52 protein-coding genes, 1 tRNA gene and 2 pseudogenes (1 of these 55 running past the window's edge) are annotated in these 57671 nt (G+C 54.4%); 24 read left to right on the top strand and 31 right to left on the bottom strand.

Annotated features, from left to right (window positions below):
- The 4 genes and pseudogenes from ACLGE8_RS19865 to ACLGE8_RS19850 all read right to left on the bottom strand — a co-directional run.
- Positions 1–408 (bottom strand): annotated as a pseudogene (locus ACLGE8_RS19865) (IS3 family transposase); it reaches 687 nt to the left of the window's first position.
- A 619-nt stretch (positions 409–1027) separates the two neighbouring features.
- A complete protein-coding gene (locus tag ACLGE8_RS19860; protein WP_032278739.1) occupies positions 1028–2140 on the bottom strand; it encodes a hypothetical protein in 1113 nt (370 codons plus the stop codon).
- Complete coding sequence (locus tag ACLGE8_RS19855; RefSeq protein WP_411000659.1) at positions 2140–3420, bottom strand: hypothetical protein; 1281 nt, start codon at positions 3418–3420, stop codon at positions 2140–2142. Before ACLGE8_RS19855 ends, ACLGE8_RS19860 begins: the two co-directional genes overlap by 1 nt.
- Before the next feature lie 180 nt (positions 3421–3600).
- A pseudogene (locus ACLGE8_RS19850) lies at positions 3601–3854 on the bottom strand (tyrosine-type recombinase/integrase); the annotation flags it as partial.
- A 163-nt stretch (positions 3855–4017) separates the two neighbouring features.
- Here ACLGE8_RS19850 and ACLGE8_RS19845 point away from each other — a divergent pair.
- A complete protein-coding gene (locus ACLGE8_RS19845) occupies positions 4018–4965 on the top strand; it encodes a hypothetical protein (protein WP_235117240.1) in 948 nt (315 codons plus the stop codon).
- On the opposite strand, the gene ACLGE8_RS19840 is transcribed toward ACLGE8_RS19845, so the two are convergent.
- The 3 genes from ACLGE8_RS19840 to ACLGE8_RS19830 form a co-directional block, all read right to left on the bottom strand.
- Positions 4946–5875 carry a DNA cytosine methyltransferase gene (locus tag ACLGE8_RS19840; protein WP_032170444.1) on the bottom strand — a complete coding sequence of 310 codons (930 nt, stop codon included), beginning with the start codon at positions 5873–5875 and terminating at the stop codon, positions 4946–4948. The genes ACLGE8_RS19845 and ACLGE8_RS19840 overlap by 20 nt on opposite strands.
- A gap of 192 nt (positions 5876–6067) precedes the next feature.
- Positions 6068–7318 carry a tyrosine-type recombinase/integrase gene (locus tag ACLGE8_RS19835; RefSeq protein ID WP_235117242.1) on the bottom strand — a complete coding sequence of 417 codons (1251 nt, stop codon included), beginning with the start codon at positions 7316–7318 and terminating at the stop codon, positions 6068–6070.
- A 199-nt stretch (positions 7319–7517) separates the two neighbouring features.
- Positions 7518–7602 (bottom strand) — tRNA-Leu (locus ACLGE8_RS19830).
- A 274-nt stretch (positions 7603–7876) separates the two neighbouring features.
- On the opposite strand from ACLGE8_RS19830, the gene ACLGE8_RS19825 reads away from it, so the two are divergent.
- The 3 genes from ACLGE8_RS19825 (at position 7877) to ACLGE8_RS19815 (ending at position 10565) form a co-directional block, all read left to right on the top strand.
- On the top strand, positions 7877–8890 hold the full coding sequence (locus ACLGE8_RS19825; protein WP_411000656.1) for an HNH endonuclease domain-containing protein: 1014 nt from the start codon (positions 7877–7879) through the stop codon (positions 8888–8890).
- Positions 8890–9471, top strand: coding sequence for a class I SAM-dependent methyltransferase (locus ACLGE8_RS19820; protein ID WP_411000654.1), 582 nt, complete (start codon positions 8890–8892; stop codon positions 9469–9471). The genes ACLGE8_RS19825 and ACLGE8_RS19820 overlap by 1 nt, the downstream gene beginning before the upstream one ends.
- A gap of 74 nt (positions 9472–9545) precedes the next feature.
- Positions 9546–10565: an NAD(P)-dependent alcohol dehydrogenase gene (locus tag ACLGE8_RS19815; protein WP_411000652.1), complete on the top strand. Its 1020-nt coding sequence runs from the start codon at positions 9546–9548 to the stop codon at positions 10563–10565.
- A gap of 42 nt (positions 10566–10607) precedes the next feature.
- On the opposite strand, the gene ACLGE8_RS19810 is transcribed toward ACLGE8_RS19815, so the two are convergent.
- Positions 10608–12245, bottom strand: a complete 1638-nt coding sequence (locus ACLGE8_RS19810; RefSeq protein ID WP_411000650.1) for a dihydroxyacetone kinase subunit DhaK — start codon at positions 12243–12245, stop codon at positions 10608–10610.
- A gap of 134 nt (positions 12246–12379) precedes the next feature.
- Between ACLGE8_RS19810 and ACLGE8_RS19805 the strand changes: the two genes are divergently transcribed.
- Positions 12380–13879: a helicase HerA-like C-terminal domain-containing protein gene (locus ACLGE8_RS19805; protein ID WP_411000648.1), complete on the top strand. Its 1500-nt coding sequence runs from the start codon at positions 12380–12382 to the stop codon at positions 13877–13879.
- Positions 13880–14063: 184 nt separating this feature from the next.
- Here the strand turns inward: ACLGE8_RS19805 and lptG are convergent, their stop codons facing one another.
- Both lptG and lptF read right to left on the bottom strand, forming a co-directional pair.
- The gene (gene lptG / locus ACLGE8_RS19800; protein WP_185669171.1) at positions 14064–15146 is read right to left on the bottom strand and encodes an LPS export ABC transporter permease LptG; all 1083 of its coding nucleotides are present in this window, start codon (positions 15144–15146) and stop codon (positions 14064–14066) included.
- On the bottom strand, positions 15146–16246 hold the full coding sequence (gene lptF, locus ACLGE8_RS19795) for an LPS export ABC transporter permease LptF (protein WP_368300052.1): 1101 nt from the start codon (positions 16244–16246) through the stop codon (positions 15146–15148). Before lptF ends, lptG begins: the two co-directional genes overlap by 1 nt.
- A 267-nt stretch (positions 16247–16513) precedes the next feature.
- On the opposite strand from lptF, the gene pepA reads away from it, so the two are divergent.
- The 4 genes from pepA (at position 16514) to ACLGE8_RS19775 (ending at position 22191) form a co-directional block, all read left to right on the top strand.
- Positions 16514–18025: a leucyl aminopeptidase gene (gene pepA, locus ACLGE8_RS19790; RefSeq protein ID WP_035892787.1), complete on the top strand. Its 1512-nt coding sequence runs from the start codon at positions 16514–16516 to the stop codon at positions 18023–18025.
- Between the two features lie 143 nt (positions 18026–18168).
- The gene (holC, locus tag ACLGE8_RS19785) at positions 18169–18612 is read left to right on the top strand and encodes a DNA polymerase III subunit chi (protein WP_035892786.1); all 444 of its coding nucleotides are present in this window, start codon (positions 18169–18171) and stop codon (positions 18610–18612) included.
- Entirely contained in the window at positions 18612–21467 is a 2856-nt protein-coding gene (locus ACLGE8_RS19780) for a valine--tRNA ligase (RefSeq protein ID WP_411000645.1), read from the top strand. The genes holC and ACLGE8_RS19780 overlap by 1 nt, the downstream gene beginning before the upstream one ends.
- Positions 21468–21687: 220 nt before the next feature.
- The gene (locus tag ACLGE8_RS19775; RefSeq protein WP_411000643.1) at positions 21688–22191 is read left to right on the top strand and encodes a GNAT family N-acetyltransferase; all 504 of its coding nucleotides are present in this window, start codon (positions 21688–21690) and stop codon (positions 22189–22191) included.
- Between the two features lie 24 nt (positions 22192–22215).
- On the opposite strand, the gene ACLGE8_RS19770 is transcribed toward ACLGE8_RS19775, so the two are convergent.
- Entirely contained in the window at positions 22216–23046 is an 831-nt protein-coding gene (locus tag ACLGE8_RS19770) for a topoisomerase II (protein WP_411000641.1), read from the bottom strand.
- A gap of 221 nt (positions 23047–23267) precedes the next feature.
- On the opposite strand from ACLGE8_RS19770, the gene ACLGE8_RS19765 reads away from it, so the two are divergent.
- The 3 genes from ACLGE8_RS19765 to ACLGE8_RS19755 all read left to right on the top strand — a co-directional run bounded on the left by ACLGE8_RS19765 (position 23268) and on the right by ACLGE8_RS19755 (position 26164).
- Positions 23268–24431, top strand: a complete 1164-nt coding sequence (locus tag ACLGE8_RS19765) for a YjgN family protein (protein ID WP_411000639.1) — start codon at positions 23268–23270, stop codon at positions 24429–24431.
- Between the two features lie 63 nt (positions 24432–24494).
- Positions 24495–25001, top strand: a complete 507-nt coding sequence (locus ACLGE8_RS19760) for a DUF3617 family protein (RefSeq protein WP_411000637.1) — start codon at positions 24495–24497, stop codon at positions 24999–25001.
- A gap of 140 nt (positions 25002–25141) precedes the next feature.
- A complete protein-coding gene (locus tag ACLGE8_RS19755) occupies positions 25142–26164 on the top strand; it encodes an alpha/beta hydrolase fold domain-containing protein (RefSeq protein WP_411000635.1) in 1023 nt (340 codons plus the stop codon).
- Here the strand turns inward: ACLGE8_RS19755 and miaE are convergent.
- Together miaE and rraB are read right to left on the bottom strand one after the other, a co-directional pair.
- Positions 26161–26919 (bottom strand): tRNA isopentenyl-2-thiomethyl-A-37 hydroxylase MiaE, encoded by a 759-nt coding sequence (miaE, locus tag ACLGE8_RS19750; RefSeq protein WP_411000633.1) that lies wholly within the window; start codon positions 26917–26919, stop codon positions 26161–26163. The genes ACLGE8_RS19755 and miaE overlap by 4 nt on opposite strands.
- Positions 26920–26971: 52 nt before the next feature.
- On the bottom strand, positions 26972–27394 hold the full coding sequence (gene rraB, locus ACLGE8_RS19745; protein ID WP_035892780.1) for a ribonuclease E inhibitor RraB: 423 nt from the start codon (positions 27392–27394) through the stop codon (positions 26972–26974).
- 160 nt (positions 27395–27554) lie between these two features.
- Here rraB and argF point away from each other — a divergent pair, with 160 nt between their 5' ends.
- Positions 27555–28559, top strand: a complete 1005-nt coding sequence (argF, locus tag ACLGE8_RS19740) for an ornithine carbamoyltransferase (RefSeq protein WP_411000631.1) — start codon at positions 27555–27557, stop codon at positions 28557–28559.
- A gap of 98 nt (positions 28560–28657) precedes the next feature.
- Here argF and ACLGE8_RS19735 read toward each other — a convergent pair whose 3' ends face one another.
- On the bottom strand, positions 28658–29110 hold the full coding sequence (locus ACLGE8_RS19735; protein ID WP_411000629.1) for a YhcH/YjgK/YiaL family protein: 453 nt from the start codon (positions 29108–29110) through the stop codon (positions 28658–28660).
- A gap of 262 nt (positions 29111–29372) precedes the next feature.
- On the opposite strand from ACLGE8_RS19735, the gene ACLGE8_RS19730 reads away from it, so the two are divergent.
- From ACLGE8_RS19730 to ridA, 4 genes are all read left to right on the top strand, one after another.
- Entirely contained in the window at positions 29373–29477 is a 105-nt protein-coding gene (locus tag ACLGE8_RS19730; RefSeq protein WP_072351778.1) for a pyrBI operon leader peptide, read from the top strand.
- Positions 29478–29513: 36 nt separating this feature from the next.
- Positions 29514–30449: an aspartate carbamoyltransferase gene (gene pyrB, locus ACLGE8_RS19725; RefSeq protein WP_035892776.1), complete on the top strand. Its 936-nt coding sequence runs from the start codon at positions 29514–29516 to the stop codon at positions 30447–30449.
- Positions 30450–30462: 13 nt separating this feature from the next.
- Positions 30463–30924 (top strand): aspartate carbamoyltransferase regulatory subunit, encoded by a 462-nt coding sequence (gene pyrI / locus ACLGE8_RS19720; protein ID WP_123651198.1) that lies wholly within the window; start codon positions 30463–30465, stop codon positions 30922–30924.
- A 73-nt stretch (positions 30925–30997) separates the two neighbouring features.
- Complete coding sequence (gene ridA, locus ACLGE8_RS19715) at positions 30998–31384, top strand: 2-iminobutanoate/2-iminopropanoate deaminase (RefSeq protein WP_000047541.1); 387 nt, start codon at positions 30998–31000, stop codon at positions 31382–31384.
- A gap of 127 nt (positions 31385–31511) precedes the next feature.
- Here ridA and mgtA read toward each other — a convergent pair whose 3' ends face one another.
- Positions 31512–34220, bottom strand: a complete 2709-nt coding sequence (mgtA, locus tag ACLGE8_RS19710) for a magnesium-translocating P-type ATPase (RefSeq protein WP_411000626.1) — start codon at positions 34218–34220, stop codon at positions 31512–31514.
- Positions 34221–34575: 355 nt separating this feature from the next.
- Here mgtA and treR point away from each other — a divergent pair, with 355 nt between their 5' ends.
- The 5 genes from treR (at position 34576) to nrdG (ending at position 41943) form a co-directional block, all read left to right on the top strand.
- Entirely contained in the window at positions 34576–35523 is a 948-nt protein-coding gene (treR, locus tag ACLGE8_RS19705; RefSeq protein WP_411000624.1) for a trehalose operon repressor TreR, read from the top strand.
- A gap of 193 nt (positions 35524–35716) precedes the next feature.
- Complete coding sequence (gene treB / locus ACLGE8_RS19700; RefSeq protein ID WP_185669153.1) at positions 35717–37138, top strand: PTS trehalose transporter subunit IIBC; 1422 nt, start codon at positions 35717–35719, stop codon at positions 37136–37138.
- A 54-nt stretch (positions 37139–37192) separates the two neighbouring features.
- Entirely contained in the window at positions 37193–38836 is a 1644-nt protein-coding gene (treC, locus tag ACLGE8_RS19695) for an alpha,alpha-phosphotrehalase (RefSeq protein WP_411000621.1), read from the top strand.
- 395 nt (positions 38837–39231) lie between these two features.
- Positions 39232–41370, top strand: a complete 2139-nt coding sequence (gene nrdD, locus ACLGE8_RS19690; RefSeq protein ID WP_411000619.1) for an anaerobic ribonucleoside-triphosphate reductase — start codon at positions 39232–39234, stop codon at positions 41368–41370.
- A 108-nt stretch (positions 41371–41478) separates the two neighbouring features.
- Entirely contained in the window at positions 41479–41943 is a 465-nt protein-coding gene (gene nrdG, locus ACLGE8_RS19685; protein WP_123651106.1) for an anaerobic ribonucleoside-triphosphate reductase-activating protein, read from the top strand.
- Positions 41944–41946: 3 nt separating this feature from the next.
- On the opposite strand, the gene ACLGE8_RS19680 is transcribed toward nrdG, so the two are convergent.
- The 14 genes from ACLGE8_RS19680 to pmbA form a co-directional block, all read right to left on the bottom strand.
- On the bottom strand, positions 41947–42231 hold the full coding sequence (locus ACLGE8_RS19680) for a type II toxin-antitoxin system RelE family toxin (RefSeq protein ID WP_411000616.1): 285 nt from the start codon (positions 42229–42231) through the stop codon (positions 41947–41949).
- Entirely contained in the window at positions 42221–42463 is a 243-nt protein-coding gene (locus ACLGE8_RS19675) for a type II toxin-antitoxin system RelB/DinJ family antitoxin (RefSeq protein ID WP_035892763.1), read from the bottom strand. Before ACLGE8_RS19675 ends, ACLGE8_RS19680 begins: the two co-directional genes overlap by 11 nt.
- A gap of 77 nt (positions 42464–42540) precedes the next feature.
- Positions 42541–44451 carry a BglG family transcription antiterminator gene (locus ACLGE8_RS19670; RefSeq protein ID WP_411000614.1) on the bottom strand — a complete coding sequence of 637 codons (1911 nt, stop codon included), beginning with the start codon at positions 44449–44451 and terminating at the stop codon, positions 42541–42543.
- A gap of 22 nt (positions 44452–44473) precedes the next feature.
- Positions 44474–45625: a lactonase family protein gene (locus tag ACLGE8_RS19665; RefSeq protein WP_411000612.1), complete on the bottom strand. Its 1152-nt coding sequence runs from the start codon at positions 45623–45625 to the stop codon at positions 44474–44476.
- Positions 45626–45868: 243 nt separating this feature from the next.
- The gene (gene dagF, locus ACLGE8_RS19660) at positions 45869–46609 is read right to left on the bottom strand and encodes a 2-dehydro-3-deoxy-phosphogluconate aldolase (RefSeq protein WP_411000610.1); all 741 of its coding nucleotides are present in this window, start codon (positions 46607–46609) and stop codon (positions 45869–45871) included.
- Entirely contained in the window at positions 46606–47724 is a 1119-nt protein-coding gene (locus ACLGE8_RS19655; protein WP_333499732.1) for a DgaE family pyridoxal phosphate-dependent ammonia lyase, read from the bottom strand. Before ACLGE8_RS19655 ends, dagF begins: the two co-directional genes overlap by 4 nt.
- Positions 47708–48841 (bottom strand): amidohydrolase/deacetylase family metallohydrolase, encoded by a 1134-nt coding sequence (locus ACLGE8_RS19650; RefSeq protein WP_411000608.1) that lies wholly within the window; start codon positions 48839–48841, stop codon positions 47708–47710. Before ACLGE8_RS19650 ends, ACLGE8_RS19655 begins: the two co-directional genes overlap by 17 nt.
- Before the next feature lie 107 nt (positions 48842–48948).
- Positions 48949–49593 (bottom strand): DUF4310 family protein, encoded by a 645-nt coding sequence (locus ACLGE8_RS19645; protein WP_035892755.1) that lies wholly within the window; start codon positions 49591–49593, stop codon positions 48949–48951.
- A gap of 12 nt (positions 49594–49605) precedes the next feature.
- Entirely contained in the window at positions 49606–50382 is a 777-nt protein-coding gene (locus tag ACLGE8_RS19640) for a DUF4311 domain-containing protein (RefSeq protein ID WP_123651112.1), read from the bottom strand.
- A gap of 21 nt (positions 50383–50403) precedes the next feature.
- Positions 50404–50703 (bottom strand): DUF4312 family protein, encoded by a 300-nt coding sequence (locus ACLGE8_RS19635; protein ID WP_395596518.1) that lies wholly within the window; start codon positions 50701–50703, stop codon positions 50404–50406.
- Between the two features lie 2 nt (positions 50704–50705).
- Positions 50706–51068: an SFCGS family glycine-rich protein gene (locus ACLGE8_RS19630; protein WP_004206501.1), complete on the bottom strand. Its 363-nt coding sequence runs from the start codon at positions 51066–51068 to the stop codon at positions 50706–50708.
- A 10-nt stretch (positions 51069–51078) separates the two neighbouring features.
- A complete protein-coding gene (locus ACLGE8_RS19625) occupies positions 51079–51417 on the bottom strand; it encodes a glycine dehydrogenase (RefSeq protein WP_411000606.1) in 339 nt (112 codons plus the stop codon).
- 289 nt (positions 51418–51706) lie between these two features.
- Complete coding sequence (gene cybC / locus ACLGE8_RS19620) at positions 51707–52093, bottom strand: cytochrome b562 (protein WP_411000604.1); 387 nt, start codon at positions 52091–52093, stop codon at positions 51707–51709.
- Between the two features lie 60 nt (positions 52094–52153).
- Positions 52154–53494 carry a metalloprotease PmbA gene (gene pmbA, locus ACLGE8_RS19615; RefSeq protein ID WP_411000602.1) on the bottom strand — a complete coding sequence of 447 codons (1341 nt, stop codon included), beginning with the start codon at positions 53492–53494 and terminating at the stop codon, positions 52154–52156.
- 106 nt (positions 53495–53600) lie between these two features.
- On the opposite strand from pmbA, the gene yjgA reads away from it, so the two are divergent.
- Positions 53601–54152, top strand: coding sequence for a ribosome biogenesis factor YjgA (yjgA, locus tag ACLGE8_RS19610; RefSeq protein WP_185669140.1), 552 nt, complete (start codon positions 53601–53603; stop codon positions 54150–54152).
- Between the two features lie 143 nt (positions 54153–54295).
- Here yjgA and ACLGE8_RS19605 read toward each other — a convergent pair whose 3' ends face one another.
- A complete protein-coding gene (locus ACLGE8_RS19605) occupies positions 54296–54817 on the bottom strand; it encodes a GNAT family N-acetyltransferase (RefSeq protein WP_411000600.1) in 522 nt (173 codons plus the stop codon).
- 169 nt (positions 54818–54986) lie between these two features.
- Positions 54987–56357, bottom strand: coding sequence for a UDP-N-acetylmuramate:L-alanyl-gamma-D-glutamyl-meso-diaminopimelate ligase (gene mpl, locus ACLGE8_RS19600; RefSeq protein ID WP_035892744.1), 1371 nt, complete (start codon positions 56355–56357; stop codon positions 54987–54989).
- 176 nt (positions 56358–56533) lie between these two features.
- Between mpl and fbp the strand changes: the two genes are divergently transcribed.
- A complete protein-coding gene (fbp, locus tag ACLGE8_RS19595) occupies positions 56534–57532 on the top strand; it encodes a class 1 fructose-bisphosphatase (RefSeq protein WP_411000598.1) in 999 nt (332 codons plus the stop codon).
- Positions 57533–57671: the final 139 nt, after the last annotated feature.

Raw genomic sequence — 57671 nt, 5'->3', positions numbered from 1 at the left:
AATCACCGGTTCTTCACTTAGCGTATCCGGCTGATAACGAAATACCGTCCTGCTCAGCGACAATGTCCTGCAGACCTGGCGTAAGCTCATGGCAAACTGCGCGATCAGATAGCTGACCAGCTCATGCTTTATCGCTGGTGTTAAAGCTTTTTTTTCGATAACGTCTTTCAGGGTCCGGCATTCAAGGCTGAGATCAGCAAACATCTGTTTGAGGCGCTGGTTTTCATCCTCTAGGTCTTTCATCTTTTTGATATCAGAGGCTTCCATCCCGCCAAACTTCGTTTTCCAGTTGTAATACGAGGCCTCCGAGATACCAGCTTCACGGCAGACATCCTTGACGGTACGTCCGGCTTCGACGGACTTCAGAACGGCAATGATCTGGTGTTCGATGAATCGGGCTTTACGCATGGTGATCTCCTCAGGGGACATAGTCAGTATGTCGGAAGATCTCTAAAAGTGAATGGTTCACTTAAGTGGGATACTTACACCATCCCTACCGAGTTTAAAACAATGCCATAGAATTCACCCAGTAATATCAATAGGTTGGCCATGTGACTGAACTTAGCGTTAGGCAAGCACACAGGAGAATACTCATGAAATCAAGTATTTTGCTTGTGGTAGACCATGAGAACCAAGGGACATATAAAATGCTCTGGGACTTGTCTAATGAATGCTGGCGAGGAAATTATACCTTAATTTCAGGTCATAAATTTTTCACTCGTTAGATGTCAAATGATGAACAGCCTGAAAGGTATTTCGATTTTTTTGGAATCTTTTTCCTTCGAAGAAAAACTAAAAAGTCTATCGGAGAAAGTAATTGCCTAACAAAGCGCTGCTACTGAGCTTGACGCCCCGTCAGCATTTTTCTCAGAGCAGACTGCCGGATTTGATTGTGTTCTGCCAATGAAAACCATTAGTTCAAGTCTGAGCTATTACAACTCAACGTAACCCTGATGCCTGAGTTATGATAAATTCAATCCTATTTTAAATTGCAAAGCGAAGACATAGATCTTCGCTTTGTAGTATTCTATTTTTTTCTTTTGGAATTTTCAGTTGTTATTCCAAAGGATATTTTTGAATAAATATCAAAAAATTCAGGCGGCAATTTTATAGCTTGCTGCAGATATTCAGAAGCAAGTAAAATGAATTTCGTTGCATATGGATTTTCATTTGCAATATCTAATTGCAATTTGGTCTGCTCAGAATTAGTTAGCATACATAGAGATAACTCTCGAGCTAATAAAGCAGCAGCCATAGCTTGCTGTGGGGCTTGCATTATTTCTCTAATCAAATGTTCAAATTTATTTGTTTCTGGAAAAATGCTTAATGCATCACCTTCATTTTGACCTGTTGCTAAGCTGCGGATCTTAATCGCCGCGTTAAGGTTCTCATAACCACCATATAGATATGCTAATACAAGAGAAGAAAAATCATCTTTCTCAGTTGGCGAAATTAATACGAGTAGTAATTTATTCGCTATGTTTGAAATTGTCATCAAAAATAATGAAAGTGCATCACCAAATATACATAAATGCTCATTCTTAGATGGATCTAATTCTGATCTTATTCTTCTCAGTTTAGCAACAACCTTCCTACACTGCTCTCCAGGTTCATTGATCATCCAAAAAGATGAATTTGAAAATGAAAGATATTCTGACATGTTAGGATATTTTTTGTTAAGTTCAGACAATTTTTCCCATGCTGTAATATCTGCCGCTACTGAATATTCTGTATTTATCGATGTGCTTCCACCAGTCCCGATAGATAAACTTTCGAATTCATTTTCTTTAAGTAATGAAATATTTAGATCTGCTGCTGTTAACCTGTGATCTTTTCCAATATTCATTTTCGAATTCATCAGGATAAAACCGTGCGATGAGTGTGTTTTTTCCATTACTCCTTTTAACCAAAAAACACGCCCTATCGGTGATTCTCTGTTTCCACTTTTACAATCGAAAATAAATTTAACCTGTTCGCCGACAGGAGATAAGGCAACAGCAAGGACATCTAAATCAGTAAGCAGTAAATTTTGCTTTTCAAGCCGCTTGCTCGACTCTATATTTACTTCGAGTTGTGGCAACCAGCGTTTAGATATACAAAATTTCAAAGCTAATGCTTTTTGGGCTCTATCTTTTAACATTAAATTTTCTCCAAAAGCAACTGAGTTAGTTCATTCTCTGTTTCTTCCGAAAGCGATATATTTTCCTTTTCACGCATTAATTTGGAACTTACCAAAGATTCTACATAGTCACGAGTACCTGCCATCGCTTTCATTACATCATTATCAACTACTAATTCGGGTATCTTATCACCTTGTACTAACTGATATGCTATTTTTAAGGACTCTCTATTTTCTGGTGTATCAATAATCTCGAGTTGATTATAGCCATTATGAAGTTTGACTAGTTTTGCTATGCGCAAGTGTTGAAGATTTTGATATTGCTCAGCATAATCACTTGTGGGTGAAAGCTTAAGCTCAGTTTTCAATTTATACAACACAGCTCCAGGGCTTCTAATTCTGTATTTATTTGGCAACAACTCCCCTTGCCGTATAGCAGAAACTATCGCTAAAGCTCGTTCATATTGCTCTCTTTTGAATGGACTTATATTTACAAAATTTGGTGTTGGAGTAAATATGAAAGAATTATCTCCAGCATAAGAAGTGATAATAGAAGGAGGTTTTACCATACCGTCTTGTGCAAGTCTTTTTATCAAACTAGTCTCATCATCAGAAAGAGAGTGGCCAGCAATTTCTTTCCTTTTTAAGATTAGTGATAAAGGCCAACCTTGGGCTTTCTCTAAAAGATGGAGCGTTTTTTGAACTGTTTTGGCCCCTGCTTTTGCTACATGATCGGCAAAAATATCTGCATTTTCGGAAAAATACGTAGGATTTAAAAGTATTTTTTTAGATCGGCATCTTCTAGAGTAAATATAATTGCCTCTTTCTCCGATCTCAATGCTTTGATCAAAGTCTTTTCTATCAGCACCTAGTTTATTGGCTAAAGAATCGATATTAAAAGGTGAGCCTGCCAATGAATCTACGATTATAAGGGACAACTTTTCGAACTCATCAGGGTTAGACTGATTTTCATAATATTCACCGATTCCATCATAAAGGTCTTCAAAATAAGGAACACTTGGTAGTACGGCTTTAATATTTTTCCCTTCAGAGTGAATTTTAACAAATCCAATTTCAGCCAAAAGAAATACGATCCTATCAACAGCTAACCGAGGTATTCCAATTAGAGAGGTAGCGACCATTTTTAGAAGCTGGTATTCAATAATGGGCAGTCCCCTTATGTGTAGTGCTAATTGAACAGCCATTCCGATTTCGGGTATTTTTTCAAACTTGATAACTTCTTTATCTCGAATAGCCAGTTGGATTTCATGACATCTTGCAACTGCAGTTTTTCTATCCATGTCACCCTCGAAAATTTTTTGGTCTACAATTATACTAAATACAGAATTTTAAGTGTTACTAAATGTACAGATTGAGTAAAGCTCCTAATGCAGGAGCATTTCAAGTTTTTTTTCAATATTTTTCATTTAGTTATTTGTGTTTATTGGACATTCAGCCATCTACATGGCTGAATGCGTTTTTCATGAAACATGTCTTACGTTAGTTACAAAAAGACATTTAATATAATCCGCATACCACTGCATCATCTCCTTTCTTCCTTCCAGATACAACGCATGGTTATACGTTCCACGTATCGCGTTCTTATCGACATGCGCAAGTTGGGTTTCAATCCATGCCGTATTGAACCCTTCCTCGTGCAAAATCGTACTCATCGTGTGGCGGAATCCATCCCCCTAACACGCCTTACGTAGCATATGTGCTTCACTACCACATTGAAAATGTTGAGTACAGTCATGAGATGAGCGGCGTCGAATCAAAACCTCATTGAATTTCAATGAAAACTGACATCCATGATACAAAAACACCATGAATTCATTGACATAAATTGCTACTCGCTGAGATCATATAGCAAACCGCTCCTGAGTGAGGAATGAGCAATGGCAGTGAGTATCGCGGAATATTTAGGCCAAAGAACAGACGTGGACCAACAGATTGTTCCCGTTTCAAAGGGCACGCTGGCGCAATGCCCTTTTATGGACCGTACCTGTGACAAAGTAAGTAAAAATAATCATCCAGTCTGCTCCGTCCGCAAACCAGACAGTACTATTTGGATCGTCTGTGAACATAGACTTTGTTCTACCCGCCAAAAAAAGACGGTCATCTCAGGTGAGCGTACACAACAAGTCGACAATGTCTTGGTTGAACATCAAAGAGACATTCTAAGGAAAGTAGCAAAACTGATCTATCAGGATCCTGAACTGCAAGACTCAGAGATTGGCGTAAAAAGAGAAGTCAATATTCCTTTACCAGATTCAGATAATAGCTACCACGCAGACTACGTAATGAGAAACTTTTCCGGTAGAGGAAGAGTTGATGAAGTCCTCCTCGAAATGCAAGGTGGCGGAGAAACGAGCAGCACAGGTGCCATTACTCGCCATATTGCCGCTTGGGCTGATCTCGAATTCCCAACAAATGAAATTCTAAGAAGGCCAGTAGCAGCAAATACTATCGAAACCAACGCATGGAGACGACAACAAGAACAATTTCTTGTGAAAGGGAATGTTGTTGATCAAACTGGTGGGAAAATCGTTTTTGCTGTGGGTAGCTTACTCTATGACTATTTACACAGACGTTTTAGGAATGCAAATCTCAGGGATCTGAAAGCCCATAACTGGACATTATGTATTTTAGCTTTCAAGGAAGATACATCGGATGAACCACATCCAGGTCCGATTCCGTTGATCATTGATGACTCAAAAACATTATTCACCAACTATTCAACATTTGTAAGATTTCTAACAGATCAGGGCGCACCACGCCCTGAACTATTCGAAGGATCATTTTTACGTTTAGATAATAGTACTGTTACGATAATGCCTCGTTGAGCATCTGCTGATCTACAAGGACAATTCTTTTTCCTATCCATTCAACAATAGGGACCGCGACAGCGTTCCCTACTGCTCTGAATCGATTAGAGTCCAGTTCTCTGGAAATCCCTGCAGACGCTCGTACTCGGAAGGCAGCATCCGGCGCACATACAGCATCTGAACTTCCTCTTGAGTCAAGGGTGTAGGTTTCTCCGTCGTTCCTGTATCCTTTTGCTTGAGGTCCTGCGGTTGCTTTCCGTCCAATACTTGCATGCTGGATAGAATAGATATCTGCTTTTGATAGGCCTGTATCAGAGGCTCCGGAAGCATTTGCCCTCTCTCCTTGGCCCTGTTTATCAACGATTCTAGTTGCTCCGGGTTCAAAAAGGACTCGAGCGGAGCGCATGTCTCCAAGACTTGCGACAATGTACACTCTTCTTCTACGCTGGGGTGTTCCAAAGTATTTTGCATCCAATACTCTCCACGAAACGCCATACCCGAGTTCGACCAACGTATCGATGACAACTTTGAAGTCTTGTCCATTGTGGCTGTTGAGCAGTCCGGGAACATTTTCAATAACAAGCCATTCAGGTTTTCTTTCTTCGATGAGTTTTGCATATGTATAAAATAAGCCGCTTCGGGCTCCCTCTAGACCTTTCCGTTTTCCTTGGTTAGCTGACGACACATCCTGGCAAGGAAAACCACCACACCAAACACTGCTTTCTGGGATCTCATCAGCATTCAGTTGTGTAATATCAGTATGTAATGGTACATTTGGCCAATTCTTTCTAAGTACCTTCTGGCAAAACTTATTGATTTCGCATTGGAAAACAACTTCCATCCCCGCTTTCTCAAGACCAAGATCGAATCCACCAATCCCTGCGAAAAACGAGGATACCTTGTACTGCTTCAGTGGTTTCTTTTTCATATCGACTTTTTCATCATTTTTTGATCCGAAGATCCTAACGGAAACCAGTCCCGATGGCCACCTTTTTTTCTAACTAAGGCCAGTTCCTTGGTATCCAAGCATTGATTATGAAACAAAATAACTGTAATTATATACAGTGCATTTTAAATTCCAACAAAAGTGTGCTTCTTTGCGAATAGTCTTCCAATTTAACTACGCTTTCGCATAGTCAAACGGGCTAATCCCCTTTTCCCGATTCGCATCCAGAAAATCCGCCCACCACTGCAACATCAAGCGACGCTCATCAAGATGCTCCGCCTTATGAATGTAAGCTGCTCGCACTGAGTTACGCTCCATATGGCTCATCTGACGCTCTACCGCATCCCTCGACCACAACCCTGATTCAATCAACGAACTACAGGCCATTGTTCTGAAACCATGCCCACAAACATCAACCTTCGTGTCATATCCCATGACGCGCAGTGCCTTGTTCACCGTGTTTTCACTCATGGGCTTATGAGGGTTATGATCGCCAACGAAAACAAAGTCACGATCACCACTGATCTTGTGGACCTGTTGAAGGATTACTAATGCCTGACGAGACAGAGGAACTAAATGAGGTGTACGCATTTTAGAACCTCGTTGCGAATGCTTAACACCTTCTATAGCTTCTCGTCCTGCCGGGATTGTCCACATTGCCCTTTCAAAATCGATCTCGGGCCAACGGGCAAAGCGCAACTCACTGGAACGAATAAAGATTAATAACGTGAGCTCAACAGCCAGACGGGTTAAAGGTCGTCCGGAGTAGCTATCAATTCGCTGGAGTAGTTCAGGTAAGCGTTTCAGTTCAAGTGCTGGTCGATGGACACGATTACTTGAAGCAACTGCCCCAGCCATCTCCTGAGCAGGATTGTAATCGATCAAACCGCTTTGCACTGCATAACGCATAATCGCATTGGTACGCTGCTGAAGACGCGAAGCCACTTCAAGACGCCCTGTAGCCTCAACTACTTTAATAGGGACAAGGAGATCGCGCGTACTAAAACTATCAATACTCCGCTTCCCAATTGCTGGGAACATATTATCTTCCAGGCTCTTCAGCACCCGTCGGCTATGTTCTTCTGTCCATTTTTTATTTGCTGCGTGCCACTCTCTGGCAACTGACTCAAAGGTAATAGCCTCTTTCGTCTGCTCTTCTTTCACTGCACGTTTGTGTTCACGGGGATCGATGCCTGCAGCAACAAGCTTTCTAGCCTCTTCCCTTTTTTGACGAGCATCAGCCAGTGACGTTTCAGGATAAACCCCAAATGCCATCAGGTGCTGCTTACCACCAAAGCGAAAGCGGAACCGCCAGTATTTTGAGCCGTTAGGGTGAATGAGCAAAAACATGCCATCCCCATCGACAAGGGTATACTCCTTTTCCTGTGGTTTTGCAGAACGCACTTTGATATCTGTCAGAGCCATAAAAGTTCTCCTTCCATGTGCCGAAGTGAGTATACAACCATTATCGAACCAACATATATACTCGGTTCTATACTCACAAGCGTCTTGATGTGGGTTGACTCAGATTGACTTCTGTTGAGTGAAAAAGCGAGGGAAGCCTTGCGGATACTGGATTTCAGGCACAAAAAAAGACGTCCGTTGACGTCTATTGATGTTCCGATGGTGCCGAAGGCCGGACTCGAACCGGCACGTATTTCTACGGTTGATTTTGAATCAACTGCGTCTACCGATTTCGCCACTCCGGCACGGAAAGGTATGCGGAAAACGTTGTGGATTATACCTGTCACGCGCCACCATGCAAGCATCAGTCACCTACTCTCCCACTAAGTGTCTAAAAAAACGTCGCCTCCCCCTCAAAACCCTTAACCGCCGCTAACTCTGCCCCAGCCAACGCTTTTTCCTGGAATCCGCCTCGCAAAAAAATGCAACGTGACCGGGTCGGTTTACATTTTCCCTCGTTTGATATGAGATCGCGTTACTGAATCTCGTAACAACGGCCATTGTGCTCAGGGCATCGCTATGCGCTTCTATCAGGTTGAACCCACGCTGGAGAACTACTGGCGCGGGATTATTCTCTTTGGCAAAAACGTCGCGTCCTATAAGTTCGCGCTGGCGCATGCGCTGTACGATCTCAAACCTGAAGGTTGCGATCTGATCTTGCTGGAGGATCTGGCGGTGCCGTTCAGCGATCATCTCTGTCGCCATCTGCAACATGCGCCTAAGCAGATAACCTCGCGCAGCAGCCAGTTTATTAGCGCCTGTTCGCAGTTCAATGCGGGGGAAATCACCCGTGATGCATTAACCGCAATTACGGTGCGTCAGGGGTTCAACAATGTGATTGATGCCTTCCACAATGTGAATCAGGGCGAGATTGAGAAACGTTTTTTTATCGATGAGCGCAAAACCCACAAAGGTATCCGCCTGACGGAGAATTTTTACCGTCTGGGTGAGCGCTTGCAGTATCAAAACCTCAGCTTTGAAACCAACGCGCGCTGGAGCCTGGTCGAGCAGGCGTGGGCGATGAATATCTCCAGCCAGCTTATCAACGTGGAGTACGACGATAACGATCAGATGCTGTTTAGCCGCAGTAGCGATCGCCGCGTGGCCATCTCGAGCTGTCGCGATAGCCTTAACGGCTACCAGAAAGGGCGCTGCTTCTACTGCTATGCACCCATCAGCCTACAGCCGGGCGATGAACAGTTTGCTGATGTTGACCACTTTATCCCGTGGAGCGCGCGTGAGCAGGTGCGTAACGTGAATGGCGTCTGGAATCTGGTGCTGGCATGTAAGGAGTGCAACCGGGGCGAAAAAGGCAAGTTCGCGCGCCTGCCGTCCCGCAAGCTGCTTCAGCGCCTGCACGATAGAAACGAGTACTTTATCAATAGCCACCTGCCGCTGCGCGAAACGTTGATTCGGCAAACCGGAACGGCGACGGCGCAGCGCGAAAAATTCCTGGCCACTAGCTGGAACGATGCGCTACAAGTCCTTTTTCACCAATGGGAACCTGTCGCACAGGGAACGGATACTTTCTGATGACGCTTGAATACTACCAGCACCACGCCGACGATTTTTTTAACTCAACGGTCAACGTTGATATGGGTTCACTCTATACGCCTTTTCTGGAGCACATTCCAAAAGGCGGCCGGATTCTGGATGCCGGATGCGGCTCCGGGCGCGATAGCAAAGCGTTTTTGCAACAGGGCTATCAGGTTGAGGCGTTCGATGCGACGGCGAAAATGGCAAAACTTGCCAGCCAGCATACCGGGCTGTTGGTTAAGCAAATGACCTTTAGCGACGTCGATACCGTTAATCTTTACGACGGCATCTGGTGCTGCGCCTCGCTGCTGCACGTTAGCGCCGCCGAGCTGCCGGATGCGATGGCAAAACTGGCGCGAGCGCTTAAGCCCGGCGGCATCTGGTATATCTCCTTTAAGTATGGTGACGGCGAGCGAGTCAAAGATGGCCGCCACTTTACCGATCTCAATGAGCAAGGGTTGAATACCCTGCTGGCAGGGCTTGCGGGTATTACGCTTGTCGGTCACTGGATAACGGAAGACAAGCGTCCCGATCGCAGCGAGATGTGGTTAAACGCACTGTTACAGAAGCGTTCTTAATCCCCCCTTCCGCCAAGCGCCCCGCCCCCACATGCTCTACACTCTCTGTTCAACACCACACTGAGAGATACACGATGTCCATAATAAAAAGCTACGCCGCGAAAAATGCCGGGGCAGAACTGGAAGTCTGGGAATACGATGCCGGGGAGCTGCTGCCGGAAGACGTTGAGGTGAAAGTGGATTACTGCGGAATCTGCCACTCGGACCTGTCAATGATCGACAACGAATGGGGGTTCTCTCAATATCCGCTGGTTGCCGGCCACGAGGTGATTGGTCACGTGGTGGCGCTGGGCAGCACGGCGCAGAGTAAGGGGCTGAAGATTGGTCAGCGCGTGGGCATTGGCTGGACGGCGCGAAGCTGCGGCCACTGCGATGCCTGTATCGATGGCAACCAGATTAACTGTACCGAAGGCTCGGTGCCGACCATCCTCAACCACGGCGGCTTTGCCGATAAGCTGCGCGCCGACTGGCAATGGGTTATTCCGCTGCCGGACAACATTGATATCGAAACCGCAGGCCCGATGCTGTGCGGCGGGATCACCGTCTTTAAACCGCTGCTGATGCATCACGTTACTGCCACCAGCCGCGTAGGGGTGATTGGGATTGGTGGTCTGGGGCATATCGCCATTAAGCTGCTGCGCGCGATGGGTGCGGAAGTGACAGCGTTCAGTTCTAATCCGTCGAAAGAGCAGGAAGTGCGGGCGATGGGTGCAGACCATGTGGTTAACAGCCGTTCGCCGGAAGCGCTCAAAGAGCTGGCGGGTCAGTTTGACCTGATCATCAACACCGTCAACGTTGACCTGAACTGGCAGCCGTACTTCGAAGCGCTGGCCTCAGGCGGGAACTTCCACACCGTCGGCGCGGTGCTGACGCCACTGCCGGTACCGGCGTTTACCCTGATTGGCGGCGACCGCAGCGTCTCTGGTTCGGCGACGGGTAACCCGTTCGAACTGCGCAAGCTGATGAAGTTTGCCGGTCGCAGCAAAGTCGCGCCCATCACTGAGCTGTTCCCGATGTCGAAAATCAACGATGCCATCCAGCACGTGCGTGACGGCAAAGCCCGTTACCGCGTGGTGTTGAAGGCTGATTTCTGATGTTTTCCGGCGGCATTCTGCCGCCGGTTCTTCTCTTCGTCGTTAAGCTTTTGCGAAGGCCGCGAAGACTTCCGCTACGGCAACGGCACCTGGGTCCGGCACGCCGTTCAGGTTGTCGCTGTTCACGTACGATGCGCGCCCCGCTTTCGCTTTTTGCATCGTCGCCGTGCTGTCAGCACCCTGCTGTGCTGCCGCAATCGCTTCGGCCAGCCCCTTATCACGCAGCGCTTCCAGCGCCGGTTGCAGGGCATCAATTAACGTACGGTCGCCAGGTGCGGCACCGCCGTAGAACTTCATCTGCTTTAGCCCGGCCAGTAGCGCATTGGCTAGCGGTTCGCCCTGCGCCAACGCCTGCCCGGCAGCGGTGAAGAACAGCGACATCAGCACGCCGCTTGAGCCGCCCATCACCGTTGCCAGACGTTCGCCAATCAGCTGTAGAAGCTGCGCCGGGTTGTTCAGCGGCAGCGCGTTCTGCTTGAGCAGCGTAGCAACATCCTGCGCGCCCAGCGCAAAGGTCGAGCCGGTATCACCGTCGCCCACTTTGGCATCCAGCGCGTTCAGGCGGCTCTCTAAGCCCAACAGCGTCTGAGTAGCCTGTGCCACCAGCGTATGCACCTGCGGGTTCTCCGACGGTTGTACCTCCAGCGCGTCGTGTACTTTGGCATGCGCCAGGGTTCTCAGCGGCGCAAAAGCCACGGCTTTTACCCAACCGCTGGTCTCAACGTCGGCTAGCAGCGCCTCTTCAATGGCCTGATTCAGAACGATCAGCGAGAGCGAGAAGCCCTTCATATCGAGCGAACTGACCAGCGTCGCCGGGCCAATCAGATAGGCTATCTGTTCAAGCAGCGCGGAGTGCGCAAGCTCTTTGGCAAGCAGCGCCATCTCAAGCTCCGACACGCCGCCCAGGTTGTTGATCAACACCGCCACGCGGTTATCACCCACCGAGGCTTTCAGGGTCTCGACCAGCGTGCCGATCAGCTGTTTGCTGTTATGGCTGCTGACCGTCGAAGCGCCGGGCTCACCGTGGATGCCAAGCCCCAACTCCACCTGACCGGGCTTGATGCGATCTTCAGTCTCACCGCCGGGTAAATTGCAGGTCTCCATCGCCAGCCCCAGGCTGAACACGCCGCGGCTGGCCTGCTGAGCTATCTCGTGTACTTCGCTGAGCGATTTCCCCTGTTCCGCAGCAAAGCCCGCCACTTTATGCACCAGCGCCGTGCCCGCAATACCGCGCGGCTGTTTGTTATCCGGCAGCGCAACGTCGTCGGCAACAATCACCATCTCGACCTTCAGGCCATAGCGTTTGGCCTTTTCGGCGGCGAGGCCAAAGTTGAGGCGGTCGCCGGTGTAGTTTTTGACGATCAGCAGGCAGCCGCGATCCCCCGTGACCGCCACAATGGCGTTCAGCACCGCATCAACGCTCGGTGAGGCAAAGAGATCGCCACATACGGCAGCGGTGAGCATGCCCCTGCCGACAAAACCCGCGTGCGCCGGTTCGTGGCCGGAGCCGCCGCCGGAGATGATCGCCACCCGGCTTTTATCCCAGTCGCTGCGGGCGACAATACGAATCGCCGGGTCGATATCCAATCGCACCAGGTTCGCGTGAGGTGCAGACAACACTAAGCCTTCAAGCGCATCATCCACAAGGTGTTTGCGCTCGTTAAAGAAGAATCTGGACATAACATTCCAAAAAAAAGTAAACCGTATGCAAAGCATAGTCGGCGCTGGATAACGCGCCGCAAAACAGACAATTTACTGCCGCGAGACGTCGTTGTTTTGCCTATACTCGACGCAGAATAAATGGAGGATTACCCATGAGCGCACCTTTGCTTATCGCACGCACCCAGGACAAGCAGCTTGAACTGCTGCCCAATATGGCCAACCGTCACGGGCTGATCACCGGCGCTACCGGCACCGGGAAAACCGTCACCTTGCAAAAGATGGCCGAGTCGTTCTCGGAGATTGGCGTGCCGGTCTTTATGGCGGATGTGAAAGGCGACCTGACCGGCGTGGCAGAGGAAGGCCAGGCCTCTGAGAAGCTAATGACGCGTCTGAACAATATCGGTGTGACCGGCTGGGAACCGCATGCTAACCCGGTGGTGGTGTGGGATATCTTCGGCGAGAAGGGCCACCCGGTTCGCGCCACGGTCTCCGACCTCGGCCCGCTGCTGCTGGCTCGCCTGCTTAATCTCAACGAGGTGCAGTCCGGGGTGCTGAATATTATCTTCCGCATCGCCGACGATCAGGGCCTGCTGTTGCTGGATTTCAAAGACCTGCGGGCTATCACCCAGTACATCGGCGATAACGCCAAATCCTTCCAGAACCAGTACGGCAATATCAGCACCGCTTCCGTCGGCGCCATCCAGCGCGGGCTGCTGACGCTGGAGCAGCAAGGTGCCGAGCACTTCTTCGGCGAGCCGATGCTCGATATCAAAGACTGGATGCGTACCGACAGCAACGGTAAAGGCATCATCAATATCCTCAGCGCTGAAAAGCTCTACCAGATGCCGAAGCTTTACGCTGCCAGCCTGCTGTGGATGCTCTCCGAGCTGTACGAGCAGTTGCCGGAAGCAGGCGACCTCGAAAAGCCGAAGCTGGTCTTTTTCTTCGATGAAGCGCACCTGCTGTTTAGCGATGCGCCGCAGGTGCTGCTGGATAAAATCGAACAGGTGATCCGCCTGATTCGCTCTAAGGGCGTGGGCGTCTACTTTGTGTCGCAGAACCCGTCGGATATTCCCGATGCGGTGCTGGGCCAGTTGGGTAACCGCGTGCAGCACGCGCTGCGCGCCTTTACGCCGAAAGATCAGAAAGCGGTGAAGACGGCGGCGCAAACCATGCGCGCCAATCCGGCGTTTAACACAGAGCAGGCGATTCAGGAATTGGGTACCGGCGAGGCGCTTATCTCGTTCCTCGATGCTAAAGGCAGCCCATCCATCGTTGAGCGGGCGATGGTTATCGCGCCATGTTCACGCATGGGACCGGTGACCGACGATGAGCGCAATGGTCTTATCAATAACTCACCGCTGTACGGTAAGTATGAAGATGAAATCGACCGCGAGTCGGCGTTCGAGATGCTGCAAAAAGGGGTGCAGAACAGCGCCGGTCAAGCGGATGCACCGCCAGTCAAAGGCCAGCAGAGCGCTGATGACGGCATCCTTGGCGGACTGAAAGATATTATCTTCGGCACCACCGGGCCGCGCGGCGGCAAGCACGATGGTCTGGTGCAAACGGCGGCAAAAAGCGCCGTGCGTCAGGTAACGAACCAGATTGTGCGTGGGATGTTGGGTAGCCTGCTGGGCGGGCGGCGGCGTTAGTTCATCATCGCCGGTTTGCCGGATGGCGGCGTAAACGCCTTATCCGGCCTACGACTAGTAACCCGGGCGAGCAAAGGTACAAACCGGAAACATAGGTAACACTTTAGACCGGATACATGGGTAACAGTTATAACTGGCATAAAAAACCCGGCGTCGCTATTGCTCGGCCGGGCTACAGGAGGGCTTAGGCTTTTCGCATCATCAGCCAGAGGCTTATCAGGAAGAAGCTGGCGCTTGGCAGCAGCGCCCCGATTATCGGCGGGATACCGTATACCAACGTCAGCGGGCCGAAGATCTGGTCGAGGACGTAGAACACGAAGCCGAAGCTAATCCCCGTCACTACCCGCACACCCATTGGCACGCTACGCAGCGGACCAAAGATAAACGACAGCGCCATCAGCATCATTACCGCCACGGAGAGCGGCTGGAAGATTTTGCTCCACATGTTGAGCTGGTAGCGGCCGGGATCCTGTCCACTGGCCTGCAGATATTTCACGTAGTTGTGTAGGCCGCTGATAGAAAGCGCATCCGGGTCCAGCGCCACCACGCCAAGCTTATCCGGCGTCAGCGTCGTTTTCCAGGTACCGCTTACGGTCTGCGAACCGGTAATCTGTTTCGGGTCGGTCAGGTTAGATTCATCCACCTGCGACAGGCGCCACTCTTTCTGCTCCTGATCGAACTTCGCGCTGGCCGCATAGCGTACGGACTGCAGGCGGCGCTCGCTGTTGAAGGAGTAGATGCTCACACCGCCCAGTTCATCGGTGCCCTTTACTCGCTCGATATAGACAAAGTTGTGGCCGTCTTTCGCCCACATGCCCTGTTGGGTAGAGAGTAACGAGCCGCCGTACATCTGCTGTGCGCGGTAGTTACGCGCCATCTGCTCGCCCTGCGGAGCAACCCACTCGCCCATTGCCATGGTCAAGAGCACCAGTGGAATAGCGGTTTTCATCACCGACAGCGCAACCTGCAAACGGGTGAAGCCAGAGGCCTGCATCACCACCAGCTCACTACGCTGAGCCAGCATCCCCAGGCCGAGCAGTGCGCCAAGCAGCGCCGCCATCGGGAAGAAGATCTGCACGTCTTTCGGGACGCTGAGCAAGGTATAAATGCCCGCGCCCAGCGCGTCATAGCTCCCCTGCCCGGCTTTCTTCAACTGGTCAACGAACTTGATAATGCCGGACAGCGACACCAGCATGAACAGCGTCATCATGATGGTGGTGAAAATGGTTTTACCGATATAGCGGTCAAGTACACCAAATGGCTGCATTATACCGCTCCTTTATGCGTAAAACGGGCGCGAACGCGGCGCATCGGGACGGTATCCCATAGGTTCAGCACCACGGCCAGCGCGATGTACGCCAGGTTGACCGTCCACATCCATATTGCCGGGTCGATTTTGCCTTTACCCGCGTTCGACTTCAGCGAGGTCTGCAGCAGGAAGAACACCAGATATAGCAGCATCGCGGGAAGCATCGACAGCACGCGGCCCTGACGTGGGTTCACCACGCTGAGCGGCACTACCATCAGCGCCATGATAAAGACCGTCAGCACCAACGTGAAACGCCAGTGCAGCTCCGCGCGGGCACGGTCGGTATCCGTATTCCACAGCGTGCTCATATTCATCTGTTCGGTGTCGGTCGGGTCAGCGGCTACGGCCTGATGGCCAATAATGGCCTGATAGTTTTTAAAATCGGTAATGCGGAAATCACGCAGCATCGCGGTGCCTTCAAAGCGGGTACCCTGATTTAAGGTCACCACCTGAGAGCCGTCTTTACGCTGCGAGAGTTGACCGGTGTCGGCCACCACCACAGAAGGGCGCGCGGTGCCCTTCGGCCGGAGCTGCGCCAGGAAGACGTCATGGAAGCTTGCGCCATTCACGCCTTCAATGAATAACACCGCGTTACCATCGGTAGACTGCTGGAACTGGCCCTGCGCCAGCGCCGCCATGCCGGGGTTCGCTTTGGCTTCGGCGAGCACTTCATCCTGATGGCGAGACGACCACGGCCCCGCCCACATCACGTTGACAGCAGCAACGATGCCGGTAAACAGCGCGAGGACCATCGCCGCTTTCACCAGCACGGCTTTACTCAGGCCGCAGGCGTGCATCACCGTGATTTCACTTTCGGTATACAGTTTACCCAGGGTCATCAGAAGACCGAGGAACAGACTCAGCGGTAGGATAAGCTGCGCCATTTCAGGCACGCCGAGCCCGAGCAATGAGAGCACGAGGTTTGTCGGGATATCACCATCGACCGCCGCGCCGAGGATCCTCACCAGTTTTTGACAGAAAAAGATCAAAAGCAGGATGAAGAGGATGGCAAGCTGGCTTTTAAGCGTCTCCCGCACCAGATATCGTATGATTATCACTATAAATACGCCCGTAAAAACCCGTCTTATTGCAGGAAAATAGCTTGTTTCATGGCTTAAACGTCATTTATTCTCTTGAGTCGTCGAAAACATCGCTAAGATTAAATGACTCAGCGGCTTCACGTTTCAGGACTTGTTCTGACGTGCCAGGACCGTAATAACGTTAAGATTAACACGAAGTCACCGCAACAGCGGAAATGAGTTACGTAAGCTTGCAATTCTATCCGTAGCCACCGCCGTTGTCTTTAAGATTCAGGAGCGTAGTGCATGGAGTTCAGTGTAAAAAGTGGTAGCCCGGAGAAGCAGCGGAGTGCCTGTATCGTCGTGGGCGTATTCGAACCACGCCGCCTTTCTCCCATCGCCGAACAGCTCGATAAAATCAGCGACGGCTATATCAGTGCGCTGCTGCGTCGCGGCGAACTGGAAGGCAAACCGGGGCAGACCTTATTGCTGCACCACGTACCAAACGTGCTGTCAGAACGCATTCTGCTGATTGGCTGCGGTAAAGAGCGCGAGCTCGACGAGCGCCAGTACAAGCAGGTCATTCAGAAAACCATCAACACCCTGAATGATACCGGTTCAATGGAAGCCGTCTGCTTCCTGACCGAACTGCACGTTAAAGGCCGCAATAACTACTGGAAAGTACGCCAGGCGGTTGAGACGGCAAAAGAGACGCTGTACAGCTTCGACCAGCTTAAAACCAACAAAAGCGAGCCGCGCCGCCCGCTGCGTAAAATGGTCTTCAACGTGCCAACACGCCGTGAACTGACCAGCGGCGAACGTGCCATTCAGCACGGTCTGGCGATTGCTGCCGGTATCAAAGCGGCGAAAGACCTCGGCAACATGCCGCCAAACATCTGTAACGCGGCCTACCTGGCTTCTCAGGCGCGTCAGCTTGCAGACAGCTACAGCAAAAACGTTATCACCCGCGTCATCGGCGAACAGCAGATGAAAGAGCTGGGCATGCACTCCTACCTCGCGGTCGGCAACGGTTCGCAGAACGAATCCCTGATGTCGGTCATCGAGTATAAAGGCGTGGCTTCCGAAGACGTTCGCCCAATCGTACTGGTTGGTAAAGGCCTGACCTTCGACTCCGGCGGTATCTCCATCAAGCCTGCCGAAGGCATGGACGAGATGAAGTACGACATGTGCGGCGCAGCGGCGGTGTACGGCGTGATGCGGATGGTTGCGGAACTGCAACTGCCAATCAACGTGATCGGCGTGCTGGCGGGCTGTGAAAACATGCCTGGCGGGCGCGCGTATCGTCCGGGCGACGTGCTGACCACTATGTCCGGCCAGACCGTTGAAGTACTGAACACCGATGCCGAAGGCCGTCTGGTGCTGTGCGACGTTCTGACCTACGTTGAGCGCTTCGAACCAGAAGCAGTTATCGACGTGGCAACGCTGACCGGTGCCTGCGTGATTGCGCTGGGCCATCACATCACCGGCCTGATGTCGAACCACAACCCGCTGGCGCACGAGCTGATTGGCGCGTCCGAGCAGGCTGGCGACCGCGCATGGCGTCTGCCGCTGGGTGATGAGTATCAGGAACAGCTGGAGTCTAACTTCGCAGATATGGCCAACATCGGCGGCCGTCCTGGCGGTGCGATTACCGCAGGCTGCTTCCTGGCGCGCTTTACCCGTAAGTACAACTGGGCTCACCTGGACATCGCCGGCACCGCATGGCGCTCCGGCAAGGCCAAAGGCGCTACCGGTCGTCCAGTGGCGCTGCTGTCGCAGTTCCTGCTGAACCGCGCGGGTTTTAACGGCGAAGAGTAAAGCTGAAATGCCGGATGGCGCTGCGCTTATCGGGCCTACAAGACTGTGCGCTGTAGGCCCGATAAGACGCGCCAGCGTCGCCATCAGGCAAAAGGCCGGGTCACCCGGCCTTGTATTTAAATCCATCACAAGAAGCCCCATATATGAAGAATGCGACGTTCTATCTTCTGGACAATGACACCACCGTCGACGACCTCAGCGCCGTCGAGCAACTGGTGTGTGAAATTGCCGCAGAACGTTGGCGCGCGGGCAAGCGCGTGCTGATCGCCTGCGAAGACGAGCAGCAGGCCATTCGCCTGGATGAAGCCCTGTGGAGCCGTCCTCCGGACAGTTTTGTGCCGCATAATCTGGCGGGCGAAGGCCCAAGAGGCGGTGCGCCGGTGGAGATAGCCTGGCCTGCCAAGCGCAACAGCAGCCCACGGGATATACTGATAAGTCTGCGGGTAAACTTTGCAGATTTTGCCACCGCTTTCACAGAAGTGGTAGACTTCGTCCCTTACGAAGAAACTCTGAAACAACTCGCACGCGATCGCTACAAAGCCTACCGCGTGGCTGGTTTTAACCTGAATACGGCAACCTGGAAATAATGGAAAAGACATATAACCCGCAAGATATCGAACAGCCGCTTTACGAGCACTGGGAACAGCAGGGCTATTTCAAGCCTAACGGCGACGAAAGCAAAGAGTCCTTCTGCATCATGATCCCGCCGCCGAACGTCACCGGCAGTTTGCATATGGGTCATGCTTTCCAGCAAACCATCATGGACACCATGATTCGCTACCAGCGCATGCAGGGCAAAAACACCCTGTGGCAGGCCGGTACCGACCACGCGGGTATCGCTACCCAGATGGTGGTTGAGCGTAAGATTGCCGCTGAAGAAGGTAAAACTCGTCACGACTACGGTCGCGATGCCTTCATCGACAAAATCTGGCAGTGGAAAGCGGAATCCGGCGGCACCATTACCCGTCAGATGCGCCGTCTCGGCAACTCTGTTGACTGGGAGCGCGAGCGCTTCACCATGGACGAAGGCCTTTCCAATGCCGTGAAAGAAGTCTTTGTCCGCCTGTACAAAGAAGACCTGATTTACCGTGGCAAACGCCTGGTAAACTGGGACCCGAAACTGCGCACCGCCATCTCTGACCTGGAAGTGGAAAACCGCGAGTCTAAAGGCTCGATGTGGCATATCCGCTATCCGCTGGCCGACGGCGCGAAAACCGCAGACGGTAAAGATTACCTGGTCGTGGCAACTACACGTCCGGAAACCATTCTGGGCGATACCGGCGTAGCCGTGAACCCGGAAGATCCGCGCTATAAAGATCTGATTGGCAAATTCGTTGTTCTGCCGCTGGTTGACCGCCGTATTCCTATCGTGGGCGACGAACACGCCGATATGGAAAAAGGCACCGGCTGCGTGAAGATCACCCCTGCGCACGACTTTAACGACTATGAAGTCGGTCGTCGTCACGCGCTGCCGATGATCAACATTCTGACCTTTGATGGCGACATCCGTGAAACCGCGGAAGTTTATGACACCAAGGGCGAAGAGTCTGACGTTTACTCCAACGCTATCCCGGCTGAATTCCAGAAGCTGGAACGCTTTGCCGCGCGTAAAGCGATCGTGGCTGCCATCGATGCGATGGGCCTGCTGGAAGAGATCAAACCTCACGATCTGACCGTTCCTTACGGCGACCGTGGCGGCGTGGTTATCGAGCCAATGCTGACCGACCAGTGGTACGTCCGTGCTGACGTGCTGGCGAAACCGGCGGTGGAAGCGGTTGAGAACGGCGACATTCAGTTCGTACCGAAGCAGTACGAAAACATGTACTTCTCCTGGATGCGCGATATTCAGGACTGGTGTATCTCCCGTCAGCTGTGGTGGGGTCACCGTATCCCGGCATGGTATGACAACGACGGCAACGTCTACGTTGGCCGCACCGAAGATGAAGTGCGTCAGGAAAACAACCTCGGCGCCGACGTTGCGCTGCGTCAGGACGAAGACGTTCTGGATACCTGGTTCTCCTCCGCGCTGTGGACCTTCTCTACCCTGGGCTGGCCGGAAAACACCGACGCGCTGCGTCAGTTCCACCCAACCAGCGTGATGGTTTCCGGCTTCGACATCATCTTCTTCTGGATTGCCCGCATGATCATGATGACCATGCACTTCATCAAAGATGAAAACGGCAAGCCACAGGTTCCGTTCAAGACCGTCTACATGACCGGTCTGATTCGTGACGACGAAGGCCAGAAGATGTCCAAGTCCAAAGGTAACGTTATCGACCCGCTGGATATGGTCGACGGTATCTCGCTGGCAGACCTGCTTGCTAAGCGTACCGGCAACATGATGCAGCCGCAGCTGGCTGAGAAAATTGCCAAACGTACCGAGAAACAGTTCCCGGACGGCATCGAGCCACACGGCACCGATGCCCTGCGTTTCACCCTGGCAGCGCTGGCCTCTACCGGCCGCGATATCAACTGGGACATGAAGCGTCTGGAAGGTTACCGTAACTTCTGTAACAAGCTGTGGAACGCTAGCCGCTTCGTGCTGATGAACACCGAAGATCAGGATTGCGGCTTCAACGGCGGAGAAATGACCCTTTCTCTGGCAGACCGCTGGATCCTGGCTGAATTCAACCAGACCGTGAAAGCGTACCGCGAGGCGCTGGATAACTTCCGCTTCGACATCGCTGCGGGCATCCTGTACGAGTTCACCTGGAACCAGTTCTGTGACTGGTATCTGGAGCTGACCAAGCCGGTAATGACCGGGGGTTCCGAGTCTGAACTGCGCGGCACTCGCAATACGCTGGTCACCGTGCTGGAAGGTCTGCTGCGCCTGGCGCACCCGATCATTCCATTCATCACCGAGACCATCTGGCAGCGCGTGAAAGTCATTTGCGGCAACACCGCAGATACCATCATGCTGCAGCCGTTCCCGGAATATAACGCTGCACAGGTTGATGAAGCAGCGCTGGCTGATACCGAGTGGCTGAAGCAGGCGATCGTTGCCGTACGTAACATCCGCGCGGAAATGAACATCGCCCCAGGCAAACCGCTGGAGCTGTTGCTGCGTGGTTGCAGCGCCGACGCGATGCGCCGTGTGAACGACAACCGTAGCTTCCTGCTGAACCTGGCCCGTCTGGAAAGCATCACCGTGCTGCCAGCCGATGACAAAGGTCCGGTTTCCGTGACCAAAATCATCGACGGCGCCGAGCTGCTGATCCCGATGGCCGGCCTCATCAATAAAGAAGATGAGCTGGCGCGTCTGGCAAAAGAAGTGGCGAAAATCGAAGGTGAGATTGCCCGTATCGAAGGCAAGCTCTCCAACGAAGGTTTCGTTGCTCGCGCACCGGAAGCGGTGATTGCTAAAGAGCGTGAGAAGCTGGACGGTTACGCGGAAGCGAAAGCGAAGCTGATTGAGCAGCAGGCGGTCATCGCCGCGCTGTAAAAATCGTGCCTGTACGTTTGCCGGATGGCGCTACGCTTATCCGGCCTACGGGCACCGTCAACGTAGGTCGGATAAGCGTAGCGCATCCGACACCACAGACGAATAAAAAGCCTCTGGCGTTCTCGTTCAGAGGCTTTTTATTGAATTATCCTCGCTTGCACTCCCCCTCCCCGCAGTGTTATTAACTGCATATGTTCCACGTTTACGTCATGAGTTCGCTATGAGTGTCATTACCCCTGTCTCCGCGACGCTGCGCCGCCTTAAGGCCGACGACAACGCCGCCATTGCCAACGTTATCCGCGAGGTTTCCGCCGAGCACGGTCTGACCGCCGATAAAGGCTACACGGTGGCCGACCCCAATCTGGATGAGCTGTTCCAGGTTTACAGCCAGCCGGGCGCGGCCTATTGGGTCGTTGAGCAGAATGGTCAGGTGGTGGGCGGTGGCGGCGTGGCGCCGTTAGGCTGCAGCGAGCCGGATATTTGCGAGCTGCAAAAGATGTATTTCCTGCCAAGCGTTCGCGGTCAGGGGCTGGCGAAAAAGCTGGCGCTGATGGCACTTGAGCACGCCCGAGAGCAGGGTTTTAAGCAGTGCTATCTTGAGACCACGGCGTTTCTGACAGAAGCCATCCGCCTCTATGAACACCTGGGGTTCGTCCATATCGCCGAGCCGCTGGGCTGCACCGGACATGTCGATTGTGAAGTGCGAATGCTAAAACCCCTTTAAGCGTACTCAAAGGGGTTATCCGGTTTACTGCATTTCAGGCGAGACCGCGAGGCGAATAACCCCCGCCGCATTGGCTGGCGGTAACGCTACGACCTGACTCCAGAAACTCTGCACCAGATCGCAGGCGATTTTCTCTTTTCCCACGCCTTTGCTGGGGTCAGACATAATCTCTAGATCCTGGCCATAATTCTGCATCAGCGTCGGGCCAAGGCTTTGCATATCGAGCAGCGCCTGATGCTTTTCCTGTGCGGTGACGGTGTGTTTATCAGGGCCATAGGCCGCACGCATCATACGAGCATCGCTCTCCATACGACGTTCGAGGATTTCCCGCGATATCAGGCGTACCGGGTTGATCCCCCCTTTCACCGCCGGGAATAGAAAACGGAAGCACTCATCAGCACCGGCCTTTTCCACTGCGGCCATCTGCTCCAGGTTGATCTTCATATACTCCACCACGTTAGCATCAGGCGCTTGTTGTAGCCTCGCCATCTGCAGCTGTAGCACCTGCGGTTGGATCGCATCGATCACCTGCTGCTCGTTCTTACCCGCCTCTTTCATCTGCACAGCCTGGCTGCGAATATGCTCCCAGAAGGCTGGGTCTTGTTCTTTAATCACCTGGAAAGTCGGCATTTTCAGCATCGCTGACTCAAACTTCTGCTCTTCAGTCATACCGTATTCCGGGCTTTCCCGTGGGATAAGGTAATGCACATCAAACAGGTTCCAGGCGAGGATGGCGACCACAAAGATAACCACCCCCGAGACCTTGCCTACCCAACCCTTTTTGCGAAATACGCTAACAACTGCAGCAATCACCGCCCCGATATAGCCTGCTAATAATACGTGTGCCCAATTCATTACGATCCTTATACTGCATCCCAAAGGCGGCAAAGCCGCAAATCATACATAAATTAAATTTATGCAGTAGATATAATACATTCATTTAATATCACTCTCTTTTTGCCGATGCAAGAGACGGCCGGTATTCTGAAAAAAAACCGTCAGGTTCTTATTCCTCAGCATTTCATGTATAAAGAACGTTCTTTCTATTCATTATCCAATAAGAACAAGGATGTTACATGAACCACTCTCTCGTCGATGAGAATAGGGAAGTACACGCCTTTCATTTTCATGGCAAAGGCTCTTCATTCTTTATGATTTGTTTAGTTAATGTATTACTGTCAATTATAACGTGTGGGATATTTCTTCCCTGGGCATTTGTTCGTAGTCGCCGTTATATTTATGAAAACATGGAACTCAATGGCGCCCGATTTGATTATCATGCTAAGGGCAGTGCGTTATTTTTAAGCTGGCTGATTATCTCCATCATTATCGCTATTCTTTGCTTTATCGAATTCACCATTACCCATTCTGAAGAGATTATATTCGCGCCCTGGGTCATTATGCTGTTCTTCCCATGCATGGCGGTGAAGAGCCTTAACTACCACGCCGCGATGACCTCACTGAACAATGTGCACTTTGGTTTTCACTGTTCAATGCTGCGCGCATGGTGGGTTACTCTGGGGATGCCCATTCTGGCAGTAGTATTGCTGCTGTTCGTGTTTAGCGGATGGAGACTTCTTTTAGGGGAACCATCAAACCTCAATGCGCTGCTAATTCGTGTTGCCTGTGGGCTTATTATTAGCGCCATCGTCTTCGCCATTATCAATGGCATTGTTTATCGCAACTGGATAGAGCTATTTGCCAAAAACACAAACTTTGGCATCCATAAATTTAACTTAACCCTCAACACATCCAAATGCATTATTATCTCACTTATTTCCCTGGCAATTATTGTTCCCTTTCTGCTGGTGATTGTTAAAGTCCTGATGGCATCATTCAATCGCATATTATTAGGCTCACTGGATGGCCTTGGAGGGCTGTTCACATTGACATACCTACTATATATCGTAGGTTTATTAATTTCTTTCGCCTATGCTTTCGCCGCACTACGCAACTATGCGTTCAATAATCTCACTCTCGACAACGACATCCGCTTTCATTCATCCATCACCTTTATCGGCATGGCGATCAATTTACTGCTTCTGACGTTTGGTTCCCTGCTAACGCTGGGTCTGGCCTACCCATGGTTGAAAATACGCTTTGTGCGCTACCAGGCAAACCACACCACCGTCTCCGGGCATCTCGATGCGCTGGAATTAACCAATGACAATCGCCCGCTGGATACCGGTATTTTCGCACGCATTTCCCGTGGTGCCGCACCAACGCTGCCGTTCTTCTAATCATCATTTCGGCCAGAATACCCGACCCTATTTCCCCCACTATAAGACAGCAGGAGTTTACCAATGAAAGGATTTATCGCTACTGCAACTATCGCTTCTTTAGTGCTTGGTATGAATTGCGCCTATGCCCTGGACATGAAACCTGGCGAATGGAAGATGGAAAACACGCACATTCATATTGTTGATGATGTCAGCGGCACAGTGTTAATGGATCAAAAGAACGTCGATACCTCAATGCAGTTGTGCTATACCGAAAAAATGTCTGAAGACGCTAAAAAAATGAAAAAAGGCGATACCACCGGTTCCGGCGGCTGCAACATCACCTTTGTAGAAAACAACGATACCAGGCAAATTAGCGAAACCATCTGCAACCAGGACGGGACGAAAACCAACTCCCTTGTTGAGACAACCAAAGTCAGCGATACGGAGTTCGCTATGAAGATGAAGATGTCGATTGACTCAGCGGAGCGAAAAATGACGACGACGCAGACGATAAAACAAACGTATGTTGGTAAAACCTGTACTGAGTCAACCCGCGCGGAAATGGAAGCCAGAGCGGAAGTGAAATAAATCTTTCATCTAAAAACCTGATGAATTTGATGCAAAAAGTACATTATTCAGCACGAATTCCTGGTAATACACTGCCTGAGCATCACCTTATTGCACACGTTAGCCTGCCGTCTGGCAGGCTTTGCTCAGGATAGAACACCATGAAAAAATTACCTTTTATTCTTACAGGCAGCCTGATGCTTGGCTGCGTTGCCACCACCGTTGCCGCCGCCGATCTGCCAGGGTATACCGATGGCGCGCAGGTCATCCGCGTAGAGAACATCCGTGGTCGTATCGATACCCTCAACGGTATTGTTTACAGCCAGATAAAAAGCGCCGTGACTGTTCGCCAGCTCCATATGTCGCTGCTGGTGCCACGCAATACTGACCTGAAACCAGCCATCATCTACTTCCCCGGCGGTGGGTTCACCAGCGCAGCCTGGGATAAGTTTATCGAGATGCGCATGGCGCTGGCGCAAGCGGGTTTTGTGGTCGCCGCCGCAGAGTATCGCACCGTGCCTGATACCTTCCCGGCACCGGTCGTCGATGGTAAAGCGGCCATTCGCTATCTGCGCGAGCACGCCAAAGAGTATGGTATCGACCCTCAGCGTATCGGCGTACTCGGTGATTCTGCCGGTGGTTATATGGCGCAAATGATGGCGCTGACCAACGGCGATAAAGCTTTCGAGCAGGGCGATTTCCTCAACCAATCCTCTGACGTGCAGGCCGCCGCCACGCTGTACGGAATTTCTAACCTGCTTAATATCGGCGAAGGGTTCCCCGCCGCAATTCAGAAAGTGCATGAATCTCCAGCGGTAACTGAAGCCCTGCTGGTTCACGGCAGTGCCTTCCGCGACTGGCCGGGCGCAGCGATTGGCAGCGATAAGCAAAAAGCGCTGGCCGCCAGCCCAATGGGCCATCTTGGCGGCAAGAAACCGCCGTTCCTGATTATGCACGGCAGCGCCGATACGCTGGTGTCGCCGGTACAGAGCGAGCAGCTTTACAAAGCGCTTAAGGCAGAAGGCAATAAAGCCGATTATGTACTGCTGGAAGGGGCCGAGCACGGTGATGACCACTGGTATCAACAACCGGTCATTGACCGCGTGGTGAGCTGGTTTAAAGCCACCCTCGGCGCACCGGTTAAACAAACCGCTCACGCCGGGGATAAGAACGCCAACCTTTAAACCGGCACACCGCTGTGGAAGCGGAACTCTTCATCCGGAGCGGTGATAAGCGACGCTTCCACTTCACCGAAGAAACGCACCCGTTCGCTGATATCGCCGTCAGCGATTTGCTGCGCCAGCGCCAGGTAATCCTGGTAGTGTCGGGCTTCAGAACGCAACAGCGACAGATAAAACGCCTGTAGGTCGTCATCCAGATACGGTGCCAGCGCGGCAAAGCGTTCGCAGGAACGGGCTTCGATGTAGGCCCCGCAAATCAGCTTATCAATCAGCGTCAGCGGTTCATGCGTGCGTACTGCTTTGAGCATCCCTTTGGCGTAGCGGCTAGCGGTGATTTTCACGTACGGGATATTGCGCTTTAGCATCGCCTCACGCACCTGTGTGAAGTGGTGCAACTCCTCTTTTATCAGCAGCACCATACTGTCGATAAGCTGTCGCCCCCACGGGTCGTCGGTCTGCGGCATCGCGCTTTTACCCATCTGCTTATGCAGCGCGGTAAAGTCCGGCTCAACGCCATCGCGAAAGGTGAAAGCTTCATAGGGCTTCAGCCAGTCTAGCAGCGCCTGCGCGCCCTCTTTATCCGCGACATATTTACGCACCAACAGCATCGCAGTTTGCGCCGCTTTTAGCTCACAGACTAAATGATCGGTCAGCAACAAAGGGAGATTGGCCGGATCGCGGGCTTTATCGAGCCACGCCTGAGGCGTTTTACAGTGCAGGAAGTTGAGAACCGGGGAGAGTATTTGCGGATAATCCATACCGAAATCCTTGCCCTACGGCAGCGGGCGCTGCCGTAGGATATATGATGACTTAGTGACGTACGCCGTCGTCTTCTTCGTCGACGAAATCTTCGTCGTCATCATCGCCTTCTTCGCCGTTCGGGTCTTCGTAGTAAGTTCCCCAACCGTCGTATTCCACTTCAAACTTCTCAGCCAGGTTCATCAGTTGCTCAACCTGCGCGTCGATAAGCTCAGCGTTCAGCGCACTTTCGCTCAGGATATCGCAGCAGATCACGGTGTCGCCTTCTTCCACTTCCAGCTCTTCCGGTTCCGTCACTTCGTAGCCCAGCTTGAACGCTTCTACCGCCGCTTTCTCCAGACTTTCGAAATCGTCTGCGGAAAGGTGATGCTCGATGGTGTACAGCGCATCAGGATCGCTACCGTCTTCCAGCAGTTCTTCAATGATCAGACGGGTCTCTTCGCGCTGTTCTTCCAGATGTTCAGGGTTTGCCATGGCTCGTTCCTCATAATGTGGCTGATACTCTTATTGTCACATACCGTTGCCATTGCCTCCACCTTTCCGATAAAGATTTGTTATTGGGGTTGCAAATGAATACCCATCCATATAAAGTGAATTTTAATTCAATAAGTGGCTTAAGCCAGGTGAGGGAATTATGTCTACTCTGTATAAAAAGAACTTCTTAAAATTACTCGATTTTACCCCTGCAGAAATCACCACTCTGCTGCAGCTCGCAGCAAAACTAAAAGCGGATAAAAAAAGCGGCACGGAGTCGCCGAACCTGACCGGTAAAAACATCGCGCTCATCTTCGAAAAAGACTCAACCCGTACACGATGCTCTTTCGAAGTTGCCGCATACGATCAGGGCGCTCGCGTCACTTATCTTGGATCCAGCGGCAGCCAGATTGGCCACAAAGAATCGATTAAAGACACCGCGCGCGTGCTGGGCCGTATGTACGACGGCATCCAGTACCGTGGCTACGGCCAGGAAGTGGTGGAAACGCTGGCCGAGTACTCCGGCGTGCCGGTGTGGAACGGTTTGACCGATGAATTCCATCCAACTCAGCTGCTGGCGGATCTGCTCACCATGCAGGAACACCTGCCGGGCAAAGCGTTCAACGAAATGACGTTGGTTTATGCCGGCGATGCACGTAACAACATGGGCAACTCGATGCTGGAAGCCGCGGCGTTAACCGGCCTTGATCTGCGTCTTGTCGCACCACAGGAGTGCTGGCCGGATGCGAGCCTGGTGGCGGAGTGCAAGGCGCTGGCGCAGAAGAATGGCGGTAACGTTACCCTGACGGAAGATATTGCCGCAGGCGTGAAGGGCGCGGACTTTATCTATACCGACGTGTGGGTATCGATGGGCGAAGCCAAAGAGAAGTGGGCAGAACGTATTGCACTACTGCGCGGCTATCAGGTGAACAGCGCCATGATGAAGTTGACCGGCAATTCGCAGGTGAAATTCCTGCACTGTCTGCCTGCGTTCCATGACGATCAGACGACCGTGGGTAAGAAGATGGCCGCTGAATACGGCATGCACGGCGGGATGGAAGTGACCGATGAGGTCTTTGAATCTCCGGCCAGCATCGTGTTCGATCAGGCGGAAAACCGGATGCACACCATCAAAGCGGTGATGGTTGCGACGCTGAGCAAATAACGACAACCTGTAACGTTGTGCCTGATGGCGCTTCGCTTATCAGGCCTACGCACCATGTAGGCCGGATAAGGAGAAGCCGCCATCCGGCAATCCGTTCGTTACTCAACCAGCAGCTTAATAACCGCTTTACGCACTTTCGCAGGCAGCCCCACCGCGCACAGCGGTTTGTGGACTTCACCCGGGTAGAAGACCACGAAGTCACCTTCGCTCATTACCACCATCTTTTCCTGCACACCTTCCGGCAGAAACGCGATATCTTTGTCCGCCAGCCAGTCGGTGTCCGGCTCGCCCGCAGGCTGGGTGCTAAACGCCATTCCTTCCTGACCTTTCAGTACCACCTGGATATCCAGATAACGCGCATGATACTCCGCACGACGATCGGCAAACGGCTCGGTCATGTTCTCAGAGATCATATAGAACAGGCGGTTGCCGTCGATGTCATATTTCCCTTCCGGGGTAGCATCGTTGACGTTCGCCATAAGGTGGATGATGGCCTGACGCAGCTCTTCCGGCAGCCAGGATTGAAGGTGATGGATGTTGCCAATAATCATGATGACTCCACGAATAAAACAATGTTTCAATTTTCAGTTGTTATACGTAAATTCGCGATACCATACCAGTACTTTTTATCATGACTCTGCCATCCTGTTGGTTTAGCGCACACTTTTGCTGCTCGCATAAAAATTGAATTTATACGCACTAAAGTTGAATGCTTATCACATGAGAATCGTTTTCGTTGATTAAAATGTGAATCAGGCGCTTGATTGCCAGATAAAGCTGCGTATAATGCCACCCGTTTTGCCGGGAGGAATTATGGTTCAGTGTGTACGACATCGCGTCTTACCGCGTCTGAAAACAGACGCCGGCCTGCCGTTTTTCCTTTCCGTAGCATCCGTATTCGTAAAGCCCCTTATTTAAGGGGCTTTTTTTTTGCGCCGTCGTCAGGAGATAACCATGGCTAATCCGCTGTATCAAAAACACATCATTTCCATAAACGATCTCAGCCGCGAAGACCTTGAACTGGTTTTGGCGACCGCCGCCAGCCTGAAAGCGAACCCACAGCCGGAACTGCTTAAGCACAAGGTTATCGCCAGCTGTTTCTTCGAGGCCTCGACGCGCACCCGCCTCTCTTTTGAAACCTCCATGCACCGACTGGGTGCCAGCGTGGTCGGCTTCTCTGACAGCGCCAACACCTCGCTCGGCAAGAAAGGTGAAACCCTGGCCGACACCATCTCGGTCATCAGCACCTACGTCGACGCCATCGTGATGCGCCACCCGCAAGAAGGCGCGGCGCGTCTAGCGACCGAGTTCTCCGGCAACATTCCGGTACTGAACGCCGGCGACGGTGCGAACCAGCACCCCACCCAGACCCTGCTGGATCTGTTCACCATTCAGGAGACCCAGGGCCGCCTGGAGAACCTGAATATCGCGATGGTCGGCGACCTGAAATACGGACGCACCGTTCACTCGCTGACCCAGGCGCTGGCGAAATTTAACGGCAACCGCTTCTACTTTATCGCTCCGGACGCGCTGGCGATGCCGCAGTACATCCTCGATATGCTGGACGAGAAAGGGATTGTCTGGAGCCTGCATAGCGCTATCGACGAAGTGATGGCGGAGGTCGATATCCTCTACATGACCCGCGTGCAGAAAGAGCGCCTCGACCCGTCCGAATACGCCAACGTCAAAGCGCAGTTTGTCCTGCGCGCGGCGGATCTGGTCGGCGCACGCGATAACATGAAGGTGCTGCACCCGCTGCCGCGCATTGATGAGATCACCACCGATGTCGATAAAACGCCACACGCCTGGTACTTCCAGCAGGCCGGCAACGGCATCTTCGCCCGCCAGGCGTTACTGGCACTGGTACTGAATAGTGAACTGGCTCTGTAAGGGGAAAATGACGATGACACACGACAACAAATTACAAGTAGAAGCCATCAAACGCGGCACCGTAATCGACCATATCCCGGCGCAGGTGGGCTTTAAGCTGCTGACCCTGTTCAAGCTGACCGAAACCGACCAGCGCATCACCATTGGCCTGAACCTGCCGTCCGGCGAGATGGGGCGTAAAGACCTGATTAAAATCGAAAACACCTTCCTGACCGACGAGCAGGTCAACCAGCTGTCGCTGTACGCGCCAGAGGCAACCGTTAACCGCATCGATAACTATGAAGTGGTGGGCAAATCTCGCCCGAGCCTGCCAGAGCGCATCGAGAGCGTGCTGGTGTGCCCGAACAGCAACTGTATCAGCCACGCCGAACCGGTTTCCTCTAGCTTTGCAGTGAAAAAACGCGCCGATGACGTTGCGCTCAAATGCAAATACTGTGAAAAAGAGTTTTCTCATTATGTGGTGCTGGCCAACTAATTGCGGTTGGTATTGAAATCTGGCCTCTCTATAATGGCTAACACCTTAATACTGCAGTTCATCTGGAGATACCATGAGCAAAACTATTGCGACGGAAAATGCACCAGCAGCTATCGGCCCATACGTTCAGGGCGTTGACCTGGGCAGTATGATCATCACTTCCGGTCAGATCCCGGTAGACCCGAAAACCGGCAGCGTGCCGGAAGACGTATCTGCTCAGGCGCGTCAGTCGCTGGAAAACGTGAAAGCTATCGTTGAAGCCGCTGGCCTGAAAGTGGGCGATATCGTGAAAACTACCGTATTCGTTAAAGATCTCAACGATTTCGCGACCGTTAACGCCACTTACGAAGCGTTCTTCACCGAGCACAATGCCACCTTCCCAGCGCGTTCCTGCGTTGAAGTGGCCCGTCTGCCGAAAGACGTGAAGATTGAAATCGAAGCGATTGCCGTACGTCGCTGATTGCACGCAGTATGAAGAAAAGGCAGCCGATGGCTGCCTTTTTTGTTTCTGTGCGGTGGGTTTCCAGGCGGCGCTTCGCTTGGCCGGGCTACAGGAAGCACAAGCGCCGCCGGGGAGCCATCACCGCTTACTGCCAGCCATAACGGCGAGTGAAGAACCCTTTCACCATCTGCGTGAAGGTCATATACCCCACCAGAATCGCCACCAGCCATGGGAAGTAGCTCAGCGGCAGCGCTTCCAGTTGCAGATAGCTTGCCAGCGGTGAGAACGGCAGCGCGATACCAATCGCCATCACCAGCAGCGTCATGGCGAACAGCGGCCACGCGGCGCGGCTCTGCACAAACGGAATGCGGCGGGTACGAATCATATGCACAATCAGCGTCTGCGACAGCAGCCCTTCAATAAACCAGCCGGACTGGAACAAGGTCTGCATTTCTGGCGTGTTGGCTTTAAACACCCACCACATCAGGCAGAAGGTCAGAATATCGAAGATGGAGCTGATCGGCCCGAAGAACACCATAAAGCGGCCCAGATCGGCCGGGTTCCAGCGCTGCGGTTTGCGGATCTGTTCGTCATCGACGTTATCGAACGGCAGCGCCACCTGGGATACATCGTACAGCAGGTTCTGAATCAGTAAGTGTAACGGCAGCATTGGCAGGAACGGCAGGAAGGCGCTGGCCACCAGCACGCTGAAGACGTTACCGAAGTTGGAGCTGGCGGTCATCTTGATGTACTTCAGCATGTTCGAGAAGGTGCGACGACCTTCGATCACCCCCTCTTCCAGCACCATCAGGCTCTTTTCCAGCAGGATGATATCAGCCGCTTCACGGGCAATATCCACCGCACCGTCCACGGAAATACCGATATCCGCCGCGCGCAGCGCCGGTGCATCGTTGATGCCGTCGCCCATAAAGCCCACCACGTGTCCTTCGCGTTTCAGCAGGGTCACGATGCGCTCTTTATGCATCGGCGTCAGGCGAGCAAACAGCGTGGTGCGCTGAGCAAGCTTCGCCAGCTCGTCATCGCTCAGGTGCTCAATCTCACTGCCGACGATCACGTCACCCGCGTCCAGCCCCACTTCGTGGCACACTTTCGCCGCCACCAGTTCGCTGTCACCGGTGAGAATTTTCACGGTGATGCCGCTCGCTTTCAGCGCTTTCAGCGCCGGCGCAGTGGTCTCTTTCGGCGGATCGAGGAAGGCGATATATCCTTCGAGGATCAGATCGGACTCATCAATGCGCTGGTAGTCGCCTTCGCGCGCTGGCAGGAATTTGCTCGCCACCGCCACCACGCGCAGCCCCTGACGGTTCAGGGTATCGGTCACGCGTTTGATGCGGCGCAGCATGGTCTCATCCAGCGGCACAATTTCACCGTTGTGGTAGACCTGAGTACAGACGTTGAGGATCTCCTGCAACGCGCCTTTGCAAATCAGCTTGTGTACATCCGGCTTTTCGCTCACCACCACCGACATGCGGCGGCGTTCGAAATCAAACGGGATCTCATCCACTTTCTGCCAGGCGGTAGACAGCTCGCGGGCCGCTACTTCATCTACCCCTTCCAATACCGCGGTATCCAGCAGGTTTTTCAGCCCGGTCTGGTAGTGGCTATTCAGCCACGCGGTCAACAGCACGCGCTCGCTCACCTTGCCGGAAACATCGGTGTGATTCTCCAGCACGATTTTATCCTGGGTCAGCGTACCGGTTTTGTCGGTGCAGAGGATGTCCATCGCGCCAAAGTTCTGAATTGCGTCGAGGTGTTTAACGATAACCTTCTGTTTTGACAGCTTCACGGCCCCACGTGCCAGCGTCGAGGTGACGATCATCGGCAGCATTTCCGGGGTCAGGCCCACCGCGACGGAGAGGGCAAACAGCGCCGCTTCCCACCAGTCGCCTTTGGTATAGCCGTTGATAACCAACACGATAGGCGCCATCACCAGCATAAAGCGGATCAGCAGCATGCTGACGCGGCTGATGCCTTTCTGGAACGCGTTCGGCTCACTTTCCTGCTCGCTTACGCGGCCGGCCAGTTGCCCAAACCAGGTGTTGGCCCCGGTAGCAATCACCATCGCCTGCGCGGTGCCGCTCACCACGTTAGTGCCCATAAAGCACAGAGTGTCGCATTCGAGCGGGTTGGTTTGATCCGGCTCGCGGGTATGCGCCACCTTCTCAACCGGCAAGGATTCTCCGGTCAGCGATGCCTGCGCCACAAACAGATCGCGCGCCTGAATCACGCGCAGGTCGGCCGGGATCATATCCCCCGCCGCCAGTTTGATGATGTCGCCCGGCACCAGCTGGTCGATAGGCAGTTCCACCCAGCTGCTCTCGCCCTTGTCATTGATGACGCGCAGCACCGTCGCGGTGTTGCTGACCATCGCTTTCAGGGTGTCCGCCGCCTTGGTCGAACGGGCTTCCTGGACAAAGTTCAGCAGTGTGGAAATGCCCACCATCAGTACGATGACGACCGCCGCGAACAAGTCTTCGGTGGCGTAAGAGACGGCGGCCAGCACGGTCAGCAGGATGTTGAACGGGTTACGGTAGCAAAGCCACAGATGCACCCACCATGGCTGCGGCTGCTGCGCTGGCAGCTTGTTTTCGCCGTGCGTGACACGTGCCTGTTCGACTTCCGCGGCGTTCAGCCCTTCCGGATGGGTGTTGAAAGTTTCCCACAGCGCCTGTTCGCTGAGATGCGCCATTTTCAGGCACTGTTCGCTGAGCGATGGCGGAATAGGTGTGTGAGCAACGCTCTGCTGAGAAGGCATCGGGTCGCGCTGGACCAGACGGCGCGGCAAATGGCGGCCAAGCTGCGCGAACAGCTGCCGGGTTAAATTTTTCAGCATACAAAATCCTCCGCAGTCGCCAGAGGCAACCGCAGATAAGCCTACGGACACAATCAAACTGCACCGTTAGGGCACTCTATTTTTATGCAGGGACATTTAAGAAGTGTCACTGCCTCACATCATCGGCAAGGCAGCGAAAAGCTGGCTTACCGGAAAGTTACTCTCCAGATGGAGAGACGGGTGGGATCGGGATCCATACAGCCTCCGGTAAGATTGATAGTAGAAAACGCCGCGAATTATACGCAGAAATTCATAAGGTTTGTGACTATTAGAGCGATATAATAACGTCAGGCAATTCAACGGTACGTCAACCATCAGGTAGACGGCATAAAATATTCACGCGGGGCAACTATTTATGGAAAATCGGCTGACTATTAAAGATATCGCTCGCCTGAGCGGTGTCGGGAAATCAACCGTCTCCCGCGTGCTGAATAATGAAAGCGGCGTTAGCGACCGCACCCGTGAACGCGTCGAAGCCGTCATGGTGCAGCACGGCTTCTCCCCTTCCCGCTCCGCGCGCGCCATGCGTGGGCAAAGCGATAAGGTGGTGGCGATTATCGTCACCCGTCTGGACTCGCTGTCGGAAAACCTGGCGGTTCAGACCATGCTGCCCGCCTTCTACGAGCAGGGCTACGACCCTATCATGATGGAAAGCCAGTTCTCGCCGGAGAAAGTGACCGAACATCTGGCGATGCTGAAACGCCGCAATATCGACGGTGTGATCCTGTTTGGCTTTACCGGCGTAACCGAAGCGATTCTCGGCGACTGGCATTCAACGTTGGTGCTGATGGCCCGCGATGCCAAAGGTTTTGCCTCCGTCTGTTATGACGATACCGGGGCGATTACGCAGCTGATGCAGCGCCTGTTCGAGCTGGGCCATCGCCACATAAGCTTCCTCGGCGTTCCCCCTAGCGACGTCACCACCGGGCAGCGCCGCCACGATGCCTATCAGGCCTTCTGCAAACGCCACCAGCTGACGCCGGTCGCCGCGTTGCCGGGCCTGGCGATGAAGCAAGGTTATGACTTCGCAAGCCAGGTTATCACTCCGGAGACCACCGCGCTTATCTGTGCGACAGACACCCTCGCCCTCGGCGTGAGTAAGTATCTTCAAGAGCAGCGCATCGACAACGTGCAGTTGGCGAGCGTCGGTAACACGCCGCTGACCAAGTTCCTGCACCCGGAAATTATCACCGTCGATCCCGGCTACGCCGAAGCCGGACACCGCGCCGCAGAGCAGCTTATCGCCCAGATCAGCGGTAAGAGTGAGCCGCATCAGATCGTGATCCCCGCCATTCTGTCCTAAGCTTAACAACAGCTTTAATGTGATCGCCGCAGCGTTTCGGGAACGTTCCCATTTTCCCAAAACCGCAAACCCGTTAGGCTAATATTCAGCATATTAATAACGGTTCGATCCTGTGTCCGTCAGATGGCTTGCTAAAAAAAGCCTCTGAAGTGGCGGTATCGGGGAGATCTCACCTCTGTTTTAAGGCCCTATCATGAGCAAAAAAATAGACCAAAAGAACATCGATAAACTTATCGAGCTGGTTGGCGGGCGCGAGAACATCGCCACCGTCAGCCACTGCATCACGCGCCTGCGCTTTGTGCTTAACGATCCGGCCAAGGCTTCCCCGAAAGCTATCGAAGAGCTGCCGATGGTCAAAGGCTGCTTCACCAACGCCGGGCAGTTCCAGGTGGTCATCGGCACGGAAGTGGGCGACTACTACCAGGCGCTGCTTGCCACCACCGGCCAGACCGGTGCGGACAAAGAGCAGGCCAAAACGGCGGCTCGCCAGAATATGAAATGGCACGAGCAGATGATTTCTCACTTCGCTGAGATCTTCTTCCCGCTGCTGCCAGCGCTTATCAGCGGGGGTTTGATCTTAGGCTTCCGCAACGTGATCGGCGACCTGCCGATGAGCAACGGCCAGACGCTGGCGCAGATGCACCCGTCGCTGCAAACCATCTATGACTTCCTGTGGTTGATTGGTGAGGCCATCTTCTTCTATCTGCCGGTCGGTATCTGCTGGTCAGCGGTGAAGAAAATGGGCGGCACGCCGATCCTCGGCATCGTGCTCGGCGTCACGCTGGTTTCCCCGCAACTGATGAACGCCTACCTGCTAGGTCAGCAGGTGCCGGAAGTGTGGAACTTCGGCCTGTTTACCATCGCTAAAGTCGGCTACCAGGCGCAGGTTATCCCGGCGCTGCTGGCGGGCCTGACCCTCGGCTTTATTGAGACGCGCCTTAAGCGCATCGTGCCGGACTACCTGTACCTGGTTATCGTACCGGTATGCTCGCTGATCCTGGCGGTATTCCTCGCGCACGCGATTATCGGGCCATTCGGCCGCCTGATTGGCGACGGCGTGGCCTTCGCCGTGCGTCACCTGCTGACCGGCAGCTTCGCCCCGATTGGCGCCGCGCTGTTCGGCTTCCTGTATGCGCCGCTGGTCATTACCGGTGTACACCAGACCACGCTGGCTATTGATATGCAGATGATTCAGAGCATGGGCGGCACCCCGGTGTGGCCGATGATTGCTCTGTCAAACATCGCGCAGGCCTCTGCCGTCGTCGGCATTATCATTTGCAGCCGTAAGGCCAAAGAGCGTGAAATTTCCGTTCCGGCGGCGATCTCCGCCTACCTCGGCGTGACTGAACCGGCGATGTACGGGATCAACCTGAAGTACCGCTTCCCGATGCTCTGCGCGATGATCGGTTCCGGCATCGCGGGCCTGCTGTGCGGCCTGTACGGCGTGCTGGCGAACGGTATCGGCGTCGGCGGCCTGCCGGGCATCCTGTCGATTAAGCCAACCTTCTGGGGCGTCTACAGCATCGCCATGATCATCACCATCGTAGTGCCGATTCTCCTGACGGTGATGGTCTACAAACGCAAAGAGCGTCAGGGCACGCTGCCCGTCATGTAACACACCTTCTTCGGGGCGCACTTGCGCCCCTGATTCTTATTAGAGGACAACCGAATGAATACACTACCTCACTGGTGGCAAAACGGCGTGATTTACCAGATCTACCCGAAAAGCTTCCAGGACACGACCGGCAGCGGAACGGGAGATCTGCGCGGTGTCACCTCACGTCTCGACTATCTGCAAAAGCTCGGCGTTGATGCCATCTGGATAACGCCGTTCTACGTCTCACCGCAGGTCGATAACGGCTACGATATTGCCAACTACACCGAGATCGACCCCTCTTACGGCACGATCGACGATTTTGACCAGCTGGTTGCCGAGGCGCATCAGCGCGGGATTCGCATCGTGCTGGACATGGTGCTCAACCACACCTCCACTCATCATGCGTGGTTTAAAGAGTCGCTGAAGAAAGAGAGCCCATACCGCCAGTTCTATATCTGGCGCGACGGCACGCCGGACACCCCGCCGAACAACTGGCGCTCGAAGTTTGGCGGCAACGCCTGGCAATGGGACGCGGCCAGCGGCCAGTACTATCTGCACCTGTACGCTACCGAACAGGCGGATCTCAACTGGGAAAATGAAACGGTACGCGCCGAGCTGAAAAAGGTCTGCGAGTTCTGGGCCGATCGCGGCGTTGATGGCCTGCGCCTCGACGTCATCAACGTCATTTCCAAAGACCAGAGCTTCCCGGATGACCATCAGGGCGACGGCCGCCGCTTCTATACCGACGGCCCGCGCGCCCACGAGTTCCTGCAGGAGTTCAGCCGTGATGTCTTTACACCGCGCGGCCTGATGACCGTTGGCGAAATGTCCTCGACCACGCTTGAAAACTGCCAGCAGTACGCCTCTCTCGACGGCAAAGAGCTGTCGATGACCTTTAACTTCCACCACCTGAAGGTGGACTACCCTGGCGGCGAGAAGTGGACGCTGGCGCGCCCGGACTTCGTGGCGCTGAAGTCGCTGTTCAGCCACTGGCAGCAGGGAATGCACAACCGCGCGTGGAACGCGCTGTTCTGGTGTAACCACGACCAGCCGCGCATCGTCTCGCGCTTTGGCGACGAAGGCGAACACCGCGTCACCGCGGCGAAGATGCTGGCGATGGTGCTGCACGGGATGCAGGGCACGCCGTACATCTATCAGGGTGAAGAGATTGGCATGACCAACCCGCACTTCACGACGATTGAGCAGTACCGCGACGTGGAGAGCCATAACATGTATAACGAACTGCTGGCGCAGGGGCGTGATGCCGACGAACTACTGGCGATCCTTGCCAGCAAATCCCGCGACAACAGCCGTACACCAATGCAGTGGGACGCTAGCCCTAATGCCGGTTTTACCAAAGGCAAACCGTGGATTGGCGTCAGCCATAACTATGCAGAGATCAACGCCGAACGCGCGCTGGCAGAGCCTGACTCGGTGTTTTACGCCTACCAGCAACTGATTGCGCTGCGTAAATCTGAACCGGTGCTGACCTGGGGCGACTATGAGGATCTGTTGCCTGAGCACCCGTCACTGTGGTGCTACCGCCGTCAGTGGCAGGGGCAAACGCTGCTGGTCGCCGCCAACCTCAGCGGCGAGCCGCAGGCCTGGGAGCCACCGGCTGGCTCCACCGACGGCGAGGTATTGATGAGCAACTACGATACCCCTGCAGGCATGACGCTGCGTCCGTTTGAAGCTATCTGGTGGCTTCAGCGTTAACCCTCCGGCCCGGTAGCGCCCTGCTGCCGGGCTTCTTCGCATCACGCTGTTTTTTGGTCCTTTTTTGGACACTTCTTGAGCAGAAAAATTTACATTACCCTCAGCGCCTGTCATCTGTACTCTTGCATTTTTACTTTGTTCTGAATCAATAAAAGCGCAAACATCTTTGATGCAAATCACTACATATAGAACTTAAAATGCGTCCCGGCCCAACATATGGTATTTATCGTCTATCATTGCAACAATGATAATCACCAAAAAGATAGACGATATGTGGATAACCTGGGCCGCACACGAGGGAAAGTATTGGTTAATGGAGTGATTACGCCAATCGTCGTTTTCCCGCCTCTGTGGATAACCTGTTCTTATAACGTACTTATAAAATTGGAGTGATCATGACACCGCATGTGATGAAACGAGATGGCTGTAAAGTGCCGTTCAAATCAGAGCGCATCAAAGAAGCAATTCTGCGTGCAGCTAAAGCAGCGGGAGTCGATGACGCAGACTATTGCGCCACCGTCGCAGCAATCGTTAGCCAACAAATGCAGGGCCAGGCGCAGGTTGATATCAACGTGATTCAGACCGCCGTTGAGAACCAGCTGATGTCCGGGCCGTACAAGCAGCTCGCGCGTGCCTATATTGAATATCGCCACGACCGCGACAGCCAGCGTGAGAAACGCGGTCGTCTGAACCAGGAAATTCGCGGCCTGGTTGAGCAGACCAACTCGGCGCTGCTGAACGAAAACGCCAACAAAGACAGTAAAGTGATCCCGACCCAGCGCGACCTGCTGGCCGGTATCGTCGCTAAGCACTACGCTCGCCAGCACCTGCTGCCGCACGACGTGGTGATGGCGCACGAGCGCGGTGTTATCCACTACCACGACCTCGACTACTCGCCGTTCTTCCCGATGTTCAACTGTATGCTGATCGACCTGAAAGGCATGCTGACTCAGGGCTTTAAGATGGGCAACGCGGAAATCGAGCCGCCAAAATCCATCTCTACCGCAACTGCGGTGACCGCGCAGATTATCGCGCAGGTAGCCAGCCACATTTACGGCGGCACCACCATCAACCGTATTGACGAAGTACTGGCGCCGTTCGTTGCTGCCAGCTTCAACAAGCATCGCCAAACCGCTGAAGAGTGGCAGATCCCGAACGCGGAAGAGTATGCCCGTTCTCGTACTGAGAAAGAGTGCTACGACGCATTCCAGTCGCTGGAGTATGAAGTCAACACGCTGCATACCGCCAACGGCCAGACCCCGTTCGTGACCTTTGGTTTCGGCCTCGGTACCAGCTGGGAATCCCGCCTGATTCAGCAGTCCATTCTGCGTAATCGTATTGCGGGCCTCGGCAAAAACCGCAAAACCGCGGTGTTCCCGAAACTGGTCTTCGCGATCCGTGATGGCCTTAACCACAAGCCGGGCGATGCCAACTACGACATCAAACAGCTGGCGCTGGAGTGCGCAAGCAAGCGCATGTACCCGGACATTCTCAACTACGATCAGGTGGTAAAAGTCACCGGTTCGTTTAAAACCCCAATGGGCTGCCGCAGCTTCCTCGGCGTGTGGGAAAACGAGGACGGCGAGCAGGTTCACGATGGCCGTAATAACCTCGGCGTTATCAGCCTCAACCTGCCGCGTATCGCGCTGGAAGCAAAAGGCGACGAAGCCGCGTTCTGGTCACTGCTGGACGAACGTCTGGTGCTGGCGCGTAAAGCGCTGATGACCCGCATCGCCCGTCTGGAAGGGGTGAAAGCCCGTGTGGCGCCAATCCTCTATATGGAAGGGGCCTGCGGCGTGCGTCTGAAAGCGGACGACGATGTTTCCGAAATCTTCAAAAACGGTCGTGCGTCTATCTCCCTGGGCTACATCGGCATCCACGAGACCATCAACGCGCTGTTCGGCAATAAGCATATGTACGACAGCGAAATGCTGCGTGAAAAAGGCGTGGCGATTGTTCAGCGTCTGCGCGACGCCGTTGACCAGTGGAAAGACGAAACCGGCTACGGCTTCAGCCTGTACAGCACGCCAAGCGAAAACCTGTGCGACCGCTTCTGCCGTCTGGACACCGCCGAGTTCGGCCTCGTTGAAGGCGTGACCGATAAAGGCTACTACACCAACAGCTTCCACCTCGACGTGGAGAAGAAGGTGAACCCGTACGACAAGATTGATTTTGAAGCGGCCTACCCGCCAATCGCCAACGGCGGCTTCATCTGCTACGGCGAATACCCGAACATTCAGCACAACCTGAAGGCGCTGGAAGACGTGTGGGATTACAGCTATCAGCACGTGCCGTATTACGGTACCAACACGCCAATCGACGAGTGCTACGAGTGCGGCTTTACCGGTGAGTTCGAGTGCACCAGCAAAGGCTTCACCTGCCCGAAATGCGGTAACCACGACGCTGCGCGCGTCTCCGTGACCCGCCGCGTCTGCGGCTACCTCGGCAGCCCGGACGCCCGTCCGTTCAACGCCGGTAAGCAGGAAGAAGTGAAGCGCCGCGTGAAGCACCTGGGTAACGGGCAGCTCGGTTAAGTTCGAGCGGTTTGCCCCCTCACCCTAACCCTCTCCCCTCAGGGGAGAGGGGATCGTTTTACCGCTCGCTGCACGACCGTATACCGGCCGAAAATCTGGAACGCGAACATGAATTACCATCAATACTACCCCGTCGACATCGTTAACGGCCCCGGCACCCGCTGCACGCTGTTTGTTTCTGGCTGCGTTCACGAATGCCCCGGCTGCTACAACAAGAGCACCTGGCGCGTGAACTCCGGCCAGCCGTTTACCGCCGAGATGGCCGACCGCATCATCGCCGACCTGAACGACACCCGTGTAAAACGCCAGGGGATTTCACTCTCCGGCGGCGACCCGCTGCACCCGCAAAACGTGCCGGAAATTCTCAAGCTGGTGCAGCGCATCCACGCCGAATGCCCCGGCAAAGATATCTGGGTCTGGACCGGCTACAAGATTGACGAACTCAACGCCGCACAGATGGAGGTCGTCGACCTTATCAACGTGCTGGTTGACGGTAAGTTTGTGCAGGACTTAAAAGACCCGGCGCTTATCTGGCGCGGCAGCAGTAATCAGGTGGTGCACCACCTACGTTAAGCGTTACAGTCGTTTATGTGCATCCTGATAAACGGCTGACCTTTCTCGTTTTCCCACCGCGATAACAAAAACAACCACAACGTCGTCGCGCACCTGATACACCAGCCGATACCCAGACGCTTTGAGCTTTATTTTGTAGCAGTCAGGAAATTCATGCAGCCTGGCAGAAGGCACTTGTGGGTGCTGCAGCACCTTTGCCAGACGGCTTTTAAACTGTGCTTTTACCGTTTCACCGAGCTTGTGCCACTCCCGGAGCGCACGGGGATCAAACGCCAGCTCATAGGTCATCCAGACTAACCTTGATGCCCTTCTCCGGATTAGCCAGACGCTCCCGAACGCTTTGCAGTAGCGCCTCTTCGCTATCGCTAATGGTCACCGTTTTTACCGGCATGCGCCCATTTTCGGCCACGTACTGAAAGAGAAGCCGGACGGCTTCGGTTGGCGTGATATCGAGTTTTTCCAGCACGGCATAAGCCTCTTTTTTGAGATTATCGTCCAGTCGGACGTTGAGCGTGGCCATTATGCCTCCAGAAAGCGTAAAGATGTAATGCATTATAGCATTACACTTGAATTACATTACATTCTGGATAACGCCTCTCAAAACCGGCTGACGCACTCCATCGCTACCGCTTTAAACTCATCAAAGCTGCGGGTTGCAGAGAGGCGCGTCATGGCGCGTTCGCGCAGGAAGGTGACGAAAATATCGTAGATAGCCATCGCCTCTTCATACTCGCTTTTGCTAATTGCCAGCAGGAAGATGATGTGGGCGGTTTCGTCGCCCCAGGCGATGCCCTGAGGGGCAATGACGGTGTAGACCACGGTTTTTTGCGCCAGCAGCCCGAGGGCGTGCGGCAATGCAATGCCATCGCCGAGCATGGTGCTGACAATGGCTTCACGCTCCACCACCGAAGCGTGGAATGCTTCGTCGACAAACCCTTCCTGCTCAAGCTGCTGGCAGAGTTCGGCAAACAGCGTCTGTTGGTCCATCGGGCCGTCGATAACCCGAAAATGGGCGGCGTCGAAGAATTTGTTCAGCATCCACGGGCGGGTGCGGTCGACCAGCACCAGCTTGCCAATCTGGTCCAGCTGGTAGTCCGTAGGGAACGGTGAAATGGTGACGACCGGCTTCTCTTTTTCGCTGATGCGCACCGTGGAAATGACAAAATCTTCGCTCACGCTTTCCAGCTGTTCGTACTCACGTTGGGATAGAGTGGCGGCAATCTCCACCTGCGGGTATTTGCGCTGCAAAATGGCTTCAATCACCCGCACCATGGCGTTACCGGCATCGCATACCAGCAGCACCTTTGGCTGGCGCTGGTAGCCGATATTGTAGTGGCGCTCTAACCCCACGCCGATGTGCAGCACCAGAAAACCGATTTCGTTTTCGCTGATGGTGTAGGGGGTATATTTCCCCCAGCTTGAAACCGCCGCCAGCGTCATATCCCACGCCATCGGGTAGTGCTGCTTGATGTTATCGAGCAACGGGTTGGGGATCATAATCTGGTAGCGCACGCGGGTGATCATGGTCTTAATGTGGGTCAGCAGGTCCGCGTGCAGCTGCGCGTCATCCAGCAGGTTGTAGTTATACTGCTGGTTGATATAGCGCAGGATGTAGTTCACCAGCGCTTCGTCATCGTCGGCGCTGATGGTTTCCGGGTCGACGTCCTGAACCTGCCGCGCAGCAAGATGCACGCACAGCCAGGCTTCTTCGGCCTGAGAGAACGGTTTTCCGGTGAGCTTTTGCAGCGCGCTGGCCACGTCATGAGCGACATCACGCACGTTCTGCGCGACCTCTTCGGCGCTGAAATCCGCCAGCGGATAGCCGTCACTTACGCGGCGTGCGACGACCGCACCGTACAGGCAGATAAAGCGCTCCCCGACATCGGTCAGGCGCACATGATGACGCACCAGCGTCTCTTCCAGCACGGCCTCCAGCGTGGCTGGCACGCTGTCATCAAACGCTTCCTGGCGGATCATCGGATTGAGCGGTCCCTGCTGGCTTAACTCCCACAGCAGGTCGGTCAGACAGGCGCGAATCGACACTTCGCTGCCAAACAGCTTCATGCCATGGCGCGGGCGCGTTTCGAGCGTCAGCTGATAGCGCTGAAAGCGCTCGCGCACCTCTACCATATCGCCCTGCAGCGTCGCGCGGCTGACAAACCATTCATCGGCGAGATCCTCAAGCTTGATAGAGAACGCCGACGTCAGAAAACGCACCAGCAGAAAGTGAATGCGATCCTGCGCGGTGCGGGGAATGTGCTGCGGTTTAGGCGCTGTCTCTTCCAGCGTCTGATAGCGAGAAGGATCGTCAATCTTCAGCTGATAACCGCTGCCGCGAGCCAGCACAAACTGTGCGCCATAGTTCATCAGCAGCTCATTCAGTGCCGTGATATCGGCGCGCACGGTACGGGTCGAAACCGACAAGCGCTGCGCCAGTTCATCCTGCGGCAGCGTTTCGTTTTGCAGCAGAGTAAAGAGTTGCGCTAAACGTTGATTGGGAAATCTCACGTCGGTTCCTTCCTGTTACGGCTTAAGGGGTGGCAGAAATCACCATCTGGGATGGGCTGCCAACCGGGGTGTAGTCCGGGGAGAACGTCAGTTTTCCGTCCTTCGGCGCGACGCTAAAGCGGGTGATATTGTCGCTACGCTGATTCATCACATAGAGCCAGTGCCCTTGCTTATCCAGCGTTAACGTTCGCGGATAGTCGCCACGCGTCCAGATGTCATCCTGATGTTTCAGGCTGCCATCGGCCATCACGGTAAAGTGGGCGATACTGTTGTGTAAGCGGTTAGCGACGTACAGCTGCTTGCCGTCCTGGCTTAATACCAGACCGGCGGCAAAGCTGGTGCCTTTGTACTCTTTTGGTAAGGCAGAGACCGTTTTCCCTTCGCGCAGCAGTCCGCTCTGTTTATCGAGGTGATAAAAGGTCAGCGTGGAAGCTTCTTCGTTAATCAACCATAATCCATTCCCGGCAGGGGTGAAGACAAAATGTCGCGGCCCCGCCCCGGCGGACGATGCGGCGATAAACGGCGGGTCGTTCGGCGTCAGCTTGCCGCTGGAGCTGTCCATCCGGTACTGATAGATGCGGTCGAGCCCCAGATCGGTGGAGAAGACAAACTGCCCGCTCGGATCGGCCGAGATCATATGGGCATGCGGGCCGTTATGATCGCTGACCGCAAAGCTGCCTTCTGCCGCCGCAGCCGGTCGCGCTGCGCCAGCGGGGCCTTGATCCTGATGCACATCTACCGCCTCACCCAGGCTGCCGTCCTCTTTCACTGGCAATACAGCAATTGAGCCACTCACGTAGTTGGCGACCAGCAGATGGCGGCCATCTGGCGTCAGCGAGAGATAGACCGGCCCCGCGCCACCGGAAGCTACCTGATTCAGCTCGCTGAGCTCACCGCTCGCGGCAATGCGCCACGCCTGCACCACACCTTTTTCTACTTCGCTGGCGGCGTACAGGGTTTTGCCATCCTGGCTGACGGTCAGCTGCGCGACGTTCGGCAGCGCACTGACGAGCGCTTTATCGCGCAGCTCGCCGGTTTTGCCATCGACGGTAAAACGGTACAGACCTTCGCCGTTAGGGTTGTAGGTTCCCACCCAGGCGTACTGGGTTTGCGCGGCGGCGCTGGCGGCAAGCAGAGGGAGTGAAGCAACAAGCAGGTGACGAGCGGTTTGCATAGTGACTCCTTGATGGTTCGGTGGGGGTTTTTCCCCTCACCCTAACCCTCTCCCCAAAGGGGCGAGGGGACCGTTCGGCACGTTTACGCACGAGCGGCGCAAAAGGCACGATAGGTTTTCTCCCTCTCCCCAAAGGGGCGAGGGGACCGTTCGGCGCGTTTACGCACGTTCGGCGCAAAAGGCACGGTAGGTTTTCTCCCTCTCCCCTATGGGGAGAGGGCCGGGGTGAGGGGGCTAATCGCACTACTTAACAAGCTGTTTCGTCATATCCAGCAGCTGACGCACATCCGCCGGACGCGTATTCCCGCTCGCCTTATCAATAATCGAGCTATAAATATGGGGGATAATTTTGCTAACTCCAGCATCCAGCGCAATTTTCAGGATTTCACCGTAGTTGTCGAGGTCAATGCCGCCAGTTGGCTCCAGCCAGAAATCATGGCGCGCGCAGGCTTCGGCTACCACAACAAACTCATCGCGATGCTTCAGGCCACCCATCGGGAAGTATTTAATCGAGCTACCGCCCATATCTTTCAGCAGGGCAATCGCCGTTTCCAGCGGCACAATGCCGTCCGGCGCGTTGCTGGACAGCGGGCCGGTGGAGATTTTGACCATGCCGACGGTGCCGGTTGGCGACACCAGACCGTTGACCACGGTCTCGTTCTGCCCCAGCAGCGCACGGCTGGTGCCGACGCCGGTGAAGACCTGATTTACGTGCTGTGGCTGAACCTGGCGGGAAATTTCGCTGACCATCGCCGACTGGTTCGGGTCGCCTGCGCCCAGGCCAACAGACAGCGCGTTATCAATCAGCTTTGCGTATTCACGCATATCGGCCACCGCGCTGGCGATGTCCGGATAGTTTTTGGAGAGCACGCCCACCAGCACATGACCTTCCGCCGCTTCATAAATCTCGCTGGCGTTCTGCTTGCTGCCTGCCAGAACGTTCAGGCAGACGCGGTCACGGTAAAAGTTTGGGGTCAGTTTCATGCTTTTTTCTCCTGGTTTAAGACTTCAGCAATACGACGGGAGACAATCTCCAGTTGCTGCGCATCCACGCTGCGGACATCGGCTTCGATAATGCCTTCGTTGGCCTTGTAGCCGCGGAAGTAAATGGCGTATTCGCCCTGCTTCAGCGCCGCCACCAGGTCGCCGGTGTGGACGCCGGTCACGGCTTCATCAAATTTAATCTCGGCGCGCGCAATGTCGCGGCCCGCGCTGTCCCACACCACGCGGGCGGTCACGCCGTTGAGCGTATTAAGCTGATTGATGAACGGGGTCATTTTCGCCACCATCTCTTCGCCGCTCTCTTTGGTCGCCGTCAGGTAATGTTCAATGGCGCAGGTCAGGCCAAGAATGCCCTCTTTGCCCACCTTCATCGCACGACCAATGCCGTTAGACTGACGTTTGACCCACTCCACATACTGGGTTTTACCGATCACCAGCCCGCTGGTTGGCCCTTCAATGGCCTTCGCGCCGCTGTAGATAACGAGGTCTGCGCCCGCGCGGTAGTAGGCCTGTAAATCTTCTTCCGCCGCCGCATCAACAATCAGCGGCAGGTTGTGGCTACGCGCGACCGCCGCGGCCTGCGCCACGTTGAGCATGCTTTTCTGCACGCAGTGGTGGGATTTAATGTACAGAATGGCTGCGGTACGCGGGGTGATAGCTGCCGCCAGCTGGTCGGCAGAGCATTCGTTGGCGTAGCCCGCTTCCACCAGCTTGCCGCCGCCCAGCGCCACCATGGTGCCGACCGGTGCGCCGAAGTTGACGTTGTGGCCTTTCGGCAGCACGATTTCGTTGTTTTCAATCGGGGTGACGTGCAGGTTTTCCAGCAGCCAGTCGCTGTCTTTTACCAGCACCGCCGCCACCGACTGCGCAATCCCGGCGGAGGCGCAGGAGACAACGGTCGCTCCTTCTACATCCAGCAGCTTCGCAATGTAGGCACCGGTTTTATTCACCAGGTCTTTCATCTCGAAGTACTGGTTCATGCCCGCCATCGCGGCTTCCACCACTTCCGGGCGCGGCGTAGAAACGCCAAGAATCGTCATACGGCCGGAGGTGTTAATCACCTGTTTTAAATCGTATTTCTCAAAAATCGAAGGCATTTTCCGCACTCCCTTGTTCGGTCAGATAGCCCTTGCCCGCGCGGATCGCGGCAAGCGGCAGCAAAATCTTGTCAGCCTGAAGGCTCTCTTTTTCCGCATCCACCAGCACCGTTGGGGTCTGGGCAACGGTAAACAGCGTCAGGTCTGCGTCATAGCCCACCGCCAGTTGCCCTTTACGAGTCAGGCGCAGGCCGTCGGCGGCATGGGCGGTGACGCAGTCAATAACCTGCGGCAGCGACATACCGATGGCGAGGAACTTCGACATCACCAGCGCCAGCGAACGCACCGGGCCGTCGATACGGTTACGGCAGTAGATATCGGAGCTGATGGTGTGCGGCAGAATGCCCATCGCAATCGCCCTGCGGGCCACTTCAAAGCTGAAGCTGGCGGTGCCATGGCCGACGTCGAGGCGCACGCCGCGCTTTAAGGCACGCACGATGGAGCCGCGCAGTTCGCCTTCCGGCGTCAGAATGCGGTTTGGTTTACCGTTGTAGCAGTGGGTGATGATGTCGCCGGAGCTCAGCAGCTCGGCAATTTCATCGAGGTTTGGCGGGTTGTTGCCAATGTGCACCATTAATGGCAGGTCGCCGTTTTCTTTCTGGATGGCTTTACCACGCTCCAGCGGCGTAATGCCGTTTTCGCCGACCACGCTGCTGCTCATGCGCGCTTTCAGGCCAACGATAAAGTCCGGGTGGCGCGCCACCGCCTGCTTCACCGCTTCCGCATCGATATTGGCCATATTGGCCAGTTCGTTCTGGGCAATCAGCCCGACGCGGGAGATGTTGAGCAGCGCATAGACCTCGGTCGCGGCTTTGCGGGTCAACTGGTAGAAATCATCCACGTCGTCGGCCCCGGTGCTGCCAGCATCAATCACGGTGGTGACACCGGTGGCGATACCGACGCTGTCTGGTTCATCGTGATAAATCGGTGAATTCGGGTAGCAGTGGACGTGGGAGTCAATCCAGCCAGCGCTGGCGTAGTATTTGCCGTCAAGGTCGATGGTTTTCAGGGCAGGCGCGCTAATCTCGCCCAGCGCCGCGATTGAACCGTCCTTGATGGCGATATCAGTCAGGGTATCGTCGACGAGGCGCGCACGGCGCAGGAGTAAATCAAACATATCTCTCTCCTGTTGGAATGGGGGCGTGTAGGCCTGATAAGCGCAGCGCCATCAGGCGGCGTTGCCGGATGGCGGCTACGCCTTATCCGGCCTACAACGAAACGCTATCAGCTAATAGCCACCGGGAAGATGGAGCCCAGCAGCATCGCGCCGAGAATGGCGCCGCCGGTAATCGGCTTCTGCCAGACATAGAAAATCAGCGCGCCAATCAGCGAGCCTACGCCGATGGGAATCGAAGCGGTCATGGCGCTGAGGATAATCAACGGGCCGAGGAAGCGACCGGAGGCGTTACCCGCGCCCATCATCACGTCGGCCCCGTAGGTGGAGTCGCTCTGATTGATGGTGAACTTACGCGCCAGGATGATGATGTAGCCAATCGCCAGACCAATCACCAGCCCGGTAATCAGGGAGGCGATAAAGTTGGTCACCGGGAACATGATGCCCGCGCCCAGCAGCAGCGCTGGAACGCCGAGGCCAACCCCGGTCTGGATAGCGCCGCCGATGTCCAGAATCCCCACCAGCGAACCTTCGATGATACGGGCGAACAGGAAGCTCGCGCCGAACGCGGCAACGGCACCGTAAGCCCCGGTATCAATCCCGGCTTTCAGCATCGCCACGAAGGCCACTTCGTTGAAAGCGCCGATGCCGTAGAGGTAGTACATATGCGTCCCGGCGAACACGCCGGAGGAGAGCAGACCAACGAAGATCGGGAACGACCAGTCGGCATACCAAAAACCTTTATTTTGTTCCATGTCAGGCTCCCGTTATTTGCCGCTGATTGAGCTGTGGATCAGATCCAGCCAGTTCGGTACGGTCAGGTGGAAGGATTCAATCATCTTCATGTCGAAGCCGCGGAAGAAGGCGCTCAGGACAAACAGTGCAACGATAGCGCCCATCATCACTTTGGTGACGCGATGCCAGCCGCTCTCTTCTACACCTTTACCAATCAGAATACCCAGTACCAGGCCCGGTACGGCGTTACCCATAATCAGCTGCGCTGCGCCGCCGAAGATGGTGGCCCAGAAGCCTGATTTTTTACCGGCATCAATCGCCGCCAGCCAGAAGATAACCGGCATCACGGTGTTCACCAGCAGGTTGGCTGCCGGAACCAGTACCTTAACGGCAGTGACCTGCAACGCCTGCGGTACGGAAGAGGCCGTCAGGTTAAGGAAGGCCACCACAATCATGCCGATGATGCCGCAGGCAATCGCCATTTTACGTGGGTCATGCAGCGTCTCACCGACATTGCGATTTTTCACCATCAGTGCCGCCGCGCCCCAGTTCGGGATAATGCGGTGGTCAACGTCCTGGGTGAAGGAACCTGCTGCGACGGAAGAAGCCCAGGCGTTAAAGAAGAAGCCAAGGCCAAAGGAGAAGTGGGAAGCCGGATCGCCTTCGCAGGAGTTCAGCTCGCCCAACGTACGAAACGCCCCCATCCCCTGCGTGGTGGGCGCGTGAAACATGCGTGCCGCTCCGGCGCCCACGCCGACGCCAACCAGGCCGCCGATAATGAGCGATTTTATTAAAATTATCAGGAACATAGTCTGACCCTTTGGTGAAAATCAGGTGTGCGTGACGAAATCCACTTTATCGATATCAATGGCGGTCACGTTGACGGTCACGTCCAGCTCCACGCTGTACGCTCGTCGTTCACGGCGTAAAAAGAAGAATAAGAACGCCTCTTTTCGTACCGCTTCGCGCGCATGAACAACCTGCACATCCTGTGGCTCAATACGCAGTAAGATGCGCGATGATGTTTTCATCACCGCTGCCTGCACGTGGTTCAGGGCATCGGCGAACGCCCGTGTTTTGCTTTCGCCTTTGCCCGTGACCCTCACCGTGGTGGTGAATTGCTCTTTCATACTCAAGCGCCGTACTTCTTCTTCCAGGCCTCTACCAGGCGTTCGCCCAGCTCTTCTTTATCCATAAAGCCGAAGCCCAGCACGTTGCAGCCTTCGTTGATAGCGGTGACGCCCTCTTCCACCGAACGCATGCCGTATTTCGCTTTGTAGCCATATTTGGTCTGCGCGGTGATAGCACCCGCACCGCCGCTGCCGCAGAAGGAGATACCGAAGGTCGCGTTCTCGGCCTTCATCATGTCGCCCAGCTTCATGTCGGCGGCAACGCCCGGTACCACAACTGCACGAGCACCGGCTTTTTCCGCGCCAGCGGCAACTTTTTGTCCTTTACCCAGGCGGTCGCCAATTACTACGGTGATCTGTTCCATTTGTTGCTCCTTACAGGTTGTCTTTTGCTACTTCGAAGTGAACGGAGAGCAGCCAGGCCTCTTCATCAGGCAGGTTGCCGAACGCCGCGACCACTTCGCGGGCAAGCATCATTGAATCGTCAGAAATCTCTTCAAACAGGCTTTCATCCACTTCCGGCAGCGGCTCGCCGCTGATGGACCGGTGGGCCATGGCCCGCACGTGGGAGGTCAGCATTTGCTCCTGCACGTCGTTAGGGGTGATACCGCGGCGGCGTAACAGTGCGAACACCTGCTGCAACATCTTGTCGGCCAACCGTTCGGTCTGTAGCGCCTGCTCCCCTGCGTCGTGTATTACCGCTCCGTTATTCACTCGTGATACCCCGCTAATGTCTCTGGGGATAAACCTACCGCCGGGGGATGGGAGTTTGTAGCGAGTTGTTTTCCACTTCGAAGTGGAAAGGTAGACGGCTTGAGTGATCGGATTCACATATTCGCCACGAAAGTAACGATTTCGATATATTCTCGTGATGAATATCACGTCTGAGGGACAAGGTCATTGGAAAGGCGAATGGCAAAACGAAGGTGAAAAGTGTGATATCGGTGAAGTTTTCGGGGGAGAAAGACGGAAGGCGTCAAGGCGACACCTTCCGGAGATAGGGTTAGCGGAACTTCTTGTGGTTCTCGTTGCGGGTGGTTTTGAAAGCTTCCGCGGCGGCCTGGGCTTCTTTCACTTTGCCCTCGTTCGCCAGCTTCAGCGCACCATCAATCTGACCAATCAGCGTATCCATACCATGACGATAGTCTTTCATTTCTGCGCTGTCAGCCGCTTTGCCTTCCAGCTTCGGCGGGGTCTCTTTTTTAGCGTCTTCCGCCGCGGTACGCATCTTCGTCAGCGCCGCTTTCAGCTCACCCGCGTCGGTGGTCTTCTGCACGACCTGCAGATTTTCCGCCAGGGTGTCCATATCTTCGCCCAGATCGGCGAAGGCAGAAGCCGAACCCAGCGCCAGCGCGGAGACCGCCAGCATCGCTACCAGTTTTTTACGCATTGCTCACTTCCTTTTTATTATTTAAGCGAACGGGCGCAGCAGGATGCGCCCAATACGTGATTACTGCCCGGCGATTTTCATCTCCGGAAGCAGTACGGAACCACATTGAATATTACTGCGTGTCTCAATATCGTCGGCGATGGTGACCATATTGCGCCACATGTCTTTCAGGTTGCCAGCGATGGTGATTTCACTCACCGGATACTGAATTTCGCCATTCTCAACCCAGAAGCCGGATGCACCGCGAGAGTAGTCGCCGGTGATGCCGCTAACACCCTGCCCCATCAGTTCAGTCACGACAAGACCCGTGCCCATCTCTTTAAGCAACTTTTCAAAACTCAGGCCGCGACCGGCAATGCGCCAGTTGTGGATACCGCCCGCGTGACCGGTGCTCTTCAGGCCCAGCTTACGCGCGGAGTAGTTAGTCAGCAGCCACTGGGTCAGCACGCCGTCTTTAATGATGTCGCGACGCTCGGTGCGCACGCCTTCGCCGTCAAACGGCGTGGAGGCCAGCCCTTTCAGCAGGTGCGGGTGCTCTTCAATGGTCAGCCACTCAGGCAAAATTTGCTTGCCGAGGGAGTCCAGCAGGAAGGTGGATTTACGGTAAACCGAACCACCCGCAATCGCGCCCACCATGTGACCAAAAAGCCCGGTTGCCACTTCATTCGCGAAAATCACCGGCGCTTTCATGGTGGAGAGCTTGCGCGGCTCCAGGCGAGACAGGGTGCGACGCGCACACTCTTCACCGACCCATTCCGGGGATTTCAGATCGCCCAGCGCGCGGCCGATGGTATAAGCGTAGTCACGCTCCATGTCGCCGTTCACTTCGGCAATCACGCAGCTGGACAGGGAATGACGGGTTGAGCAGTAGCTTTGCAGCATGCCGTGGCTGTTGCCAAAGACTTTAATGCCGTAGTGGCTGTTGAAGCTGCCGCCTTCGGTATTGGTAATACGTTTATCGGCCTTCAGGGAAGCCTGCTCGGCGCGGGCCGCCATTTCGATGGCTTCATCCGGGGAGACTTCCGCCGGGTGGAACAGGTCAAGATCCGGAGCTTCAAAGGCCAGCAGCTCTTTGTCTGCCACGCCTGCACACGGGTCCGGCGAGGTGTAGCGTGCGATGTCTAACGCCGCCTGTACGGTACGGGCGATAGCATCCGGGCTCAGGTCGGTGGACGACGCGCTGCCTTTACGGTTCTGGTGATAGACGGTGATCCCCAGCGCCCCGTCGCTATTGAATTCGACGTTTTCGACTTCACCATAACGGGTGCTTACGCCGATGCCGGTGGTCTTGCTGACCGCCACTTCCGCGCCGTCTGATTGAGTGGCTGCCAGTTCCAGCGCCATAGAGACCGCTTTTTCCAGCGCAATACGTTGTTGTGCAACTTGTGTGATCACTTTCATCGTCTAAGCCATAATCTGAGGTAAAGTTAAATGAAGTCTAACAGAGAACCCTTTCTCAGTATGCGCTCAAGCTGTTAGTATTAGCCTCTTTTTTAAGGAGCCTGAAATGACAAAGCAGCCCGAAGACTGGCTCGACGACGTCCCCGGTGATGATATCGAAGACGAAGATGATGAAATTATCTGGGTCAGCAAGAGTGAAATTAAACGTGATGCCGAAGAGCTGAAGAAGCTTGGGGTAGAACTGGTTGAGCTCGGTAAGAACGCGCTGGATAAAATCCCGCTGGACGCAGACCTGCGCGCCGCCATTGAACTGGCACAGCGTATTAAGATGGAAGGCCGCCGCCGCCAGCTGCAGCTGATTGGTAAAATGCTGCGTCAGCGTGACGTAGAACCTTTCCGTCAGGCGCTGGATAAGCTGAAAAACCGCCACAACCAGCAGGTTGTTGTTTTCCATAAACTGGAACAACTGCGTGACCGTATGGTTGACGGTAGCGATGAAGCTATCGAAGAAGTGATGAACCTGTGGCCTGACGCCGACCGTCAGCAGCTGCGTTCACTGGTGCGTAACGCCAGGAAAGAAAAAGCCGGTAACAAACCGCCAAAGTCTTCCCGCCAGATCTTCCAGTATCTGCGCGAGCTGTCCGAACACCAGGACTAAGCTTCAAGAAAATGCCCTCTTCGTGAGGGTATTTTTTTATCTGCGTGAGACCGCCTGATGGCGCTACGCTTATCAGGCCTACAATTGGCTCCGAATGTAGGCCGGGTAAGGCGCTTACGCCGCCATCCGGCAATGATGCCTCGTTATGCCATCACAATCCGGCACAAATCATCGTTGAAACGCTGGTACTGCGCCTCGTCAATCGGCTGCGGGTAGCTCAGCACTATCAGCTCATGATCGGCGATGCCCGCATGATAGGTCGGGTGCGCATGCGGCCACGGGTTGGCGAAGAATCCCATGCTTTCATAGAAACGCAGGCGTTTGTGGGCAACCTCGGTGGTCAACGGGTCGATTTCCAGAATCGTTTTCGGCGCACGTTCAAGGATTTGCCCCAGCAGACGTTTGCCGTACCCCTGCGAACGCAGGCTGCTGTCGACGGCCAGATGTTCAATATAGACGTAGCCGTCGAACGCCCAGCATCCGCTCATGCCAATAAACTGCTCGCCATCGAACCACGCTTCCAGCGCGTAGTGCGGGGAGTTGAGCGCGCGCTGCTTAGCGGGGAGTTCGCGCTGTTCGTGCCAGGGAAAGGCGTGGGTGTAAAGGGTATCGAGTGGGGGGAATAGGACGGAGTCGGTTGAGGTGATTTTTTTAGCGGTAAGCATTTTTGGGTTCCGGGGAAAGGGCTAGATCGAGCGAGCTCCCCTCACCCCGGCCCTCTCCCCAAAGGGGCGAGGGAGAAAACCAACCGTGCTAGCGGCTCGATCGGTCCCCTCTCCCCCGTGGGGAGAGGGTTAGGGTGAGGGGCAACCCGCTCAGCGCAACATCAGCGAATTACTCCTGCTGCGCTTTCTTCGCCAGCCCGTCGAGCAGCTTCTGATGAATGCCGCCGAAGCCGCCGTTACTCATCACCAGAATATGGTCGCCGGGCTCGGCGCTCTTCACAATCATATCGGCCAGCGCATCTACGTCAGCGCTCCAGTGCGCGGGCTGCACGCAGGCTTCTGCCACTTCCGCAACCTGCCACGGAATATGCTGCGGCTGTAGCAGGAACACTTCGTCGGCGCGGCCCAGAGACGGCGCCAGGTCGTCTTTGCAGACGCCCATTTTCATGGTGTTCGAACGCGGCTCCAGCACGGCAATGATTTTCGCCGTGCCGCCAACTTTGCCGCGCAGCGCCTGCAGCGTCGCGAGGATAGCCGTTGGGTGGTGCGCGAAGTCGTCATAAACGCAAACGCCGTTAGCTTCACCACGAAGCTCCAGACGACGGCGGGCGTTGATAAAGCTGCCCAGCGCGTTGGCGGCATCGGCTGGCGTCACACCGACATGACGCGCGGCGGCAATCGCCATCAGGCCGTTATGCATGTTGTGTTCGCCGACCAGGCCCCACTTCACTTCACCGACTTTTTCACCGTCGAGCAGTACTTCCCACTCGGAGGCGTCGGTATTGAGTTTTTTCGCCTGCCAGTGGCCCTGTTCGCCCACCAGCTCCTGCTCGCTCCAGCAGCCCATCGCCATCACCTGTTTCAGGTTGGCGTCGTTTTCCGGCAGGATGATACGGCCCTGGCCCGGAACGATGCGCACCAGATGGTGGAACTGTTTCTGGATAGCTTTCAGATCGTCGAAGATGTCCGCGTGATCGAACTCAAGGTTGTTGAGGATCAGCGTACGCGGGCAGTAATGCACGAATTTGGAACGCTTATCGAAGAAGGCACAGTCGTATTCATCGGCTTCAATCACGAAGAACGGGCTGTCGCCCAGACGCGCGGAAACCTCGAAGTTACCCGGTACGCCGCCGATCACGAAGCCCGGCTTGTAGCCGCACTCTTCGAGGATCCAGGTCGCCATACCGGCGGTGGTGGTTTTGCCGTGGGTACCGGCAACCGCCACAACCCAGCGATCGCGCAGCACGAAGTCGTGCAGCCACTGCGGGCCGGACATATACGGAATGTTCTTCTCCAGCACCGCTTCCACACACGGGTTGCCGCGCGTCATGGCGTTGCCGATGATCACCAGATCCGGCTGCGGGTCGAGCTGACTTGCGTCATAACCCTGAATTAAATCAATGCCTTGCTTTTCAAGCAGCGTGCTCATCGGGGGATACACATTGGCATCCGAACCCGTGACCTCGTGACCCAGCGAACGAGCCAGCATCGCCAGACCGCCCATGAAGGTGCCACAAATACCCAAAATATGAATGCGCATACGTCACTATCCTTTTTTTATCTGCCCCGCATTTTACCCATATGTTTGCCGGCAGAGAAATGCATTTAAGGATATTCCGTAGTTTGCTGGCGCGATTCACCAGTGCGAATTTTTTTTATTCTTTGTTAAGATTGTTGCAGTCGTTTTACTCAACATCCACTGTCAGGGAAAGTGTTATGAAAACGTTAGGTGAATTTATTGTCGAAAAGCAGCACGAGTTCTCTCATGCTACCGGTGAGCTCACTGCTTTGTTGTCGGCAATAAAGTTAGGTGCCAAGATCATCCACCGCGATATCAATAAGGCCGGCCTGGTCGATATCCTGGGTGCCAGCGGCGCAGAAAACGTACAGGGAGAAGTACAACAAAAGCTCGATTTGTTCGCAAACGAGAAGCTGAAAGCCGCACTGCGCGCCCGTGACATCGTCGCCGGTATCGCCTCCGAAGAAGAAGACGAAATTGTCGTATTCGACGGCTGCGAACACGCGAAGTATGTGGTCCTGATGGACCCGCTGGATGGCTCATCTAATATCGACGTTAACGTCTCTGTCGGTACTATCTTCTCTATCTACCGCCGCGTAACCCCAGTGGGCACGCCGGTCACCGAAGAAGATTTCCTGCAGCCGGGCAACCGCCAGGTCGCCGCGGGCTATGTGGTTTACGGCTCCTCCACCATGCTGGTGTACACCACCGGTTGCGGCGTACACGCCTTTACCTACGACCCGTCTCTGGGCGTGTTCTGCCTGTGTCAGGAGCGTATGCGCTTCCCTGAGCGCGGTACCACCTACTCCATCAACGAAGGTAACTACATCAAGTTCCCGAACGGGGTGAAGAAGTACATCAAGTTCTGCCAGGAAGAAGATAAGTCCACGCAGCGCCCGTACACCTCACGCTACATCGGTTCTCTGGTTGCCGATTTCCACCGCAACCTGCTGAAAGGCGGGATCTACCTGTACCCAAGCACTGCCAGCCACCCGGATGGGAAGCTGCGTCTGCTGTATGAGTGCAACCCAATGGCGTTCCTCGCGGAACAGGCCGGCGGTAAGGCCAGCGACGGGAAAGAGCGTATTCTGGATATCGTGCCGGAAACCCTGCACCAGCGTCGTTCGTTCTTCGTGGGTAACGACCATATGGTTGAGGACGTTGAGCGTTTGATTCGCGAGTTCCCGGACGCGTAATCGCAGTACCCCGGCCTACATACGTAGTAGGCCGGGTAAGCTCAGGGTATGAACCGGAAACATAGGTAACACTTTAGACCGGATACATGGGTAACAGTTATAACTGGCATAGAAGAGGAGACTCGCTATGCCCTGGACT

The organism is Kluyvera sp. 142486, assembly GCF_046569695.1.
Taxonomy (GTDB): domain Bacteria; phylum Pseudomonadota; class Gammaproteobacteria; order Enterobacterales; family Enterobacteriaceae; genus Kluyvera.
The sequence above is the reverse complement of the archived record's forward strand: the minus strand, read 5'-3'. Positions and strand labels throughout refer to the sequence as shown.

Coding starts and splice junctions, on each gene's coding strand:
- treR (WP_411000624.1), top strand. CDS start 34,576: ATGGAAAATCGGCTGACTATTAAAGATATCGCTCGCCTGAGCGGTGTC.
- ridA (WP_000047541.1), top strand. CDS start 30,998: ATGAGCAAAACTATTGCGACGGAAAATGCACCAGCAGCTATCGGCCCA.
- mpl (WP_035892744.1), bottom strand. CDS start 56,357: ATGCGCATTCATATTTTGGGTATTTGTGGCACCTTCATGGGCGGTCTG.
- ACLGE8_RS19835 (WP_235117242.1), bottom strand. CDS start 7,318: ATGGCTCTGACAGATATCAAAGTGCGTTCTGCAAAACCACAGGAAAAG.
- ACLGE8_RS19755 (WP_411000635.1), top strand. CDS start 25,142: ATGAAAAAATTACCTTTTATTCTTACAGGCAGCCTGATGCTTGGCTGC.
- ACLGE8_RS19845 (WP_235117240.1), top strand. CDS start 4,018: ATGGCAGTGAGTATCGCGGAATATTTAGGCCAAAGAACAGACGTGGAC.
- ACLGE8_RS19780 (WP_411000645.1), top strand. CDS start 18,612: ATGGAAAAGACATATAACCCGCAAGATATCGAACAGCCGCTTTACGAG.
- pmbA (WP_411000602.1), bottom strand. CDS start 53,494: ATGAAAGTGATCACACAAGTTGCACAACAACGTATTGCGCTGGAAAAA.
- ACLGE8_RS19640 (WP_123651112.1), bottom strand. CDS start 50,382: ATGTTCCTGATAATTTTAATAAAATCGCTCATTATCGGCGGCCTGGTT.
- ACLGE8_RS19730 (WP_072351778.1), top strand. CDS start 29,373: ATGGTTCAGTGTGTACGACATCGCGTCTTACCGCGTCTGAAAACAGAC.
- rraB (WP_035892780.1), bottom strand. CDS start 27,394: ATGGCAAACCCTGAACATCTGGAAGAACAGCGCGAAGAGACCCGTCTG.
- treB (WP_185669153.1), top strand. CDS start 35,717: ATGAGCAAAAAAATAGACCAAAAGAACATCGATAAACTTATCGAGCTG.
- lptG (WP_185669171.1), bottom strand. CDS start 15,146: ATGCAGCCATTTGGTGTACTTGACCGCTATATCGGTAAAACCATTTTC.
- ACLGE8_RS19735 (WP_411000629.1), bottom strand. CDS start 29,110: ATGATTATTGGCAACATCCATCACCTTCAATCCTGGCTGCCGGAAGAG.
- ACLGE8_RS19825 (WP_411000656.1), top strand. CDS start 7,877: ATGCGCTTCTATCAGGTTGAACCCACGCTGGAGAACTACTGGCGCGGG.
- cybC (WP_411000604.1), bottom strand. CDS start 52,093: ATGCGTAAAAAACTGGTAGCGATGCTGGCGGTCTCCGCGCTGGCGCTG.
- ACLGE8_RS19805 (WP_411000648.1), top strand. CDS start 12,380: ATGAGCGCACCTTTGCTTATCGCACGCACCCAGGACAAGCAGCTTGAA.
- pepA (WP_035892787.1), top strand. CDS start 16,514: ATGGAGTTCAGTGTAAAAAGTGGTAGCCCGGAGAAGCAGCGGAGTGCC.
- argF (WP_411000631.1), top strand. CDS start 27,555: ATGTCTACTCTGTATAAAAAGAACTTCTTAAAATTACTCGATTTTACC.
- treC (WP_411000621.1), top strand. CDS start 37,193: ATGAATACACTACCTCACTGGTGGCAAAACGGCGTGATTTACCAGATC.
- ACLGE8_RS19665 (WP_411000612.1), bottom strand. CDS start 45,625: ATGCAAACCGCTCGTCACCTGCTTGTTGCTTCACTCCCTCTGCTTGCC.
- miaE (WP_411000633.1), bottom strand. CDS start 26,919: ATGGATTATCCGCAAATACTCTCCCCGGTTCTCAACTTCCTGCACTGT.
- ACLGE8_RS19820 (WP_411000654.1), top strand. CDS start 8,890: ATGACGCTTGAATACTACCAGCACCACGCCGACGATTTTTTTAACTCA.
- ACLGE8_RS19815 (WP_411000652.1), top strand. CDS start 9,546: ATGTCCATAATAAAAAGCTACGCCGCGAAAAATGCCGGGGCAGAACTG.
- mgtA (WP_411000626.1), bottom strand. CDS start 34,220: ATGCTGAAAAATTTAACCCGGCAGCTGTTCGCGCAGCTTGGCCGCCAT.
- ACLGE8_RS19840 (WP_032170444.1), bottom strand. CDS start 5,875: ATGAAAAAGAAACCACTGAAGCAGTACAAGGTATCCTCGTTTTTCGCA.
- ACLGE8_RS19630 (WP_004206501.1), bottom strand. CDS start 51,068: ATGGAACAGATCACCGTAGTAATTGGCGACCGCCTGGGTAAAGGACAA.
- ACLGE8_RS19655 (WP_333499732.1), bottom strand. CDS start 47,724: ATGCCTTCGATTTTTGAGAAATACGATTTAAAACAGGTGATTAACACC.
- ACLGE8_RS19760 (WP_411000637.1), top strand. CDS start 24,495: ATGAAAGGATTTATCGCTACTGCAACTATCGCTTCTTTAGTGCTTGGT.
- fbp (WP_411000598.1), top strand. CDS start 56,534: ATGAAAACGTTAGGTGAATTTATTGTCGAAAAGCAGCACGAGTTCTCT.
- ACLGE8_RS19650 (WP_411000608.1), bottom strand. CDS start 48,841: ATGTTTGATTTACTCCTGCGCCGTGCGCGCCTCGTCGACGATACCCTG.
- ACLGE8_RS19645 (WP_035892755.1), bottom strand. CDS start 49,593: ATGGAACAAAATAAAGGTTTTTGGTATGCCGACTGGTCGTTCCCGATC.
- ACLGE8_RS19855 (WP_411000659.1), bottom strand. CDS start 3,420: ATGGATAGAAAAACTGCAGTTGCAAGATGTCATGAAATCCAACTGGCT.
- ACLGE8_RS19765 (WP_411000639.1), top strand. CDS start 23,268: ATGAACCACTCTCTCGTCGATGAGAATAGGGAAGTACACGCCTTTCAT.
- pyrB (WP_035892776.1), top strand. CDS start 29,514: ATGGCTAATCCGCTGTATCAAAAACACATCATTTCCATAAACGATCTC.
- pyrI (WP_123651198.1), top strand. CDS start 30,463: ATGACACACGACAACAAATTACAAGTAGAAGCCATCAAACGCGGCACC.
- ACLGE8_RS19810 (WP_411000650.1), bottom strand. CDS start 12,245: ATGTCCAGATTCTTCTTTAACGAGCGCAAACACCTTGTGGATGATGCG.
- ACLGE8_RS19860 (WP_032278739.1), bottom strand. CDS start 2,140: ATGTTAAAAGATAGAGCCCAAAAAGCATTAGCTTTGAAATTTTGTATA.
- nrdG (WP_123651106.1), top strand. CDS start 41,479: ATGAATTACCATCAATACTACCCCGTCGACATCGTTAACGGCCCCGGC.
- ACLGE8_RS19605 (WP_411000600.1), bottom strand. CDS start 54,817: ATGCTTACCGCTAAAAAAATCACCTCAACCGACTCCGTCCTATTCCCC.
- nrdD (WP_411000619.1), top strand. CDS start 39,232: ATGACACCGCATGTGATGAAACGAGATGGCTGTAAAGTGCCGTTCAAA.
- holC (WP_035892786.1), top strand. CDS start 18,169: ATGAAGAATGCGACGTTCTATCTTCTGGACAATGACACCACCGTCGAC.
- ACLGE8_RS19675 (WP_035892763.1), bottom strand. CDS start 42,463: ATGGCCACGCTCAACGTCCGACTGGACGATAATCTCAAAAAAGAGGCT.
- dagF (WP_411000610.1), bottom strand. CDS start 46,609: ATGAAACTGACCCCAAACTTTTACCGTGACCGCGTCTGCCTGAACGTT.
- ACLGE8_RS19770 (WP_411000641.1), bottom strand. CDS start 23,046: ATGAATTGGGCACACGTATTATTAGCAGGCTATATCGGGGCGGTGATT.
- ACLGE8_RS19680 (WP_411000616.1), bottom strand. CDS start 42,231: ATGACCTATGAGCTGGCGTTTGATCCCCGTGCGCTCCGGGAGTGGCAC.
- yjgA (WP_185669140.1), top strand. CDS start 53,601: ATGACAAAGCAGCCCGAAGACTGGCTCGACGACGTCCCCGGTGATGAT.
- ACLGE8_RS19635 (WP_395596518.1), bottom strand. CDS start 50,703: ATGAAAGAGCAATTCACCACCACGGTGAGGGTCACGGGCAAAGGCGAA.
- ACLGE8_RS19775 (WP_411000643.1), top strand. CDS start 21,688: ATGAGTGTCATTACCCCTGTCTCCGCGACGCTGCGCCGCCTTAAGGCC.